At 62.6% G+C, this 54,931-nt stretch carries 60 protein-coding genes (2 of these 60 only partly in view); 36 read left to right on the top strand and 24 right to left on the bottom strand.

All coding sequences use genetic code 11. The features are described from left to right. The 4 genes from HT585_RS16745 to HT585_RS16730 all read right to left on the bottom strand — a co-directional run. On the bottom strand, positions 1–231 hold the beginning of the coding sequence (locus HT585_RS16745) for a sugar ABC transporter substrate-binding protein (RefSeq protein ID WP_176353980.1). 702 nt of this gene lie to the left of the window's left edge; only the first 231 of its 933 coding nucleotides appear in the window; its start codon is at positions 229–231; its stop codon lies beyond the left edge, outside the window. 433 nt (positions 232–664) lie between these two features. Further along, on the bottom strand, positions 665–1,315 hold the full coding sequence (locus HT585_RS16740; RefSeq protein WP_077501495.1) for a GntR family transcriptional regulator: 651 nt from the start codon (positions 1,313–1,315) through the stop codon (positions 665–667). Positions 1,316–1,396: 81 nt separating this feature from the next. Next, positions 1,397–2,332, bottom strand: a complete 936-nt coding sequence (locus tag HT585_RS16735) for a 2-hydroxyacid dehydrogenase (protein WP_176353979.1) — start codon at positions 2,330–2,332, stop codon at positions 1,397–1,399. Positions 2,333–2,437: 105 nt separating this feature from the next. Then, complete coding sequence (locus HT585_RS16730) at positions 2,438–2,842, bottom strand: VOC family protein (protein WP_077501493.1); 405 nt, start codon at positions 2,840–2,842, stop codon at positions 2,438–2,440. A 194-nt stretch (positions 2,843–3,036) separates the two neighbouring features. Between HT585_RS16730 and HT585_RS16725 the strand changes: the two genes are divergently transcribed. The 3 genes from HT585_RS16725 to HT585_RS16715 are packed head-to-tail and all read left to right on the top strand — an operon-like array spanning position 3,037 to position 5,324. Beyond that, positions 3,037–3,993: an alpha/beta hydrolase gene (locus tag HT585_RS16725; RefSeq protein ID WP_176353978.1), complete on the top strand. Its 957-nt coding sequence runs from the start codon at positions 3,037–3,039 to the stop codon at positions 3,991–3,993. Positions 3,994–3,999: 6 nt separating this feature from the next. Continuing rightward, positions 4,000–4,920 (top strand): dihydrodipicolinate synthase family protein, encoded by a 921-nt coding sequence (locus HT585_RS16720; RefSeq protein WP_176353977.1) that lies wholly within the window; start codon positions 4,000–4,002, stop codon positions 4,918–4,920. Continuing rightward, a complete protein-coding gene (locus tag HT585_RS16715; RefSeq protein ID WP_176353976.1) occupies positions 4,917–5,324 on the top strand; it encodes a RidA family protein in 408 nt (135 codons plus the stop codon). The genes HT585_RS16720 and HT585_RS16715 overlap by 4 nt, the downstream gene beginning before the upstream one ends. A 57-nt stretch (positions 5,325–5,381) precedes the next feature. Here the strand turns inward: HT585_RS16715 and HT585_RS16710 are convergent, their stop codons facing one another. Then, a complete protein-coding gene (locus HT585_RS16710; RefSeq protein ID WP_176353975.1) occupies positions 5,382–5,990 on the bottom strand; it encodes a malonic semialdehyde reductase in 609 nt (202 codons plus the stop codon). A 34-nt stretch (positions 5,991–6,024) separates the two neighbouring features. Further along, positions 6,025–6,804 carry a glutathione S-transferase family protein gene (locus HT585_RS16705; RefSeq protein WP_176353974.1) on the bottom strand — a complete coding sequence of 260 codons (780 nt, stop codon included), beginning with the start codon at positions 6,802–6,804 and terminating at the stop codon, positions 6,025–6,027. A 110-nt stretch (positions 6,805–6,914) separates the two neighbouring features. On the opposite strand from HT585_RS16705, the gene HT585_RS16700 reads away from it, so the two are divergent. The 6 genes from HT585_RS16700 to HT585_RS16675 all read left to right on the top strand — a co-directional run bounded on the left by HT585_RS16700 (position 6,915) and on the right by HT585_RS16675 (position 12,023). Beyond that, positions 6,915–7,853 carry a fumarylacetoacetate hydrolase family protein gene (locus HT585_RS16700; RefSeq protein WP_343214010.1) on the top strand — a complete coding sequence of 313 codons (939 nt, stop codon included), beginning with the start codon at positions 6,915–6,917 and terminating at the stop codon, positions 7,851–7,853. A 40-nt stretch (positions 7,854–7,893) separates the two neighbouring features. After that, the gene (locus HT585_RS16695) at positions 7,894–8,892 is read left to right on the top strand and encodes an ABC transporter substrate-binding protein (protein WP_176353973.1); all 999 of its coding nucleotides are present in this window, start codon (positions 7,894–7,896) and stop codon (positions 8,890–8,892) included. 27 nt (positions 8,893–8,919) lie between these two features. Then, complete coding sequence (locus HT585_RS16690; protein ID WP_210270430.1) at positions 8,920–9,462, top strand: VOC family protein; 543 nt, start codon at positions 8,920–8,922, stop codon at positions 9,460–9,462. A 160-nt stretch (positions 9,463–9,622) separates the two neighbouring features. After that, positions 9,623–10,387: an ABC transporter permease gene (locus tag HT585_RS16685; protein ID WP_112811892.1), complete on the top strand. Its 765-nt coding sequence runs from the start codon at positions 9,623–9,625 to the stop codon at positions 10,385–10,387. Beyond that, on the top strand, positions 10,384–11,229 hold the full coding sequence (locus tag HT585_RS16680; protein WP_246707705.1) for an ABC transporter ATP-binding protein: 846 nt from the start codon (positions 10,384–10,386) through the stop codon (positions 11,227–11,229). The genes HT585_RS16685 and HT585_RS16680 overlap by 4 nt, the downstream gene beginning before the upstream one ends. Before the next feature lie 362 nt (positions 11,230–11,591). Then, on the top strand, positions 11,592–12,023 hold the full coding sequence (locus HT585_RS16675; RefSeq protein ID WP_176353971.1) for a GlcG/HbpS family heme-binding protein: 432 nt from the start codon (positions 11,592–11,594) through the stop codon (positions 12,021–12,023). A gap of 65 nt (positions 12,024–12,088) precedes the next feature. Here the strand turns inward: HT585_RS16675 and HT585_RS16670 are convergent, their stop codons facing one another. After that, positions 12,089–12,937 carry an HpcH/HpaI aldolase/citrate lyase family protein gene (locus HT585_RS16670; protein ID WP_176353970.1) on the bottom strand — a complete coding sequence of 283 codons (849 nt, stop codon included), beginning with the start codon at positions 12,935–12,937 and terminating at the stop codon, positions 12,089–12,091. Positions 12,938–13,024: 87 nt separating this feature from the next. After that, on the bottom strand, positions 13,025–13,789 hold the full coding sequence (locus HT585_RS16665) for an IclR family transcriptional regulator (protein ID WP_176353969.1): 765 nt from the start codon (positions 13,787–13,789) through the stop codon (positions 13,025–13,027). Between the two features lie 343 nt (positions 13,790–14,132). Between HT585_RS16665 and HT585_RS16660 the strand changes: the two genes are divergently transcribed. After that, positions 14,133–14,318 carry a hypothetical protein gene (locus tag HT585_RS16660; protein ID WP_176353299.1) on the top strand — a complete coding sequence of 62 codons (186 nt, stop codon included), beginning with the start codon at positions 14,133–14,135 and terminating at the stop codon, positions 14,316–14,318. Positions 14,319–14,651: 333 nt separating this feature from the next. On the opposite strand, the gene HT585_RS31595 is transcribed toward HT585_RS16660, so the two are convergent. Continuing rightward, positions 14,652–15,062: a hypothetical protein gene (locus HT585_RS31595; protein WP_210270429.1), complete on the bottom strand. Its 411-nt coding sequence runs from the start codon at positions 15,060–15,062 to the stop codon at positions 14,652–14,654. A gap of 334 nt (positions 15,063–15,396) precedes the next feature. On the opposite strand from HT585_RS31595, the gene HT585_RS16650 reads away from it, so the two are divergent. Next, a complete protein-coding gene (locus HT585_RS16650; RefSeq protein WP_343214008.1) occupies positions 15,397–16,707 on the top strand; it encodes an MFS transporter in 1,311 nt (436 codons plus the stop codon). A gap of 221 nt (positions 16,708–16,928) precedes the next feature. On the opposite strand, the gene HT585_RS16645 is transcribed toward HT585_RS16650, so the two are convergent. The 5 genes from HT585_RS16645 to mtnK are packed head-to-tail and all read right to left on the bottom strand — an operon-like array spanning position 16,929 to position 22,352. After that, positions 16,929–18,047 (bottom strand): RuBisCO large subunit C-terminal-like domain-containing protein, encoded by a 1,119-nt coding sequence (locus HT585_RS16645; RefSeq protein ID WP_176353967.1) that lies wholly within the window; start codon positions 18,045–18,047, stop codon positions 16,929–16,931. After that, positions 18,047–19,048, bottom strand: a complete 1,002-nt coding sequence (locus HT585_RS16640) for a transketolase family protein (RefSeq protein WP_176353966.1) — start codon at positions 19,046–19,048, stop codon at positions 18,047–18,049. Before HT585_RS16640 ends, HT585_RS16645 begins: the two co-directional genes overlap by 1 nt. 2 nt (positions 19,049–19,050) lie before the next feature. Then, the gene (locus tag HT585_RS16635) at positions 19,051–19,986 is read right to left on the bottom strand and encodes a transketolase (RefSeq protein WP_176353965.1); all 936 of its coding nucleotides are present in this window, start codon (positions 19,984–19,986) and stop codon (positions 19,051–19,053) included. Between the two features lie 3 nt (positions 19,987–19,989). Then, complete coding sequence (gene mtnA, locus HT585_RS16630) at positions 19,990–21,084, bottom strand: S-methyl-5-thioribose-1-phosphate isomerase (protein ID WP_176353964.1); 1,095 nt, start codon at positions 21,082–21,084, stop codon at positions 19,990–19,992. Beyond that, positions 21,081–22,352 carry an S-methyl-5-thioribose kinase gene (gene mtnK / locus HT585_RS16625; RefSeq protein WP_176353963.1) on the bottom strand — a complete coding sequence of 424 codons (1,272 nt, stop codon included), beginning with the start codon at positions 22,350–22,352 and terminating at the stop codon, positions 21,081–21,083. The genes mtnA and mtnK overlap by 4 nt, the downstream gene beginning before the upstream one ends. A gap of 146 nt (positions 22,353–22,498) precedes the next feature. Here mtnK and HT585_RS16620 point away from each other — a divergent pair, with 146 nt between their 5' ends. The 4 genes from HT585_RS16620 (at position 22,499) to HT585_RS16605 (ending at position 26,993) form a co-directional block, all read left to right on the top strand. Beyond that, positions 22,499–24,022 carry a sugar ABC transporter ATP-binding protein gene (locus tag HT585_RS16620; RefSeq protein WP_176353962.1) on the top strand — a complete coding sequence of 508 codons (1,524 nt, stop codon included), beginning with the start codon at positions 22,499–22,501 and terminating at the stop codon, positions 24,020–24,022. After that, positions 24,012–25,079, top strand: a complete 1,068-nt coding sequence (locus HT585_RS16615) for an ABC transporter permease (protein ID WP_176353961.1) — start codon at positions 24,012–24,014, stop codon at positions 25,077–25,079. Before HT585_RS16620 ends, HT585_RS16615 begins: the two co-directional genes overlap by 11 nt. Positions 25,080–25,131: 52 nt before the next feature. After that, the gene (locus HT585_RS16610) at positions 25,132–26,175 is read left to right on the top strand and encodes a substrate-binding domain-containing protein (protein ID WP_112833332.1); all 1,044 of its coding nucleotides are present in this window, start codon (positions 25,132–25,134) and stop codon (positions 26,173–26,175) included. A 470-nt stretch (positions 26,176–26,645) separates the two neighbouring features. Beyond that, the gene (locus tag HT585_RS16605; protein ID WP_176353960.1) at positions 26,646–26,993 is read left to right on the top strand and encodes a DUF3088 family protein; all 348 of its coding nucleotides are present in this window, start codon (positions 26,646–26,648) and stop codon (positions 26,991–26,993) included. 107 nt (positions 26,994–27,100) lie between these two features. Here the strand turns inward: HT585_RS16605 and HT585_RS16600 are convergent, their stop codons facing one another. Beyond that, positions 27,101–28,081, bottom strand: coding sequence for a sugar-binding transcriptional regulator (locus HT585_RS16600; RefSeq protein ID WP_176353959.1), 981 nt, complete (start codon positions 28,079–28,081; stop codon positions 27,101–27,103). Between the two features lie 431 nt (positions 28,082–28,512). On the opposite strand from HT585_RS16600, the gene HT585_RS16595 reads away from it, so the two are divergent. Next, complete coding sequence (locus tag HT585_RS16595) at positions 28,513–28,701, top strand: twin-arginine translocase TatA/TatE family subunit (protein WP_173421366.1); 189 nt, start codon at positions 28,513–28,515, stop codon at positions 28,699–28,701. A 257-nt stretch (positions 28,702–28,958) separates the two neighbouring features. Here HT585_RS16595 and HT585_RS16590 read toward each other — a convergent pair whose 3' ends face one another. The 4 genes from HT585_RS16590 to ubiT are packed head-to-tail and all read right to left on the bottom strand — an operon-like array spanning position 28,959 to position 31,765. Further along, positions 28,959–29,351, bottom strand: a complete 393-nt coding sequence (locus tag HT585_RS16590; RefSeq protein WP_176353958.1) for a hypothetical protein — start codon at positions 29,349–29,351, stop codon at positions 28,959–28,961. Continuing rightward, a complete protein-coding gene (gene ubiV, locus HT585_RS16585; protein ID WP_176353957.1) occupies positions 29,336–30,286 on the bottom strand; it encodes a ubiquinone anaerobic biosynthesis protein UbiV in 951 nt (316 codons plus the stop codon). The genes HT585_RS16590 and ubiV overlap by 16 nt, the downstream gene beginning before the upstream one ends. A 4-nt stretch (positions 30,287–30,290) precedes the next feature. Next, the gene (gene ubiU / locus HT585_RS16580; protein ID WP_176353956.1) at positions 30,291–31,268 is read right to left on the bottom strand and encodes a ubiquinone anaerobic biosynthesis protein UbiU; all 978 of its coding nucleotides are present in this window, start codon (positions 31,266–31,268) and stop codon (positions 30,291–30,293) included. After that, complete coding sequence (ubiT, locus tag HT585_RS16575; protein WP_176353955.1) at positions 31,259–31,765, bottom strand: ubiquinone anaerobic biosynthesis accessory factor UbiT; 507 nt, start codon at positions 31,763–31,765, stop codon at positions 31,259–31,261. The genes ubiU and ubiT overlap by 10 nt, the downstream gene beginning before the upstream one ends. 113 nt (positions 31,766–31,878) lie before the next feature. Here ubiT and HT585_RS16570 point away from each other — a divergent pair, with 113 nt between their 5' ends. Together HT585_RS16570 and HT585_RS16565 are read left to right on the top strand one after the other, a co-directional pair. After that, a complete protein-coding gene (locus HT585_RS16570; protein ID WP_176353954.1) occupies positions 31,879–33,390 on the top strand; it encodes a UbiD family decarboxylase in 1,512 nt (503 codons plus the stop codon). Beyond that, positions 33,387–34,013, top strand: coding sequence for a UbiX family flavin prenyltransferase (locus HT585_RS16565; protein WP_176353953.1), 627 nt, complete (start codon positions 33,387–33,389; stop codon positions 34,011–34,013). Before HT585_RS16570 ends, HT585_RS16565 begins: the two co-directional genes overlap by 4 nt. Here HT585_RS16565 and HT585_RS16560 read toward each other — a convergent pair. From HT585_RS16560 to HT585_RS16550, 3 genes are all read right to left on the bottom strand, one after another. Next, on the bottom strand, positions 33,962–34,654 hold the full coding sequence (locus HT585_RS16560) for an NnrU family protein (protein ID WP_176353952.1): 693 nt from the start codon (positions 34,652–34,654) through the stop codon (positions 33,962–33,964). The two genes, HT585_RS16565 and HT585_RS16560, sit on opposite strands and share 52 nt — an antisense overlap. Positions 34,655–34,664: 10 nt before the next feature. Further along, positions 34,665–35,081 (bottom strand): hemerythrin domain-containing protein, encoded by a 417-nt coding sequence (locus tag HT585_RS16555; RefSeq protein ID WP_176353951.1) that lies wholly within the window; start codon positions 35,079–35,081, stop codon positions 34,665–34,667. 120 nt (positions 35,082–35,201) lie between these two features. Further along, complete coding sequence (locus tag HT585_RS16550) at positions 35,202–35,363, bottom strand: hypothetical protein (protein ID WP_173421374.1); 162 nt, start codon at positions 35,361–35,363, stop codon at positions 35,202–35,204. Between the two features lie 123 nt (positions 35,364–35,486). On the opposite strand from HT585_RS16550, the gene HT585_RS16545 reads away from it, so the two are divergent. From HT585_RS16545 to HT585_RS16520, 6 genes are all read left to right on the top strand, one after another. Further along, a complete protein-coding gene (locus tag HT585_RS16545; protein WP_176353950.1) occupies positions 35,487–36,044 on the top strand; it encodes a cytochrome c oxidase subunit 3 in 558 nt (185 codons plus the stop codon). Positions 36,045–36,049: 5 nt separating this feature from the next. Further along, entirely contained in the window at positions 36,050–36,328 is a 279-nt protein-coding gene (locus HT585_RS16540; protein WP_176353949.1) for a cytochrome C oxidase subunit IV family protein, read from the top strand. Between the two features lie 169 nt (positions 36,329–36,497). Then, a complete protein-coding gene (locus HT585_RS16535) occupies positions 36,498–36,950 on the top strand; it encodes a c-type cytochrome (protein WP_065794809.1) in 453 nt (150 codons plus the stop codon). Positions 36,951–36,974: 24 nt separating this feature from the next. Further along, positions 36,975–38,321 carry a nitric-oxide reductase large subunit gene (locus HT585_RS16530; protein ID WP_176353948.1) on the top strand — a complete coding sequence of 449 codons (1,347 nt, stop codon included), beginning with the start codon at positions 36,975–36,977 and terminating at the stop codon, positions 38,319–38,321. Positions 38,322–38,390: 69 nt separating this feature from the next. Continuing rightward, positions 38,391–39,203 (top strand): CbbQ/NirQ/NorQ/GpvN family protein, encoded by an 813-nt coding sequence (locus HT585_RS16525; RefSeq protein WP_176353947.1) that lies wholly within the window; start codon positions 38,391–38,393, stop codon positions 39,201–39,203. Positions 39,204–39,213: 10 nt separating this feature from the next. Beyond that, the gene (locus HT585_RS16520) at positions 39,214–41,115 is read left to right on the top strand and encodes a nitric oxide reductase activation protein NorD (protein WP_176353946.1); all 1,902 of its coding nucleotides are present in this window, start codon (positions 39,214–39,216) and stop codon (positions 41,113–41,115) included. Positions 41,116–41,185: 70 nt separating this feature from the next. Here HT585_RS16520 and hemN read toward each other — a convergent pair whose 3' ends face one another. Continuing rightward, positions 41,186–42,538, bottom strand: a complete 1,353-nt coding sequence (gene hemN / locus HT585_RS16515) for an oxygen-independent coproporphyrinogen III oxidase (protein WP_176353945.1) — start codon at positions 42,536–42,538, stop codon at positions 41,186–41,188. Positions 42,539–42,761: 223 nt separating this feature from the next. Here hemN and HT585_RS16510 point away from each other — a divergent pair, with 223 nt between their 5' ends. The 4 genes from HT585_RS16510 to HT585_RS16495 all read left to right on the top strand — a co-directional run bounded on the left by HT585_RS16510 (position 42,762) and on the right by HT585_RS16495 (position 45,380). Beyond that, a complete protein-coding gene (locus HT585_RS16510; RefSeq protein WP_176353944.1) occupies positions 42,762–43,052 on the top strand; it encodes a DUF2249 domain-containing protein in 291 nt (96 codons plus the stop codon). Between the two features lie 135 nt (positions 43,053–43,187). Next, positions 43,188–44,552 (top strand): heme-copper oxidase family protein, encoded by a 1,365-nt coding sequence (locus tag HT585_RS16505; protein ID WP_176353943.1) that lies wholly within the window; start codon positions 43,188–43,190, stop codon positions 44,550–44,552. Further along, the gene (locus HT585_RS16500; RefSeq protein ID WP_176353942.1) at positions 44,549–45,085 is read left to right on the top strand and encodes a DUF2249 domain-containing protein; all 537 of its coding nucleotides are present in this window, start codon (positions 44,549–44,551) and stop codon (positions 45,083–45,085) included. The genes HT585_RS16505 and HT585_RS16500 overlap by 4 nt, the downstream gene beginning before the upstream one ends. Continuing rightward, a complete protein-coding gene (locus HT585_RS16495) occupies positions 45,072–45,380 on the top strand; it encodes a metal-sulfur cluster assembly factor (protein ID WP_176353941.1) in 309 nt (102 codons plus the stop codon). The genes HT585_RS16500 and HT585_RS16495 overlap by 14 nt, the downstream gene beginning before the upstream one ends. Positions 45,381–45,458: 78 nt before the next feature. On the opposite strand, the gene HT585_RS16490 is transcribed toward HT585_RS16495, so the two are convergent. Continuing rightward, on the bottom strand, positions 45,459–46,682 hold the full coding sequence (locus HT585_RS16490; RefSeq protein ID WP_176353940.1) for an NnrS family protein: 1,224 nt from the start codon (positions 46,680–46,682) through the stop codon (positions 45,459–45,461). 336 nt (positions 46,683–47,018) lie between these two features. Between HT585_RS16490 and nirK the strand changes: the two genes are divergently transcribed. From nirK to HT585_RS16450, 8 genes are all read left to right on the top strand, one after another. Beyond that, the gene (gene nirK, locus HT585_RS16485; RefSeq protein WP_176353939.1) at positions 47,019–48,161 is read left to right on the top strand and encodes a copper-containing nitrite reductase; all 1,143 of its coding nucleotides are present in this window, start codon (positions 47,019–47,021) and stop codon (positions 48,159–48,161) included. Positions 48,162–48,271: 110 nt separating this feature from the next. After that, entirely contained in the window at positions 48,272–49,189 is a 918-nt protein-coding gene (locus HT585_RS16480; RefSeq protein ID WP_425513751.1) for an SUMF1/EgtB/PvdO family nonheme iron enzyme, read from the top strand. Positions 49,190–49,308: 119 nt separating this feature from the next. Then, on the top strand, positions 49,309–50,010 hold the full coding sequence (locus HT585_RS16475; protein WP_245298424.1) for a Crp/Fnr family transcriptional regulator: 702 nt from the start codon (positions 49,309–49,311) through the stop codon (positions 50,008–50,010). 256 nt (positions 50,011–50,266) lie between these two features. Further along, complete coding sequence (locus HT585_RS16470; protein ID WP_053248712.1) at positions 50,267–50,854, top strand: ANTAR domain-containing response regulator; 588 nt, start codon at positions 50,267–50,269, stop codon at positions 50,852–50,854. A gap of 55 nt (positions 50,855–50,909) precedes the next feature. After that, the gene (locus tag HT585_RS16465) at positions 50,910–52,205 is read left to right on the top strand and encodes a CmpA/NrtA family ABC transporter substrate-binding protein (RefSeq protein WP_176353937.1); all 1,296 of its coding nucleotides are present in this window, start codon (positions 50,910–50,912) and stop codon (positions 52,203–52,205) included. A gap of 354 nt (positions 52,206–52,559) precedes the next feature. Continuing rightward, positions 52,560–53,852, top strand: a complete 1,293-nt coding sequence (locus HT585_RS16460) for a CmpA/NrtA family ABC transporter substrate-binding protein (RefSeq protein ID WP_176353936.1) — start codon at positions 52,560–52,562, stop codon at positions 53,850–53,852. A gap of 63 nt (positions 53,853–53,915) precedes the next feature. Next, positions 53,916–54,809 (top strand): nitrate ABC transporter permease, encoded by an 894-nt coding sequence (gene ntrB / locus HT585_RS16455; protein WP_176353935.1) that lies wholly within the window; start codon positions 53,916–53,918, stop codon positions 54,807–54,809. A 14-nt stretch (positions 54,810–54,823) separates the two neighbouring features. After that, positions 54,824–54,931, top strand: partial view of an ABC transporter ATP-binding protein gene (locus HT585_RS16450; RefSeq protein WP_176353934.1) — the 5' end (the start) only. It continues 693 nt past the right edge of the window; 108 of the gene's 801 nt are visible here — the first part of the coding sequence; it begins with the start codon at positions 54,824–54,826; its stop codon lies beyond the right edge, outside the window.

Raw genomic sequence — 54,931 nt, 5'->3', positions numbered from 1 at the left:
CTTGTCGATAAAGCCGCGGATCTGCTCGATCTGCAGTTCGGCCTTGTCCTTGGCATCTCCCTTGATGACGGCGTAGCCCTTCTCCTTGCCCGCCGTCTCGACGCCGTACAACCCGGCCTTCCAGAAAGGCGAGGCGAAATAGGGCACCGTCACCCCGATCGTCTTCTGCGTTTCGGCTGACGCGGGAGTGGCCAGTGCGCCCGTAGCGGCGGCCGCCAGAACCAACGTCATATATCGTGCATTCCTGCCCATGATTTCTCCTCCAGAACTCGGGTCATGAATTTCGTCGGGCGTTGTATCGTACCGACCATTGTGCATTCAATACGACTATTATGTATGCACAGACTTGATAAGGAATGCAAACAGATAAATTTGCACATCTGAAAGTCGGCGCGCGCCGAGGAAGACCGCGTTAGGGAGCCCTGCTTGCGCAACGCCATCGGATGCCTCGGCAAACGACCGCAACGGCTGGGTACACGGGATGACAGGGAGACGGCGGGCGGGAGGAGCGACGGGAGCCGGCGTCGTCCGGTGATCGATCAAGCCAAACGGGCCGCGCTTTCGCGCAGCCAAGCAAGCCTGAGGGTGGTGGGCCGTCAGGCCGCGTAATCGCGAGCGCGCTCGCGGCCGAACCGGTTCAGATCAGAAATGCCCGCGGGCGAGATTATTTGCTGGCTGCCGCCGTAAACCGTCGCATGACGCCGGCGCTCAGGCGGGCATTGTGCTCGGAAAGCGCGGCGTATGCGCCGGCGGCGTCGTTGGCGCGGATGGCGTCGACGATCTTCTGGTGCTCGTCGAGCGACTGCTGCAGCCGCACGTCGGCAGGACCCGCCTGATGCTGGCGGAACGGGGCCAGCCTGACCCTGAGCTCGACCGCCATGGCGGCGATCGTGGTGTTGTGGGCCCCTCGGCAGATCGCGTCGTGGAACTTGCGATTGATGTCACGGCAGCCATCGAGATCCTGATTGCCGACACATTCGGCATAGAGCCGGTGGAGTTCGTAGAGCTGTTCGCGCTCCATGCCCGTCATGCGCTGGGCGGCCAGCCGGGCGCAGGAGGCCTCGATCTCGCATTCGGCCTCCAGCATGTCGGCCATCTGCTCGACGTCGATCCGCGCGACGATGCCGCCGCGTCGAGGATTCATCTCGATCAGCCCGCGCGCACCCAGTTCGCGCATCGCTTCGCGCACGGGGGTTCTGGAAACGCCGAACTTCTCGGCGATCATCTTTTCCTCAAGCTTCTGCCCAGGGGTCATCACACCCTTGGCGATCTCTTCCGCCAGGGCCTGATAGATCTGAGAGGCGATAGTTGTCATGCGCGCAGCTTTCCTGTCTTCACGACATTGAGCGACCTTCAGCCGAAGGTGCTTGGAATCGATTTAATGACAGCCAAGGATTTATGCAAGTTGAGCTGTCAGGGGGCGGCCCTCGCGGGCCGCGTCAAGGTTGTGCAACAACGCGGTTACCTGAGCCTCCTCTGCCGCCGGTGAGCGCCCGGCCATATGCGGCGTGAGAACGACATTGTCGAGGTCGCGAAGCGCAGCAGGCAGCGCCGGCTCACCTTCGAAGACATCGAGCCCGGCGCCGGCGATGCCGCCGCGTTGCAACACCTCAACGAGTGCCGCGGTATCCACCACCATGCCGCGCGAAATGTTGACCAGAAAGCCCTTTGGTCCGAGCGCTTCCAGCACTTCGCGGTTGACCAGATGCCGCGTCGCCGGCCCGCCGGGACAGGCAACGACAAGAAAGTCGCTGACGGCCGCAAGCGCCACCGCGTCGGGGAGGCGTGGCCAGGTAACACCGGGCATGACTTCCGGTGCCGTATAGGTGACCTCCATGCCGAAGGCTTCGCCGCGCCCGGCAATGGCCTGGCCGATATTGCCAAGTCCGATCATGCCGAGCCTCGACCCCGAAAGCGTCGGGCGGGGCGAGCGGATCGAAGCCCAGGCGCCGGTGCGCAGCGCCCGGTCGCGGACGCAGATATCGCGCGAGACCGCCAGCATCAGCGCAAGCGCGTGATCGGCGACCGTCTCCATATTGGTGTTCGGCGCATGGGTGACGGACACGCCATGATGCCTGGCCCCGTCCAAATCGATGTTCTCGTAGCCGGCACCAAAGGAGCAAGCGAGCTTGAGGCCCGGAAGCCGTGCCATGTCGGCCTGCGACAGTCCGGTGCTGCCGTTGGTCACGATCGCCCAGACTGTGTTCGGGTCGAGATCCGGTGATCCGCTGCCCAAGCCGTTAGGCAGCGTGATCACATCGTAGGCGCTGGAGAGGCGTGACAGGCACTTTTCGGAAACCGGTATCGAAACCACAATCGTCTTTCTTGCCATGTCAGTCTCTCCAATGCGTTTGTCGTGTCGTTCCGTCATGCGAACCGGACGATTGTTTCAGCTGTGTGGCGTGCCGCGCCTGAGGCGCGGCCGCGACAGGCCTGATCAGGCCGCGTTGACGTTCTTGACTGCACCCTTCCAGCCATTCTCGGTGACGTCGAAGACAATGCCTTCGGGCGTCTTGTACTTGACCTCGTAGAAAACGTTCGGGTTGGTTTCCTTGCGGCCGGCCATGTAGGACCCGCCGGCAGCACGCACGAGCTGGTCTGTTTCCTCGACGGAATCGACCCAGACGCCGAAGTGGATGAGGCCGTTATAGTCCTTCTCGGTCTCGAAGCCCGGAACCGGCTCTTCGCCGAAGTTGAGCAGGGCCACGTTCATGATGCCGTCGGTCATATAGACGCCGCGCATGGCCTGGCCGGCGCGGGTCATGCCGAATGCCTTTTCGAAGAACTGGGCTGCGGCTTCCGGATCCGAAACCGCGATAGCGAGATGGCGCAATTTTGCCATGGGTCAATTTCCTTCTGTCGATGACGAGCGCGAGGCGACATGCGGCGCGCAACACGAGATCAAATCGCTTCGTGTATGCAAATACTAATCTGTGTATGCAAAATGGTTGTCAAGTGTGTTTTTGGATGTTATCGACATGCAAACAGACGACGGTGCACGGAAAGCCGTCGGTCACACCAGCTTGGAGGCGCGGGATGAGGTTTGCGGGATTGACGGTCACGGATCAGGCGCGGCTGGACGCCGTCGGCGCCATCTGGAACGACGACCTGGCGGCAAGCCGCAAGGTCGTGCTCGACGTCTACCGGCCGCATGTCGAGGCAAGCATCGTCCGCCAGCCGCTCGTCGAGCATCGCGACATCCCCTATGGCGAAGACAGTGCGCAACGCCTGGACGTGTTCGAAAGCGCCTATTCCTGCGCCGGTGGTCGTCCACGCGATGTCGTCGCCTTCGTCCACGGCGGTGCATTTACGCGCGGTTCAAAGAGCGCCGACGGGCTGATCTACGACAACGTGCTGCGCTGGTTTGCCCGACAGGGCTTCGTCGGCGTCAACATCGAATATCGCCTGGCGCCGGGGGCGCAGTATCCTGAGGGCGCGCGCGACGTCGCCGCGGCGATCGACTGGATTACCGGGTCGATCGCCGATTACGGCGGCGATCCGCAATCGATCCTGCTTATCGGCCATTCCGCCGGCGGCTGCCATGTCGCGGGCTATCTCTATGATCCGGCGGCCGGTCGATTGCCGAGCCCGGCGGTCAAGGGGGCCGTGTTCATCAGCGCGCGGCTCAGGGCCGACCAGTTGCCCGACAACCCCAATGCCGCCAACGTCCGTCAATATTTCGGGGATGATCTCGCCACCTACGAGGCGCGCTCCCCGGTAACCCACGCGGGCGCGAGCGACCTGCCGGTGCTGGTCGCCGTCGCAGAGCACGAGAACCGCTACATCGATGCCTATGGTGCCGAGTTCGTCCAGCGCCATGCGCTCCGCAAGGGCAAGGCGCCGCGTTTCCTGCAGCTCAACCGCCACAATCACACGTCCATCGTCGCGCATTTCGATACGCGCGAGGAGGAGCTTGGACGCGAGATCCTCCGGTTCGCCCAGCAGGAATGCGGCTTCTTTTCCTGCGGCCTCACCTGTCAAAATCGAAAGTGAACACCCATGAATCCAGACCTCTTTTCCGTCTACGCTCCCGTCCTCACCCCGTTCAAGGCGGACCTGAGCTGCAACACACCCCGCTTCATCGAGCATTGCCGCTGGATCGTCGAACAGGGCGCCGGGCTCGCGGTCTTCGGCACCAACAGTGAGGCAGCCTCGCTGGCGTTGCGCAAGAAGCGCGACCTGCTCGATGCGGTCGTCATGGCCGGCATCCCCACGAAGGCGCTGATGCCGGGGGTCGGCGCCTGCAGCTTGGAGGAAACCATCGAGCTTACCCGCGCAGCCGTCGATGCTGGTGCGCCCTCGGTGCTCGTGCTGCCGCCGTTCTTCTACAAGCCGCTGACGACGGACGGTCTCGCGCGCTATTACGGGCGGCTGATCGAAGCGGTCGGATCCGACCGTCTCTCGATCGTTCTCTATCACATACCGCAATTCACCGGCGTGCCGATCACCCTTGAGCTGATCGAGACCCTGCAGCGGCGATATCCTGCCAACATTCTCGGCGTGAAGGACAGCTCCGGCGACCGCGACACGCTGAACGGCTTTCTCGGCGTCGGAAACGGGTTCCGCGTCTTTCCCGCTTCGGAGATCCTGCTTGGCGAGACCATCGAGCGTGGCGCCGTCGGTTGCATTTCGGCGACGGCCAATGTCAACGCCAAGGCCATGGTCGATGCGGTTTCGGCCGCGAGCACAGTCGGGGCCGCACAGGCTTTCGCTTCGATTGCCCCGGTGCGCACGTTGTTCCAGCAGTTTCCGATGATCCAGGCGATGAAGATCGCAATGGCCCGCCACACCGGCGACGAGACCTGGCGCGCGGTGCGTCCGCCGCTGGTGGAGCTCGATCGCCAGGCCGAACAGAAATTCGTGTCCGCCTGCACAGAGATCGGCTTCAGGCCCTGGGCCGCGACGATGGAGCCAGCATGAGCGCGGTGGTTCCGGGGGCCATAAAGCCGCTTGCCAACTATCCTGATCTCAGGCGGGCGGGCGGATTGCTCTTCCTGTCCGGCATGAGCGCCCGGCAGGCGGATGGCACAATTGCAGGCTCGGCAAGAACCGCTGACGGTCAAGCGACCTACGATGTCGCCGAGCAATTGCGGGTGATCCTGCGCAAGATCGGCGAAACGCTCGCCCGCAATGGTGGAAGCTTCGGCGACATCGTCGATGTCACGGTGTTCCTGACCGACATGCGCCACTACCGGGCGATGAACGACGAGTACAATATGTGGTTTGCCGCCGATGGGCCGGCACGCACCACAGTCGGGGTCAACGAACTGCCGCATCCCGATATGGTCGTGGAACTGAAGGTGGTGGCTCGCGCGCCGGCATGAAGCTTTATGAAGGTCTGAAAAGCAGCCCCTGGCGATGCCGCCGGGGGCTGCTGCCGTTTAGAGGATCTGGCAGGCGTCTTCGAACGACAGGCGCGGGTGGCGGGCAAACAGCTTTGACGGATCGCCATGGCCGAGCCCGCAAAGGAAATTCGATCTCAGCTGCGCGTCGCTGAAGAAGATCGCGTCGACGGCCTTGGCGTCGAAGCCGGAGATCGGGCCACAATCGAGCCCGAGCGCGCGGGCAGCCAGCATGTAATAGCCCGCCTGCAGCGTGGCGTTGCGGAAGGCCGTATCCGCGACGAGATGCGGATTGCGCTCGAAGAACCCCTTTCCGTCCGTGTGCGGAAACAGGAACGGCAGGCGCTCGGCAAAGGCGAAGTCTGTCGCGAAGATGGCGACGACCGGGCACGTCATCATCTTGTCGACATTGCCGGCGGCGAGCGCCGGGCGCAGCTTTTCCTTCGCCTCTGTCGTGACGAGGTAGGTAATCCTCAGCGGCGAGCAGTTCATGCTCGTCGGCGCCAGCCGCGCGAGATCGTGGATCTGCTCGAGCAGCGCGTTCGCAACGGGCCGATCGAGCCAGCCGTTCTGGCTTCGCGCTTGCGTGAACATTTTTTCCAGCAGGCTTGCGTCCGCCTGCGTGGGTTGAAGGCTTCGATGGTCCATGGGTTCCCTTTCGGATGTTGGTTATCTCGGGCGTCTATGAGTTGGCGGCCGCGATCAACCGTTCGACCAGTGCGCGGTCGACGAGCGGATCGGGACGTTCGGCCTCCGGCCCTTTGGCCAGAGGAAAGCTTGGCCGGTTTCTGATGGCATCGGCCCACGCCTGGACGTTCGGAACAGCGTCGAGAAGGGCTGACATGGCGAGCCGGTCGAGCCGGTCGATGAAGGCGGACAACGCAACATCCGCCAATGTGTAGGTTTCCGCCGCAAGCCATCGCCGTTGCGAGAGTGCCTCGTCCATATTGGCAAGCACCTGTTTCATCGTCGCGATCGAGCGGATGATCGCCCGGCAATCGATCGGGGCTTTGGCTGCCTCTCTATAGGCATCGGCTCGGGCAGCATGCGGATGGCGGTCCATCGCGGCGTCGAGCGCACCGGCCGGCAGCCGCCGTAAGCGCACCTTCAGGATCAGGTTGAATGTCGGTGGCCTGACGGCCGGATGAACCACCTTGTCTGCCACTGACGTCCAGGCGCGCACGCGCTGCCGCGCGTCGGGCGCCGTCGGCAAGAGCCCGCCGTCCGCCAGGTCATTCAGTCGTTCGTTGATGCGGGACGATTCGGTGACGATCTCATCGCCGATCCTCAATGCTGGCACGAGTCCGAGCGGGTTTATGGCGAGGAAGTCCGCCTGGAGATTGGCAAAGGCTGCGAGATCCACGCGGCGGGAAATCCAGGGAAGGCCGAGTTCGGCGAGGCAGAGGCGGACCTTGTGGGACTGGATCGACCCCCATTCGTGAAACAGCTCGATACGCCCCATGTGCATTTTTTCGCAACTTTCACTTCCGTGTGCACCAGTGTACTTGACAAGAATACATAATGACGAAATTGTATGCAAGAAGATACCGACAGCATGGAAGGAGATAGCCGGTGGTTTGGCATGCGCTTGGGCAAAGGCTCATCAGGGAAGAAATACGGCCGGTCATCGTGACCGAGCAGGGGGTCTACGATCTGGATCTGGTCTCGCGCGTCCTGGGGCGTCCGGGCGAGGACTGGAGCCGGTGGCGCGCCGGCGGCATCGCCGCGATGCTCGACGCCTGGACCGACGTCGAACCGGCATTGGCAGCGCTTGCCGACAATCTCGCCGCCAGCGGTCCGAAGTTCGAGCCGCTTGGAACGGGGACGAAGCTTTGCGCGCCCTATCGTCCGAACAGGATCTTTGCTACCGCTTCGAATTATGTCGAGCATGCGCAGGAGATGGGGACGGTGCTAGCGGCGAAGTCCGAGAGTCAGCCCTTCGTCTTCATGAAGGCGGATTCGAGCGTCATCGGCCCCGATGAGGCGATCATCCTTCCGCAGAGGGCCCAGAAGGTCGACTGGGAGGTCGAGCTTGCAGCGGTCATCGGCATCGGCGGCCGCGACATTCCGGTCGACAAGGCGCTCGACCACGTCGCCGCCTACACCGTCATCAACGACATCACGTCGCGCGACCTGACGCGCCGCAGCGATTTTCCGTTCAAGCACGACTGGTTCCGCGGCAAGAGCTTCGACACCTTTGCGCCGCTCGGCCCCTGGCTGGTGCCGGCCGATTGCATCGGCGACCCGCAGGACCTGCGCCTGACGCTCGACGTCAACGGAACTCGAAAGCAGGACGACAGCACCGGCTCGATGATCTTCTCGGTGGCCGAGCAGATTTCCTATCTGTCGTCGATCCTGACCTTGCGTCCGGGCGATCTGGTCGCAACCGGCACCCCCGACGGGGTCGGAATGGGCACGGGAGAATTCCTGAATGCCGGCGACATCGTGACGGCCGCCGTGGAGAAGGTCGGCACCATCACCAATCCGATCAGAGGAGCTCGGATCGACTAACAACCAAACCGCCAGCAATGGCTAAACTGAGGAGGACAGTATGGCTAAAAAGTTTGGAAATTCGCTTCGCCTGGCAGCGCTCGCCGGAGCGCTTGCATCGATGATGACGGCGGCTTCCGCCGCCGAGGAAATTTCGTTCAACATGTCGTGGTTGCCGCAAGGGAGCGTTGGAGGCGTTCTCGTTGCCAAGGCCAAGGGGTTTTACGACGAGGCAGATCTCAACGTCTCGGTCTACCAGGGTTATGGTGGTCAGCGCACCGTCAACGAGATCGACCAGGGCCTGTTCGATATCGGCTACGGCGACCCGGTGAGCGTCATTCTCAACCGCGTCAACGGCGGCAAGGCCGTCTTCGTCGGCTCGATCAACACGGTCTGGCCGGGCGCGCTCTGCTACATCCAGAAGGACGGCGAGAAGACCCCGGTGCTTGCCGATTTCAGCGGTAAGTCGGTGGGTGGCGGCGCGACGTCGCCGGTCCAGAACATCGTGCCGGCCTGGCTCGAGCAGAACGGGCTGCCGAAGGATCATCTGAAGCTCTTGCGGATGAACCCGGCGGTCATCACCTCGTCCTTCCTCGAAGGACAGGTCGACCTTGCCGAATGCTGGGAAGGTGCCAGCCTGCCCATTCTCAACGAGAATGCGCAGGAGAGCGGCAAGAAGATCGGCATGATCAAGTATCGCGATTTCGGTCTCGACATGTATGGCAGCGGCTTCGTCACCACCGAAGCGATGCTGGCCGAGAAGCCCGAGGTCGTCGACAAGTTCCTCGACGCCTCCTACCGCGGCTACGAGTACATGGCCGCGCATCCGGAAGAATCCGCCGATCTGATCGTCAAGCAGTATCCGACGCTGAAAAAGAGCGTTGTGCTCAACCAGATCAAGCAGATCAATGCGCTGGTGCGCGATCCCCACGCGGAAAACAAGGATCTCGGCTTCGTTCGCGCCGATCGCATGGAAAAGACGATGGGCTTCGTGCGTGAAGCATTCGTCGTCGACGACAGCATCAAGACCGTCGACCTCTACCGCAACATCAGTCGCTGAGGCCGGCCCAAACCTGGGATGAGGAACATGAAGAAGAAGATCAACGTGCGGAAGCTTGGCCACATGGTGCTGATGGTCCGCGACATCCACAAGTCTGTCGATTTCTATACCAATGTCGTCGGCCTTGAGGTCTCGGACTGGATCGAGGACAAGATGGTGTTCCTGCGTGCAGGCAGCGACCACCACGATCTTGCTCTGTCGCAGCTACCGGCGGATTCACCCGACCGCGACGACCTGCCGAAGTACACGAGGCCCGGCCTCGAGCACTTCTCCTATCTCGTCGACAGCCTCGAAGACATGGAGGCTGCCGCCGAGATGCTGCAGGAGCGGGGCGTCGAGATCGTCCGCGGTATCGGCAAGCACGGTCCCGGCGCCAACTGCTTCCTCGTGTTCAAGGATCCCGACGGCAACAACTGCGAGATCTACTGTGACATGATCCAGGTCACGGAGGACAACCCGCACACGCCGCAGGTTTGGGAACGCAACATCGACGCGTTCGACCAATGGCGCTTCAAGCGCTTCGTCGTGCCGCCACCGCACCAGGTGGTCAAGGACAAGCAGGGTCAGTGATGTCAGGAGCGTTTCGGCTTCGAACGCAGGGATCGAAACGCTCCGCTTTGTTCCCGACCTGTCCAGGAAAGCGGTTTGGCTTGTCCTGGAAATGCCCTTGCGCGCCGGCATCGACCGGCGCGCCTCACCACGGATGCCAACTCGCTCTTCGGAGGCCCTCATGCCAGGCGTTAGTTCGCGACTTGCCGCCTATAGCCAAGTCGTCTTGTTTTTCGGTGCTTTTCTACTCTTCTGGGAATATGGCGTCCGATATTTCGAAGTCAAAAGCTACATTCTTCCGCCGATCTCGGCGATCGCCGTCGCCGTCTGGGAGGCGCGCAGCGAGATCTTCGAGAATTCGATGTACACGCTCGCCGAGGTGCTCATCGGCTTTGGCGCCGCCGTCGTCGTCGGCGTCATGCTCGGCATGGTCGTCTATGTCTCGCCCTTTGCCCAGCGCACCATCTATCCGCTTGTCACCGCGTTGCAGACGACGCCCAAAAGCGCGCTCGCACCGCTGATGATCGTCTGGTTTGGCTACGGCTTCATCTCCAAGGTGGCGATGGCGTTTCTGTTTGCCTTCTTCCCGATTGTGGTGGCGACGCTCGGCGGCTTTGCCGGCACGGCGAAGAACCTCGAGGAACATTTTCGCGCGTTGAATGCCGGTCCGTGGCGCACGTTCACAACGCTTAGGCTGCCAAGCGCTCTGCCAAGCTTCATCGACGGCTGTCGGGTGGCGATGCCGCTTGCGATGATCGGCGCGATCATTGGCGAACTCGTTGGCTCCGAGCGTGGTCTCGGCAACCTGATCATGCTGGGAACGGCCTCGACGCGCACCGACCTCGTCTTCGGCTGCATCATCGTCATCACGCTGATTTCGCTCGCTCTTTACGCGCTGATCGAATTTGCGGCCAAGTCCGTCTGGTGGCGGGGAATTCAGGTATGAACATTTCAGTTCGGGAGGAAAAGATGGTGTCGACAGCCACGGCCGAAGCGCCGCAATCAGGCAAGGGCTTGAGCCCGGCGGCAGAGCCTGCCGTCAACCATATCGAGGCGCATGGCCTCAACAAGACGTTCGGCTCGTTCAAGGCGCTTGAGGACATCGACTTTGCCATCAGGAACCAGGAGTTCGTTTCGGTGCTTGGCCCGAGCGGCTGCGGCAAGAGCACGCTGCTGCGCATCGTCGCCGGCCTGATCCCCTATGAGAGCGGCTCGGCGACGATCAAGGGCGAGATGGTGCGGGCGCCGCGCCCTGACGTCGGCGTGGTCTTCCAGACCAACAACATGCTGCCGTGGCTGACGGTGCGCCGCAACGTCGAGCTTGGGGCGCGCATCCGCAACATGCCGGCAGACGCCCGCGACGCGGCGGTCGACAAGATCCTCGACGTGCTGTCGCTGACCAAGTTTGCCGATGCGCATCCGCATCAGTTGTCGGGCGGCATGCGGCAGCGCGCGTCGATCGGCCAGGCGCTGGTTCTCGATCCACAGATTCTGCTGATGGACGAGCCCTTCGGAGCCCTCGACGCGCTGACGCGCGACAAGCTCAATGTCGAATTGCTGCGTATCTGGCAGGAGTCCCGCAAGACGGTGATGTTGATCACCCACAGCATTGCCGAGGCCGTGTTCCTGTCGGACCGCGTCCTGGTCATGGCCGACCGTCCCGGCAAGATCGTCGAGGAAGTGACCATCGATCTGCCGCGTCCGCGCAACGCTGCCACCACTCGCGCAATGCCGAAATTTGGCGAGTACGTCGCCTATCTCGGCAAGGTCATGGGCGTCGCCAGCTAGCGCACCGTACGTTCAGAAGAACGCACCGAGGACGCGCTGGCGCTTTAACTTTATCGTATCGTGTACGTCTTCGGTGATTCCACCTGAAAACGGGATACTGGAGGCAAGATGCGAAGCGCGTCTCCACAAGATGCATAAGGACAAGAGATAGGCCGCTCTTGCGGTTTCGCCTAAACGGAAACGCAGCATCGGCTCGATCTTACCCGCCTCCCTGGGCGATTTTTCTCCGGGGAGGCGGGCGAGTTGCGTTCGTGATGGCTTACGAAGTGGGCGGTTGCCTTTCGGGATCCCAGCCTGCCTCCCGGCCATCGATTGAAATCTTCCTGCCGGCCTGCGCCGGCGAAAATGCGATTGGAACTCTTATGCCCCAACTCACACTCGATCTCGCCAACGGGATCATCAACGCCGCCTTCGGCGCTGCGGCAAAAGCCCGGATGAAGCCGCTCTCGGTGGCCGTCCTCGATGCCGGTGGCCATCTCATCGCGTTCCAGAAGCAGGACGGTTCCTCTATGCTTCGCTTCGAGATCGCCTCAGGCAAAGCCTACGGCGCGCTTGCCGTCGGCATGGGGTCGCGCTGGCTGAGCAACACGGCGGTCGAGCGGCCGCATTTCGTGCAGGGGCTCTCGGCCGTCTCCGGCGGCCGCATCGTGCCGGTGCCGGGCGGTGTTTTGGCGCGCACGGCGGACGGTGACCTCATCGGTGCGGTCGGCATCACCGGGGATACGTCCGACAATGACGAAGCCTGCGCCGTCGCCGGCATCGAGGCGGCCGGCTTCGTGGCGGATGCCGGATAGCGAACCCCGTCGACCGGGCGCTGTCCTCTGCCGTGTAGCCGGGACGCCGTCGTCTGGTGATGGCGCTAGCGCGGGGAGCGGGCGAGAAGTGCCCGAGCGCGGGTGACGATCGGCCGGTCGACGAATTTCCCCTCGAAGGTGAAGGCGCCGATCCCGGCCTGGTCGGCCTGGTCGGCCGCGTCTATCAGGCGACGTGCGCGGTCGAGTTCTTCCGGCGAAGGGGAAAAGCCTCCGTTCAGGAGGGGAACGACACTCGGGTGAATGCAGGTGGCGCCGTCGAAGCCGAAGTCCTTGGCCTCAGCGACGGCAGCCGCCAATGCCTGCCTGTCGGCGTAGTCGGCGGTGCTGCGCAGCAGCCCGAAGGAAAGAATACCGGCGGCCTTGGCGGCGTAATGGACCATCAGCTTCGGCAGGCGCAGAACCTCGGGTGTCGGTTGGGCGCCCATCGCGGTGGCAAGGTCTTCGCCACCGACGGAGATCGCAAAGACCCGCGGCCCCGCGGCGATCGGCGTCGCGTTCAGCAGTCCCTCCGTATCCTCGATCAGCGGTGCAAATCGCATTGGCGGGCGGTTGCCGGCATCTTCCAGCGGCCGCAGGTGTGCATCGAGCCGATGGAGAATATCCGGCGAAGACACCTTGGGAATGTAAAGCGCTTGCGCGCCGGCTTGGCAGGCTGCACTGGCATCGGCCAGCATGGTGGGTTCATCATGGGTGTTGATGCGGACAATCACCGTAGCGCCGGCTCGACCGACCATCGGCACGGATCGGGCGAGCGCCGCCCTCGCCGCATCCTTCTCGTTCGCCGCGACGGCATCCTCCAGGTCGATGATAACAGCATCTGCCCCGCGCTCGTGGGCCTTTTCCAGAAACCGCGGTGAACTGCCGGGAACGTAAAGCAGTGATCGCATGGTCATTCGGTTCGGCCTCTCTTGGGCTGATTGCTTTCATCGGGCAACACATTGACGTCGCTCAGCACGTCGACGCTATTCTCAGATACGGCATCAATCTCTTCCGTTGGGTTGCCCGGGTTTGAACATGCGCTGCGAAAGCGTCTCGCTCACGCGAAGCGCGGCCCCTACCGTTGCTTGGGCGACACGATCGAGATTGCCGGCGATCCGCTCGCGCGGGCCAGACATGTTGACGACGGCAACGATGCGACCCTCGGGATCGCGGATCGGGGCGGCAACCCCTGCCGCACCTTCGACCCTGCCGTGAAGATTGGCGACATAGCCGTCCTTTTGCGCTGCAGTCACGCGCTTGGCTATGGCTTGGGGATCGTCTTCCTCAAGGAGGGAGCAACCGAGATAGGCCTGGAAATCGTCTTCGGACAGGCCGGAAAGCAACATCAGTCCGCTTGCCACGTAGTGGGCGATGCGCGGCGTGGCGATGTCGCGATCGTAGCGGATTTCCCGTCGGGGCAGGATCTTGTTGAGGTAGCGCACCTGGCGGTCGTCGGTCAGCACCGCGATGAAGCCGGTCTCCTCGACCGCCGCCACCGTTTCGCGAAGGATCGGCTCCGCGACCCTGAGGATCGTGCCCCAACCGTTGTTTGCTTCCGATGGCTCGCCCGGCAGCCGGATCAACAGATAACGCCCGTCCGCCTGGCGGGTGACGTACCCGGCGTCGACCAGCGTGCGCAGGAGCAGCAGGGTGCTGCTTTTCGGCAAGGCAAGCGCCTGCACGACTTGTGCAAGCGTGACGGCGTCGCTGCGCGACGCCAGCCACTCGATGAGTTCCAGAATCCTTTGCGCGCCGCGGCCACTCATGAGAGCTACTCTTTGTTCAGTATATTGAACATGTTCTAGATTATGAAACTACCGAGCGTCGCCACCCCCGTCAAGGCATGGCTGACGCTACGAGTTCTCTCGGACTTATCGGGCGGACGATTATTCTCGGGCCGACAGCTGTGACAATGCTTCTGAACGACTTCAGGAAGGCCGGAGGCGCACACCGGTACAATCACACCGGGAGGTCATTTCAGGCCGCAACAATTCTTGACTCCCCCGATCAAACGCTCGCCTCCATTGGCAGGCAGGGTGTCGACGTGCCCGGTTTGATCTCCAAAGACACGAGAAGGAGCCGGTCAATGTTCGAATGAGGAGTGAACATATGCGTAAGCCCAAGCTTAATCCGACTGTCCATGCCATCACCGTACCCGGCTACAAGCCGGTCGCCCTGCCGGCGGTCCGCGCCGCTCACCTTATGCTGAAAAGCAAGCACGATGCCGATGTGCGCCACGCGCAGCGCAAGACTGCCTTGCGCATCGTCAACCAGTTCGATCGCGATACCGACTGATGATCCGGCGGCCGCGGCGCGTGGATGATTGCCCGACGGCGAGCATTTCCTGCAATGCCGACGCGATAAATGGCAAAATCCCGCGATAGCTGAGAGGGAGCGCGGCCACGAGCCCGTTGCGGCGTTGCACAAGGTCGCCCACTTAAGTCGTGGATCGGGCGTGACCCCTTCCCACTTTCCAAACAGCGTCAGGCCTGCCGCCCTGGCAAGAGCCGCTAAGGCATGGTTGTCGAACTGGCATCGGTCTGCGGCTCGAGGCCCTGCTCGGACGTGTACTGGCTGATCGCGCGACGACGTTGCGTGCATCGCCCTTGCTCCTGAGGGAGGGAAGCGTCAGGACGCCGGTGTCGGCGATCTGCGCATCCTCCCAGGGGTACATGCTGGCGGTGCAGACGAGACGTTACTGCTGCGCGAAGGCGCCGAATACCGCCCAGTGATCCAGTTCGCGACAAAGGCGCCGTCCAGATCCTGCTCCGACGAAGCTGCCTCGAAGGCGGAAAAGGCCGCTTCGTCGCATGCCATGAGCCGGCGCACATCAAGCGCCAGATCCTCTCGTACCGGCGAACGCCTGCCTGCTTCAGCAAAATAGAACAGATAGTCGGCGCCGTTGAGCGTGACTGATGTTTCGGGGAGCCTCCGGCGAAAGGCCTGAGGCCTGATGTCCCTTTGTCGTGGGAGGTTCAGGCGATCGGCAAGCTCTGGCGTCAACACCGCCATCGTCCGGCCGTCGACGGTTTCCAGCACTATGACCCTGTTTCTTTACTCAAGCCCGGGTTCGCCGAGACAATGAAGCCGTCATCGCGGGCAAGCACATGCCGCCCAGGAAAGTTCTCCGCCATAACTCCGGTATTTCTTGTGCAAACACGGACATGAATTCTTCAATTTGGTCGGTGGTGGCGGCTGCGCTGCACAAGACGTCTGGGACCGGCTTGACGGCAGAAATAGCATATGCAAATAATAGATCAAGTAATCGATTAATTAAAGATACCGTCGTTCGACCCCAGACAATCGAGTGCGGGGTCGCCTCTTTCTCCAACAGTTGCTGTGATCCGATGTTCGCCCCTGCAAGGCAATCTCGATGCCATTTCGGCCCGCCGGCCTTCCCATGAACAGCCACTCCATTCGTCTGCGGCGGCGATTGCCAGTCTTGGGCAGCGTCCTCGCCGGCGCATTCTCTACGCTCGGGAATGCCGTTGCGATGGTGGCCTTGCCATGGTTCGTGCTGACCTTGACCGGCAGCCCGTTGTGGACCGGCATTGCCGCAGCCGCAGGCGTCTTGCCGATGATTGCCGGCTCGCTGTTCGGCGGTGGGCTCGTCGATCGCTTCGGCCCACGCTGGATCGCATTCACAGGCGATTTCACCAGCGCGCTTGCCGTCGCGGCGGTGCCGCTCCTCTACCATCTGGATATGCTCGGGATCGGAACACTCGTTGTGCTGATCGCCATTGGTGCCGCCATGGACGGCCCGGCATCGATCGCCGCCGAAAGCCGCCATCCGGAATTGGCCCGTCTCGCCGGGTTCCGGCTGGAACGGATCAAGGCCGCCGATGAACTGATCGAGAACGCCGGCGTACTGATTGGGCCGGCGCTTGCCGGCGTGATGATCGCGCTCGTCGGTGTCGAGGACACCCTGTGGCTGACCGCGGGATGTTCACTCGCCGCAGCCATCCTCGACGTCATATCCCTGCCGACCCGTCGCAATTCGGTTGCCAAAGAGGAGGTTGCAGTCGGCCTTGCGGGTGCATGGGAAGCCGTCCGGTTTCTGCTGCGCGATCCGTTGCTGCGCAGCCTGATCACGCTGGGGACCTTGTTCGGCATCATCTTCGGCGCGATGGAGGCCGTCGTCATGCCGGCTTTCTTCAAGGCAACAGGCCAAAGCGCCATGAGCCTCGGGCTGTTCCTGTCGGCAACCGGCGGCGGCGCCATCGTCGGCACCCTTGCCTATGCCGCCTGGGGACACAGGCTTTCCGGGCGTGGCATCCTGATCGTCGGTTGCGCCGTCGAGGCGCTCGCCATTTTCGTGCTCGCCCTGGCACCTCCGGTTTCGATACTGATCGCCGCCGGCGCCGTGGCTGGGTTGGCGACGGGACCGATCGGGCCGATCGTCGCGACAGCTGCCCTTCGTCGCGTGCCGGTCAAACTGCGCGGGCGGGTGCTGGGTGCGGCGGATGCACTGGAACTGTCGGCGATCCCGCTGGCCATCATTCTCGCCGGCGGTGCCGTCGAGATCTTTGGCGCGCAAAGGTTGCTCTTCGGTTGCGCCGCAGCCCTTGCAGCTACGACGGTGCTTGCTGTCTTTCTGCCGGGTCTCAGGCAGCTCGACATGCGACGGATAGGCAATGTGGCAAGCTCTCCTGTCAGCGACGATGTCCTCGGTGCGAGAGATTAGGTACCAAGTCGCCGTGGGCAGAGGAACGACCAGACGCTCTCTGGGCCTATCGCCTCCCGCGGTTCCACCAGAAGGCTGGATGCTGAAGGAGCGAGGGGCGTTATTTTGGGTCGCCGTGAATGGACCGGTGGTCTGAGGGCGCCCTGACAGGGGGCGCCTCACAGCTGCCGGGCGCACCATGGCGCCCGGCAGAGCCTTGGGAGGCTATGAACGTTGGACGCCTAGCGCGCGACCGCCTCGACGATCCGGCGGCTGGCCGAAACGATGTCCGTGTCTTGCAGCAATGCACCACCGATGAGGTACATGACGTCGTTTCCGTAAGCGTCGCGCATCTCGGGAACGCGGCCGAGGTTCATGCCGCCGCCGGGCGCCGGCACGATCGCCTTCGGGCCACCCATGTCGTCGGCGCAGGCCTTGGCGATCGACTGGCACTCCTCGCGCGTGAAGCCGAAGCGGCCGCCGAAATTCGGATAGATCGCCGCGTCGGCGCCCATCAGGCGCTGCAGGGCGCCGTAGAAGCACCGATGCGAAAAGCCGGTCTCCGGAGAGACGACGTTGGCGCCGGAAAACGCTGGATGCGAAACGATCGGCAGGGTGAAGTCCGGATCGGAAGCCAGCGTGTGGATGACGTCGTAGCCGGCAAGAGCCGGCGATATCATCACACCACCGGCGCCGGCCTCCTGCGCCATTATCGCCCGCTCGAACAGCTCTTTTGCCGACGCCGTGATGTTCGGCACGAAACTGGCTTGCCCGCCGCCCTTGGCATTGGCGTCACCGACGGCGTCGACGCAGGCCGCCAGCCGCTCGGCGAATGGCGACGTTCGTTGATCCACCAGCCCGTGGTCGTCCTTGACGAAATGCATGCCGCCGAGCGCAAAATCATGCGCCCGCTGGGCAAGCTCCGCAGAAGACAGGCCGACCGGCTTGATGGCGGACATCAACAGTGGTTGCGCGCCGATGCCGGCCCTTTGCCGCAAGCCGGCAATGCCATGCTTCGGGCCCGGGCAAAGCGCAAGGATACCCTTGGACAGGCCGATGTTCTCGACCTTCAGGCCCGGCTTGATCGAACTGTTGCCGAAGACGATGTTGAGGAACTGCAGGAAGTCGCCGCCGACATCATCCTCGCTGTAGGAAATGCTGGCGAGATAGCCGGGCCGTCCGTCGGGGTCCTTCACCAGGGCTTCGAGCTTGCCGAGGATTTCATCCTCGACATAGCCTTTGGGCACGACATCCCTCGGGATCTCGACCGTCTGTTCCAGGGCGATATCGAGCGCCCGTGCGCGTGCCTCGGCCTCGTCGGCCGCCCTGACGTAGTAGCTGACGGTGAACCGCGGAGCCATCAGAGCGCCTCCGCCTTCTGCGCCGAATGCACGTGATCGAGGCGAACCTCGGTCAGTTCATCGTCGCCGATGCCAAGCGACTTGCCCGTCAGGTCTTCGATTGCCGCCACAAGCGCGCCGGCGTCGAGGCCATACTTCTTCATGAGGTAAGGCTTCGACGCACCATGGGCAAACGTGTCCTTCAGACCGAGACGCTTCAGGCGGACGCCAAGGCCCTCTTCGGCGATTATCTCGGCAACAATCGAACCGAGCCCGCCGACGATGGTGTGGTTTTCCAGCGTGACGATGCCCTTCTTGCCGCGCGCAGCCTTGATAAGCCCGTCGCGGTCGAACGGCTTCAGCGTCGAGGCGTGCAGATGATGAAGCCCGATGCCGCGCGCCTCGATCGGCTTTGTGGCGCGCAAGGCTTCCTCGGTGCAGACGCCGGAGCTGACCACGAGGATGTCGTCGCCTTCCGAGAGCGTGCGCAACGTGTTGAATGAGAACGGCGTCGAAAAGAGACGGGGGACCTCGCCGCGAAGAATGCGGACATAGACCGGCCCGTCGATCGCGTCGGCAACCTCAAGCACGGTTTCGACCTCGGTCGCGTCGCCGGTTTCGAGGATCGTCATGTTCGGCACGGCGCGCAGGACGGCGATGTCCTCGATCGCCTGGTGGGTGATGCCGCCCGGCGTGGTGATGCCCGGCAGGAAGCCCATCAGCCGCACCTTGCGGTTGGAATAGGCGATCGAATTGATCAGCTGGTCATAGGGGCGCCGATAGAGGAACACCGAGAAGGTGTGGATGAAAGGCCGATAACCCTGCATGGCTAGGCCGCCGGCGAAGGACAGCATGTTCTGCTCGGCCATGCCCAGCGACAGAAATTGCTCGGGATGCCGGTCGCGGAAGCCGTCGACCTCGCACGACGAGGTGAGGTCGGCCGAAAGGCAAAGCACTTCCGGGCGCGCTGTCGCGAAAGCCTCGAATGCCCTCGCGTAAGGGCGATTGACGATTTCGACCATGCTCAGGCCCCTTCCATTTCGTTCGGGCTGACGCCCAGTTCGGCGGCGAGCGCCGTCTGCATTTCGAGCCGCTCTTCGGCGCTCTTGAAGCGCACGTAGTGAAGACGCGGGAAGCGCTTCTTAAGGAAGTTCATGCCCTGGAACGGTGAGGTATTGGCGAGGATAACCAGCGGCTTGCCCGGCTCGGCACTGTTGGCCGCGTCGCGCATGACCTGGAGGTCGTGGCCATCGATCGAGCGGCAGGTCGCGCCGAAGGCTTTAACCCGGCCGGGAAGGTCGCCGAGATCGAGAACCGAGGACATGGCGCCATCGCATTGCTGACGGTTGACATCGACGATGACGCGGATGTTGTCGATGCCGTGGTGGGCCATGGCGGCCAGGCACTCCCAGGTCTGGCCCTCCTGGAATTCTCCGTCGGACATATAGACCCAGACGTTGCCCGGCTCTTTGCGCTTCTTGCGGGCGAAGGCAACGCCTGCGGCCATGGAAAGCCCCTGCGCCAGCGAGCCTGTCGTTACTTCCATGCCTGGGCTGTGCTCGGCGCCGATCATCTCGACCGAGCTACCGTCCTTGTTGAAATGGTCGAGCGCGTGTTCATCCATGCGGCCCACCTCGATCAGCGCGCAGTAGATCACCAGCGCGTAATGCGCCGGCGAGATGATGAAGCGATCGTAGTCCGGGGCCGCCGGCCCGTGATAGCCGGCGCCGGTAAAGGCGTCGGGATTATCGGCCGACGGCACGCCGCGGAACGGCAGCGGCACCTTCGGCAGGGTCGGCTCACCGAGCTTGAGGAGTTCGTTATAAAGCAGGGCGAGGCTTTCGGCGGCCGAGCAGGCCTGGCTAAGATAGCCGCCATTGTTCTTCATCGTGTGGAAGAAGACGCGGCGGCGGATGCCGAGCGCGATCTCTTCGGTGGTCTTATGGTTCGTGAGGCTCACCGGTCAGCTCCTTTCCGGAAACAGCGCTTTGAGGCCTTGCGGCGAAGCCGTGGCGACGCCGCGTTCGGTTATGAGGCCGGTGATCAGCCGGGCAGGCGTCACGTCGAAGGCCGGGTTTGCCGAAGGGCTGCCTTCGGGCGAGACGCGTACAGAGATGATCGCGCCATCGGGGCCACGCCCTTGGACGAAGCTCACCTCGTCGCCGGTGCGTTCCTCGATCGGGATTTCCTTGACGCCGTCCTTGACCGTCCAGTCGATGGTCGGCGAGGGGAGCGCGACATAGAAGGGAACATCGTTGTCGCTGGCGGCAAGGGCCTTCAGATAGGTGCCGATCTTGTTGCAGACATCGCCGTTGGCCGTGGTGCGGTCGGTGCCGACGATCACCATGTCGACGGCGCCGTGCTGCATCAGGTGGCCGCCGGCATTGTCGACGATCAGCGTGTGCGGCACGCCGTGGCCGTTCAGCTCCCACGCGGTCAGCTGCGCACCCTGGTTGCGCGGCCGGGTCTCGTCCACATAGACATGGACGGGAATGCCCGCCTCGGTCGCCATATAGATCGGCGCCGTTGCCGTTCCGTAGTCGACGGTCGCGAGCCAGCCGGCATTGCAGTGGGTGAGGATGTTGACGGGCTCGCCGGGCTTCTTGGTCGCGGCGATCTCGCGGATGATCTTCAGGCCGTTCGCCCCGATCGCCCGGTTGAGTTCGACGTCCTCTTCTGCGATTTCACCGGCGCGTCTGTAGGCGGCTTCGGCGCGATCTTCGGCGGGTAGCGGCCGCAGGAACTGCCGCATGGCGTCGAGCGCCCAGCGCAGGTTAATCGCCGTTGGCCGGGTCTCGTTGAGCTCTTCCCAGACAGCGTCGAGATGCCGGTCGGACGGGTCGTCGGCCATGGCAATCGCGATGCCATAGGCGGCGGTGACGCCGATCAGCGGTGCGCCGCGCACCCACATGTCGCGGATGGCAACGGCAACATCCGCAACCGTTTTCAGCGTGACGATGCGGAACTCGTGCGGCAGCCAGCGCTGGTCGATGATATCGACCGAGCGGCCATCGGCATTGAGCCAGATCGTATGGTAGTGCTTTTCTCCGACTTTCACGAAAGTGTCTCCTGCTGAAGCCGTTGCGCGGTGGCGCGAATGTCCCTGAGGCTCGCAATGCGATCCCGGTTGACGGCGAGATGACGGCCGAGCTTCAGCGCCTTGCTTTCGCATTGGGCGCGGCGGCTGAGGTCGTCGATGGTTTCGAAATCGGCATTGTGGGCAAGGCCGAGGATGCGCCTGAGGATCTCGACCCCGGCAAAGCCAAGCATCTCGCGGTAGATCTCATCGAGAACGATGGTCAGTGCCTGTTCCGAGCCGAACGGATCGTTGCGGTCTTCGAAAAGGCTTGCCTGGTAGAGGATGCCCTTGCGATCGGATCGCCAGAGCGCGGAAAACTCGTCGCAGAAGGTTTCCCAGATCGTCTCCGTCGTATCCAGCAGGTAGGCGCGCATCTGGTCGCGTTCGCCGGCGGTGGTCTCGTGGCCACCTTGAGAGAAGTAGCTCATCCAGAAGTTCGCCAAGAGCATGCCGACATCGAAGCTGATCGGGCCGTAGAAGGCGAATTCCGGGTCGATGACGCGAGTCTCGTCGTCGGTGACCATGACCGAGCCGGTGTGCAGGTCGCCGTGGCAAAGGGTTTCGGCCTTGGCGGAGAAGATATGTTTCAGCCGCTGGGCCTCGACCTTCAGGTCGCGGTCGCGGCGCAACTCTTCGACCAGGTTGTCGAGATGCGGGCTCGTGTGCCGGTTCATCTCCGCCTCGAAGTAGGGATCGGAGAAGACGAGGTTTTCAGTGATGTCGCAGAGTTCGACATTGTCGGCGAAAAGCGCGAGGTCGGCCTTCTTGTCGCGTGTCGGCATCGAAAGATCAGAGCCGCGGAAAAGCGTGCGGGCCGTGAAAAGCCCGAGGTCGCGACCGATCTTCGGTAGCATTCGCCCCGCGATCAGCGCGCGCCGCAGGATCACGTGCGGCGTCAGGTATTCCATGATGATCATTGCCTGTTCGGCGTCGAAGAACAGGATTTCGGGCACCATGCCCGGATCGCGCGCTGCCTGGCGAATGAGGGCGTGATACTCGAAGAACGAGCGCTTCAGCGGCAGCGGCCAACGCTCGCCGACGAGCCGGACGTAGGGGAGCGCCTGCTTGACGATCGCCGCACCCTTCTCGCCCGTGACGATGAAGACGAGGTTGAGGTTGCCGTCGCCGACCTCCTTGACCTGCCAGCGGCCATGATCGCCGCCGATCCTGTCGCAAAGGGCCGTGTTGCCGCTCAGTCTTGATGGCAGCGTTTCGGCGCTCAGCGCCTCGAAAACGTGTTTGTCCATAGGCTCCTCCATGTCCGCATGACCGGCCTTTGCCGCTCCTCGTCATGCTGTCGTGGCTCATAGGTAAGTCGCCATTCTGTCAAATGTCAACAGCCTTGACATTTGATGGATAGCCATCCTAACGTGCCTTTCATTGGGAGGAGAGCATGAGCGAACAAGCAGTGTTTCGCATCGAGGGCGTGCGCAAATCCTTCGGGCCGATACCGGTCCTGAAGGGCGTAGATCTCGAATTGCGCAAGGGTGCCGTCACGGTGCTGATGGGCGCCAACGGCGCTGGAAAGTCGACACTGGTGCGCATCCTCAGCGGCGTCTACGTCAGCGATGCCGGGGATATGCGGCTCAGCGATATTCCATTCGCGCCGGCAACGCCGGCAGAGGCGATCCGGGCGGGCGTGGTCACGGTTCATCAGAACATCAATGACGGCGTCGTTGCCGATCTCGATGTTGCGACCAATCTCACGCTCGACCGGCTGAATGGTCGCGGTGCACGCCTGTTTTTCAACCCGCGCCGTGTCCGGCGCGAGGCGGCCGTCGTTGCGGCCCGCATGGGCCTCGCGATCGATCTTTCCGCCGATATCAACGACCTGACGCTTGCCGACCGGCAGATGGTGGCGATTGCGCGTGCCATGGCGCATGAACCGCAAGTGCTGATCCTCGATGAGCCGACTTCGTCGCTGTCGAGTGCGGAGGCCGATCGGCTGTTCGATCTCCTCGACCGGCTGAAAGCCCGCGGCGTTGCCATCCTCTATATCTCGCACCGAATGTCCGACATCCGCCGGCTCGCCGACAGCATCGTCACGCTGCGCGACGGGCGCATAACCGGCCGTTTCGAAGGGGCGGATCTGGATTATGAAGGTGCAGTCAACGCGATGCTCGGGCAAAAGGTCTCGGCAGGCGCCGTCACCGTGCGCGAAGGATTCGGTGCTGTGTTCTCGGTGAAGGGCCTACGGCTGACGGAGACGTCCCGTCCGTTCGATCTGGCGCTTGGCGATGGCGAAATCGTTGCCGTCACCGGGCTTGTCGGCGTCGGCAAGACTGCATTGGCCGAAACGCTGTTCGGGGCGCGGCATGCCGTGGCCGGCCAGATGACGCTCGACGGCAAATCCTACCATCCACAATCGACCGGCCAGGCAATTGCCAAGGGCGTGTTTCTCGTCGCCAAGGATCGGGCCGACAGCGGCATCGTTCCGGATTTCAACATTTACGAGAATATCAGCCTGCCGTTTCTTAAACGGCTGTCGCGCTTCGGCATATCCAGCCGGTCGGCCGAGCGGGCGAAATCGCGGGCGCAGATCGCGGCCCTCGGCGTCGTCTGCCGCAGCGAGCGCGACGAAATGCAGACCCTTTCCGGCGGCAATCAGCAGAAGGTGATGGTCGGGCGCTGGCTTTCCGAGCCCTCGCGCCTGCTGATCCTCGACGAGCCCTTCCAGGGCGTCGACATCGCCGCGCGCCGCGACATCGGCGCCAAGCTGCGCGCCTCGGCCTCAGGTCGCGCCACCATCGTTTTCCTGACCGAACTCGACGAAGCCTTCGAGATTGCCGACCGTATTCTGGTGATGTCCGAGCATACTGTTGTCGGCGAGCATCGCAACGCCTCGGTCGACGTCGAGCGCCTCCTACAGGAGATCGCCGGTCAACATCATCAGCAGGGACAGCCCCATGAGCAGTGAACAGATGAAACCCGCAACGCCCGCCGCTTCCGCGCTGCCGGTGCCGCCGGCAAGTCCGGCAATAAGCTTGCGCGACGTGGCGATCAAATACGGCTTCCTTGTTCTGCTCGCCGGACTGGTTGTCTATTTCTCGCTGGTGACGAGCGGGTTTTCCTCGCCGCAGAGCGCCGTCTTCATCCTGCAATCCGTGTCGATCACCGGCATCCTGGCGCTCGGCGTCACGGCCACGCTCGTCGTCGGCGGCTTCGACCTGTCGATCGGCTCGGTCGCGACCACGTCGATGATGGCGTCATCCTATGTGATGGTGGTGATGGGCGGCGACGCGCTGACGGCAACGCTCGTCTGCCTGGCGATCGGCGTTCTCGTCGGGCTGATCAACGGCATCATCATCGTCTATATGCGCGTGCCGGATCTTCTGGCGACGCTCGGCATGATGTTCCTGCTGCTCGGCCTGCAGCGCATCCCGACCGAAGGGCGCTCGATTGCCGCCGGCATGACGCTTCCCGATGGTTCGGTCGCCACAGGCACGTTTAGCCCCGCCTTCCTGGCGCTCGGACGTCACCGCTTCGATCTGGTCCTGCCGAACCTGGTGCCGGTCTCGGTGGTGGTGCTGATCGTGCTGGCGGTCGTGATCTGGTTCTTCCTCGAATACACCCGCTTCGGGCGGATGATGTATGCGGTCGGCTCGAACGAGCGCGCCGCCGGTCTGGCGGGCGCCCCGGTCAATGCCTACAAGATCTCGGCCTATGTCATCTCGGGCGTCTTCGCCTCGATCGGCGGCATTCTGCTGGCCGCGCGCCTCGGCCGCGGTGATATCGCCTCGGGCAACAACCTGCTGCTCGATGCAGTCGCCGCAGCCCTCATCGGTTTTGCCGTGCTCGGTGCGGCCAAGCCGAATGCCTTCGGCACGGCCATCGGCGCCCTCTTCGTCGGCATCCTGCTCCAGGGGCTGACGATGATGAACGCGCCTTACTACACCCAGGACTTCATCAAGGGCGCGGTTCTCGTCATCGCCCTGATCTTCACCTTTGCGCTCTCGAAAAGAGGCAAACGCTGACGGGAAAGCCCCGGAGGCGGAAAACAAACGTTCACCAGTGGAGGAGACTGAAATGAACTTTACACGCAGAGCAATGGGCAAGCTGGCGCTTGGCCTTGCAGGAACCGTGGCTTTCGCCACCGCTTCCTTTGCCGCCGACATGCCGAAGCCGTTCGACAAGCCGGGCGACGTCAAGATCGCGCTGGTGCGCTATCTGTCGACCGGCGACTTCTTCCAGTCCTACCTTGCCGGCGTGGAGGCGCAGGCAAAGGCTCTCGGCGTCCAGCTTCAGGTTCTCGACAGCCGCCAGGACGCAGCGCTTCAGGCCGACATGGTCGACCAGGCGATCGCGCTCGGCGTGCAGGGGATCATCATCCAGCACGGCCTGACGGAATCGATGAAGGAAGCCGCCCAGCGTGCCGTCGATGCCGGCATCAAGGTCGTGGCCTTCGACGTCAACGTCGAGAACGAGAAGATCCCGCAGGTCGAGCAGTCCGACCGCGATCTTGCCCGCCTTGCCCTCGAGCAGGCGATCAAGGACAACGGCGACAGCTTCAAGGCCGGCTACGTCTATGTCGCCGGCATCGCGCCGCTCGATCGCCGCGACGAGACCTGGAAGGAATTCAAGGCCAAGTATTCGGGGATCAACGAAATCTCGCAGTTCGGCACGATGGACAACCCGATCGCCAACTCGGTCGCCAACCAGGCACGCTCCGTCATTTCCGCCAATCCGGATATCACCGTGATGTTCGCGCCCTATGACGAGTTCGCCAAGGGCGTGAAGATCGCCGTCGATGAAGCCGGTCTGTCGCAGAGCGTGAAGATCTATTCCGCCGATATCTCGACCTCGGATATCGCCGCGATGCGCGAACCGGATTCCGCCTGGGCGGCAACGGCTGCCACCAATCCGGCCGTGGTCGGACAGGTTTCGGTCAGAACGCTTGCCATGCTGCTTGCCGGCGAGGACCCGGGCCGCAGCGTCATCGTGCCGCCGACGCTGATCACCCAGAAGGATCTGAACGATCAGGACATCAAGAACATGGAAGAACTTGGCACCAAGCTGCCGCAGTTCGCCCATGCCGATGTCGCCATGCCGGCTTGGATGCCGAAGCCCTGATCGTAGTGTTGTTTTGATAGAGAACGGGGCGGTCGAAAGGTCGCCCCGTTTTCCTATTGCCAACCTTGCACATCGGGTCGCTTTTCCATCTCTGCCTCGTCAAAACCGGTCCGGTTCGAAGAATGAAAAGAAACGCGAAAAAACCTTGCGGGACATGAGTAGTCTTGGCGACTTCAATTCAAATTGCGTTCTGGCGTTCGACGGACAGGGCTGCCTCTTTCAACTTTGAGAAAGAACTTGCTCTACATTGAGGAGCTTGTAAGTTCCGCTCGAAATCCAAGCGAATCGTAGTCGATCTCTCCAGATCCAGGCAAATTGCCTGGCTTCGGTGTTAGGAATTCGTATCGATCCTGAGAGATATGAAAGCCCGCATCCCGGGTTTCTGTAAGGCTTACCATCGGGCAAGCTTCGGTGCGGACAAGAAAGACCATTTCAAGCATATCTAGGGCGATAGGATAAAGGACATCCTCGTGGTGAAAGATAAACTGTTTCTCATTCAGCCGGGTTTCAAGGATCCCGCCTATCCAGGGCAGCAATTTTACTGCTGGCATTGTGCGCTTATTGAAGGGGTTCTCGCGTCGTTTCCTGATTTGGCCAAGCGGATCGACGTTGAACGGATTGCATGGCCTCGTCCGCGATTGCCCGTTATTGCGTTCGTCGGAGAGGAAAACCAATCCTTGCCGTTGCTTGTCCTGGCAGACGGCAATACATCGGAGCATCAAACGGGCGTCTTTCAAGGAAGAGCGTTCGTTTCCGAGAAGGACAAGCTTCTTGCCGCCTTGTCAGAGCGGCATGGCTTCCCCGATCCACATCCCTGAGCCCTAAAGCGCGCCGGGATTTTTCAGCTTCGCTTGGCGCTCCTTACGTTCTTGTTTTTGCGCATGTCGTTATCGCAAGGCCATGGCACACTTTTGCGCGATCTGCTTCAGACGGTCGCGGCGTGCACCTTGCTCAGGCCGTCGCGCTGCCAGCGCTCCATTACCCGGCGCGCCATCGACGTCGTGACGACGAGATGCGAGGCGAAGCCCCCCTTTAGCGCGGCCATCAACGGCTCGAACTTGCTGTCTTCCTGGACGACCAGCATGCGTTTCTCGATGGCGCGGATCGATCCGAGATCGGCGGAGATGCAGCGTCGATTGTGGGCGCAGTTCACCCATTGGCCGTCACCGTCGATCAGCTGCCCGGCGATGACGCCGACGGCCCCTTCTTCGCCCATGCGGTGCATTTCATCGGCGCTGAGCGCGCCGCATTTGACGAGATGGCTGTCGTCTTCGATGCCGCCGACGGAATAGAGCGCCAGATGGCAGTCGGCGATCGTGGACAACTGTTCGCGGATCACCGGCTCGCCGCGAAGCTCTTCGGCCAGCCGTTCGGATGACAAGACGAGCGGTGCGTAGAAATTGATGCCTTCGGCATTGAGCCGGCGCGCGATCTCCGTCGTGCATTGATCCGGTCGATAGGAATAGGGCGCTCCGAGATTGCCGCAGAGCTGCACCACCGTGACGCCGCGCAGATCGGCGAAGGGCATCACGTCGGCGATGTGGTAAACCGTGCGTCCCCAGGCGACGCCGACGCGGTCGCCCTTGTTGATCAGCTCGAGGAAGACGGATGCGGCCAGCACCGGCATCTCCGCCGTCGGGTCCATGGCCTGTCGATCCTCCGGCACGATCCACGCGGTCGTCACGCCGGTTGCGTCCTCCAGTTCGCGCGCCAGCACATCGTCGGTAAAAAGCTCCGTCGATGTGCTGATATTGACGATACCGGTCTCGCGTGCCCGCCTGAGATAGGTGGCAACAGAGGCACGTGATATGCCCAGTTTCTGCGCGACTTCATCCTGCCGTAGCCCATGGCTGTAGTAGAGCCATGCGGCCTTGTGCATGATCTGGTCGGTGTTGCGGATAGGCATGGGGATCCTTCATGCTGTCAATCCCTGACATTATTCACCGCTCATGACATAAGTCAAATCGTTGCTCGGCCCCGGCCGAAACGGGCAATGTTTGCCCAACCGCAGGGCCAACCGATTTCGCCTGATCTGTGCGCCACGGCGCCCGACGGAAGCCCGTGGCGCGCTGTCGGTTGCTGCCATGCAGGCACCGGTCGGCGCGGATCGAGCCGCTGCAGGTGAATGGCCCCCGGACCATCGGTGATTCCTGCGCCCGGTGCACATGAATTGCAAGCAGGCAGCGCCGTGCCGGATCATGGCTCGAAAATCGAGGAACGCTGCCGTCTGTTTGTCGCCTGACAAGGATATGCCGCCGAACGCGCGCTAATCCTGTGTTGCAGCCGGCGAGCAGTCGCCGCCCGGCCGCATCGGAAAAGTTTCAAGGAAGTACAGACATGGGGTCTTTGAGTATCTGGCATTGGTTGATCGTGCTTGCGGTGGTGTTGGTCCTGTTCGGACGCGGCAAGATTCCGGAGCTGATGGGGGATGTCGCCAAGGGCATTCGCAATTTCAAGCACGGCCTCAAGGATGATGCCGCCGCGCCGCCGGAAGGAGAGATCGACAGTAGCCAGCGTGAGGCGTGATCGACCCGCACCGGGTGGATCACGGCGAGCCGCCCGGTGCCGTCGGCCGTCAGCTGACGCTCAAGTTCCGGCGAGGCGTGAACGAACCGGCCCGTTACCAGGTGAAGAAAGGGTGTGCTCGGCACGGTGCCAAGAAAGGTGCCGGCGATGGCGAAGCCGGCCATCTGTCAGCAAGGAAAGTGACGTAGCATTTTCGAAGCCGGGATCGTTCGCCAATTCCAGCTCGGGCAGGTTGCCCTTGGTGCCTCGCTCAGTCGTCATGCGCTGGCCTCGGTATTGCGGTCCACCTGTTGTGCGCCTGCAAGGATGACAGCGCCGGTGCGTGCGGCTTCGGCGATATCCTCGAACAGCAATTGCGCTTCGGCCAGCAGGCTGCCATCCACCTCCTCGTCGTCAACTTCATCGAGTTCGCAAAGTAGTTCCGCGATGGCCGCAATGCGCCGGCGTTGATATCTGGCGCGGTCCAGCCGGCGGCGCCGGTACCGGCCGGCGGCCAACCGCTCGAACTGGAGGAGCAACTGATCGATTTCCGCCCGGCAGGCGCAATCGAGCGTCGCGCCGGCAATCAGGCGACGGATACCGGCGACGATGTCAGCGGGATCGGCATCGCCAGCCGGCTCGCGAACGGAAAGGGTCAACGCATCTGCCATCTTTCACCTCCATTGCGCGCGCCGGCAGGTGCTTCGATCCACGACGCGCCGGTCTGGCCATAGTGAAACCCGTTTGACAACGGCACGCCGGGATAGGCGGCCACCAGACGCGCAAGGCCTTCGGCCGCAGACATCAGCCCGGCGGCGACGGATTCATAGATGCGGGCGACCGTCACCATGTCGCAGTCCTGCGGCGATAGCCGGATCCGGCTGATGCCGGCGGCAGTCAGGTCGGCAAGTTCCTGCAGCAGGCTTTGGCATGTGTGGGACATGGTCTGCACCCCGTTGAGGACGAGGAACGGCTGGCGATCAAGCGTCTCGACAATGAGCCCATCGCTGTCGTCGCCGCAGATGAACTGGCAATTGTCCTTCACCAGGCCCTTGGAACGGGCGTGAGCGCAACGCGCCGAGATTGCCAACGGCACGCGGCCAAAGCCGAAGATTTCGAACGCGACGTCAGGCGCATCACGAACGATCTCGCTGACCGACGCCATCGGCAACTCCGGTGGCAGGCAAATGCTGGTCGCGCCGCGCGACGCCAGCAATCGGGCGGTGGCTCCATTATAGACATTGATCAGAGGCCCGATCGAATGCGGTTTGCCGGCAAGCAACCCGAGCGCAGACAGATCATTGGCCTCGATCGGGTGGATGCTGTCGCGCACCAGGCCGCGCACGAGTTGGCTCTCGCGCTCCAGGGTGACGAGTGCCAGCGAAGCAAGGCTGACTTTCTTGCCGGCGGCCTCCAGGCGTTCGATGACTTCGGCGACATGCGGCTCGATGAAATGCAGGCGCTTGGAGCAGACCGCTTCACCGAGGGTGACGTGGTCGACCGGGGCTTCGTCGGCAATGCGGAAATAGAAGTCACGCCACTTGGGTCCGTCCCAAAGGTAGAGCACGGGGCCGAGACTGAGCGAGAGGTGGGGGGTAGCAGGCATGTCGTTATCTCCACCGCTTTTCATAGGCGCCCGACGTCGTCTTCTGTCCTTCGCTGAGCCGCCTGAGGCGCGACAGCAAGGCGGGTCTCTCAGTTGCATCGGCAGCGACAGCGCGGCGCATGACGGAAACGACCTCGGCGACATAGGCCTTGCCGCGCTGGCGCCCCTCGATCTTCAGTGCTCCGACGCCGGCATCGCGCAAGGCATCGATATGGTCCATGACGTCGAGCGAAACCGGATCCTCGAAGGCGTATCCGCGCTCCTCGGCTATGTCGAAACGGCCCTTGCAGAGCGTGGGGTAACCGGCGGCCTCGCCGGCGGGAAACCGATTGATCGTGTAGTCACCGAGTTCCGACACGAGTTCGCTGCCGTCCTCGCGGTAGCGCACATGGCTTGCCGGCGAGCAGACGCCGTTCATGTTGGGCGATTTGCCGGTGGCGTAGGATGACAGCGAGCAGCGCCCCTCCGCCATCACGCAAAGCCCGCCGAAAACGAAGACCTCGATCTCACAGCTGATCTGGCGCGCAAGACGGGCGACATCGGGAATGGTGAGGATGCGCGGAAGCACGACACGCTTCGCACCGAAGGTTTCGACCAGGAATTTGACCGCATCGGCGTTGGAGGCGGACGCCTGCACCGAGACGTGTAGCCGTTGCTGCGGATGGCGCTCGGCGGTGTAGGCCATCAAGCCGAAGTCGGCGAGGATCAGGGCATCGGCGCCAAGGCGTACGGCATCATCGACGGCGTCATGCCAGAGCTTCTCCTGTCCGGCGCGCATGAAGGTGTTGATGGCGACGAAGGTCATCACCTTGTGTCGGCGGGCATAGGCAATCGCCGTCTTCAGCTCGTCGCGGGAAAAATTCAGGCCGGGAAAGTTGCGGGCATTGGTCTCGTCGCGAAAGCCGCAATAGACGGCATCGGCGCCGGCATCCACGGCCTCGCGAAAGGCGGCTGGCGTGCCTGCCGGACAGATCAGTTCCATCTGGCGGCCTCCCCCGACAATGCGCGTGTCCTGATTTCGCTGGCCGCGCGCCGAACCAGGGGCGCGAACGGGCCGCTCATGCGGGCGATATCCGCCGGCAGGTCGATATTGCAGTCGTCGAGCGCGTTGCGCAGCGCCAACATGGCCTCCATGTCGCCCGTTATCGTCAGGCTTCTGGAGAAGAATACGGCATCGCCATCGAGCTGACCCTCGAGCAGCGCCAGGAGCAGTACGAAGGTGCCGCCCATGCAGGCGTCGGCGGCCGGCAGGTGCGGCTTGTGGTGAACGGAAATGCGTCGAGCCGCCGGCTCTATCAGAAAGACCAGTGGAAGGTCCGTGGGGACGAAGGCATAGCGTTTGTCGGCGTGCTCCCCGAGCCGGTCGAAAAGGTCAGGGTACTGCCGAACGACCTGGGCAAAGACGAGCCGCGTGGCGTGTTCGATGAGAGGAAGCGGCGCGAACCGCAACGGTGCGGTCATCGCAAAGGGTAGGGTCATGGGCTGCCTGCATGAAAACGGAGCAAAGAATGGCGGCATGCTAGTCGCCGTGTCGCCGCCGCTGTTTGTCCCACGTCAAAGACATCGGGCATTAGCCGCCCCTAAGAGGCGGAATGAACAAGAGCTTCCGTCCAGCCAGGGGATTTGCATCGCTTCAGGATTTTGCCTGTGCGCTGGAGCGTGAGGGAGAGCTGAAACGCATCTCTCGCCCCGTATCCCTGGTCCATGAGATCACCGAAATCCATCGGCGCATTCTGGCCGATCACGGCCCTGCGCTCCTCTTCGAGCGACCCGTCGATGCCTCCGGGCGGGTCCACGACATCCCGCTGCTCGCCAATCTCTTCGGCACCGAACGCCGGATCGAGCGCGGATTCGGTCTGGGCGACGGCGGACTGGCCAGCCTTGCGCGCGACCTCGCGGACCTGCGCGATCCCCGGGCGCCCGCGTCTCTGCGCGATGCCTGGGATCGGCTGCCGCTATTGCGCTCGGCGCTCTTCATGCGTCCGAAGCATATGACATCCGCACCGTGCCAGGACATCGTCTGGCGTGGCGCGGATATAGACCTCGGCCGCCTGCCGATCCAATGGTGTTGGCCGGGCGAGCCGGCGCCGTTGATCACCTGGCCGCTCGTCATCACCCGCGGGCCGGATGATCCGCTCGATGTCAATGTCGGCATCTATCGCATGCAGGTGCTCGGCCGTAACAGGGTGATCCTGCGCTGGCTTGCCCATCGCGGCGGTGCGCGGCACCACCGTCTGTGGCAGCGCCAGGGGCGCGATATGCCGGTCGCGGTGGCGATCGGTGCCGATCCGGCAACGATCCTTGCCTCGGTCATGCCGCTGCCGGAGGGGATGAGCGAGCTCAACTTCGCGGGCCTCTTGCGCCGGAGCCGAACGCAGCTCGTGGCCGCAACCTCGGTGCCGCTGGCCGTTCCGGCACAGGCCGAGATCGTGCTGGAAGGAACGGTGTCGGCAACCGAGACCGCCGACGAAGGGCCCTATGGCGACCACACCGGTTACTACAATTCGGTCGAGCCGTTTCCGGTCATGACGCTTTCCGCTATCACCACCCGCCGCAAACCCTATTATCTCTCAACTTACACCGGCCGGCCGCCGGACGAGCCTTCGCGCTTGGGCGAGGCGATGAACTCGCTTTTTGTTCCGCTCGCCAGGAAGCAGTTTCCTGAAATCACCGATCTTTGGCTGCCGCCGGAAGCGTGTTCCTATCGCGCCATGGTGGTCGCGATCGACAAGCGTTACCCCGGGCAGGCGAAACGCCTGATGATGGGGCTCTGGTCGATGCTGCCGCAGTTCAGCTACACCAAGCTGATCATCGCGGTTGACCCGGATATCAATGTCCGCCACTGGCCCGATGTGATGTGGGCGCTGGCGACACGCTTTGATGCCAGCCGCGATGTTACCGTCGTTGCCGACACGCCGATCGACTATCTAGATTTCGCGTCGCCACGCACCGGCCTCGGCGGCAAACTCGGGCTCGATGCAACGACGAAGATCGGTTCGGAGACCGATCGCGAATGGGGGCGTGTCCTCGATATGACGCCCGACGTCGTGCGCCAGGTCGATGCTATCTGGGCCGAACTCGGGCTTGAAAGGAAAACATCATGAGCCGGCACCGTATTGTCTTGGGGATCACCGGTGCATCGGGTGCCGCCATTCCGTTGCGCATTGCCGAGCGGCTTGCGCGGATCGAAGAAGTGGAACTGCATCTGGTGCTGTCGCCATCGGCACACCGCACGCTCGCCCATGAGGTTGGCGGACATGCACTGTTGCGGCTCTTGGAGAAGGCGGACCGAACCTATGACCACGGCGATATCGGCGCTGCGATCGCCAGCGGATCGTTTCCGACCGCCGGCATGATCGTCGCGCCGTGTTCGATGCGCACGCTTGCGGCGATCACCAATGGGCTTGCCGACAATCTCATCGTGCGTGCCGCCGACGTGCACCTCAAGGAGCGCCGGCGTCTCGTCCTGATGGCGCGCGAAACGCCGCTTCATCTCGGGCACCTGCGCAACATGTGTGCGGTGACGGAGATGGGCGCGATCGTCATGCCGCCGGTCCCGGCCTTCTATCACCGGCCTGATAGCGTCGAGGCGATCGTCGATCATCTCGCCGCAAGGGCGATCGATCTTCTCGCATTGCCGATCGCGCCGCTCGCCGTCGCCTGGCAGGGGGAAGTTCAGCCGAAAGGCAATGCCTGCAACAAGGGATCTGCGCCGAACATCGCGTAATGGCCGCCCGCGAGCAGCCAGAAGGTAATCGCGGCGGTTGCGAAAGCCGACAGGATCATCACCGGATCTGCGCGCAGGCGCGCCTGGCCTTTCAGGATGGCGACAAAAGGCCATGCCGAGGTGCCCTTCGAATTGGCTGCCCAGCCATCGCCAAGCCGGCAGTGGGCGCGCTTTTCCACCATGACGAATCCGCCGAGCGCAAACAGGGCGAAGCCGCCGAAAAGCACCAGGGAGCGCAGGTCGCCATTGGCCACGACATGGCCGAGTGCCCAAAGCAGGAACCCCCAGAGCACCGGGTGACGCGTGATGCTGACGATCGCGCCTTTCCGATCGTTCCCTTGAAAAACAGAGACTGAAAGAGGATTTTCGCTGAACAGGCCGGCGAGAACGAGGAAGACGCCTGATGGCGCAAGGACGAATGTCGTCCAGGCCTGCCACGGGGCCGGCTCCCAGAGAGGGATGAAATCAAGCGCGAGTGCCGCCTGGAAAACCCAGATCAGCGCGACAATTGAAAGCAGCGAATAGACGCTGAAATAGGTTCGCCGTCCCAATAGCGTGATGAGCCGCTGACGCAAAGTCGGCCATGCCGGCACCATGTGAAGGGCAAGGAATACCGCAAATGCCGCGAGGAAATTATACATCGGCCGGGTCTCAAATCCTCTCTTCGAGAAGCAACCGTTCGGTTGCGACATGGCGCCTAACGGTTTCAAAAAAGGCGCGCAGCATGTAGCCGATGGCCTCCCAGCTGTGCGGGCTGCGCGCGTGAAGCAGTTCCTTGAGAACGCGGGCGACCTGTCCGGCCGCGTCTGTGTCATGCCGGTGTTCGTCGCGCAAACGATCGATCAGAAGCTGCCCTTCGTCAGGATATCTCGCTGCCGTGATGGCTGGAAACAGGATCTTATCCTCCAGCCTGTGAACGGCCAGAAGCGTGGAAGGCAGCCGGGCTGCAACGTCGCGGCAAACGGCCGGATCGATATGGCGCGGCAGGGAATCGGCAATGGCCTCAAGGTCATCGCACAATCGCAGAAGGCGCTGATAACCTTCTTCCAGGGCATCGTCTCCGGACATCGGCCGCTCCGTGATCGAGATTTGTCATCCCGCAACCGTCTAGGCGCAATCGACTGGGCGATCTTTGACATTTCGCAAAGTAGACGGCGACCGGCTGGAGGACGCCGCGGCGTGACGCAGCTACTGCGAGGGATCGAGGAACAGCACGACGGCGATGGCGATGGAGAACAGCACAGCCGACAGGGTCGCCGCGCGCTGCAGAACGCCCATGCGGTAGAGAAGGATGGCGAACCCGACAATGATCGGGGTTGCGACGGAAAGGCCGATTTGTGCATCTGTCATCGGAAAACTCCTGGAACGATCCTGCTGCTATCAGTCCGGCTGGCCTGCCTCTTTGCGCAATCGCAAAGACAGAAAGCGCCTGCCTGCCTAGCTGACGTCCGGTTCCGGCAAAGGAGTTGGCACATGGACGGGCACGTCCTTCCGATGGAAGACCAAGAAGACCAGGCATCCGCCGACGACCTCTTGCTTTGGGTGCTGGTGTGGAGCGAGCTGGCGGCCTTCGGCATCCTGCTCGCTGGCTTTCTCGTCGTTGGGTTCCTCCAGGCAGACGCGTTTGCGTCGGCCCGATCGCATCTCAATCCTCTGCTCGCCGGCATCAATACGCTCGTCCTTCTGACCAGCGGCTGGCAGGCAGCCCTGGCGGCGCGCCCGGCCGCTTCGATGACCACGCGCCGTCGTGCGCTCGCTCTCGCCGCGCTCTTCGGCCTTGGTTTTGTCGCCATCAAGCTTTTCGAATATTCGACCGAAATCGGCGCGGCCGGACTGCCGCAGTTCGGCGCCTTCTTCGAACTCTATTTCCTCATCACCGGCTTCCACCTGCTGCACGTCGCCTTCGGCAGTGCCATCCTGCTGCTGGTCGCCTGGCGCCCGAGCCCGGGAAACATCGTGCTGATCACCACGCTCTGGCACGTCATCGACCTTGTCTGGATCGTGATGTTCCCGCTCGTCTATCTCGTGTGATGGCCATGACGCACCACAATGAACGTCGACTTCGCAACATTTGGGCCGTGCTGATCGCGATCGTGCTGTCGGGCATGGCCGTTATGGCGGTCTGGGGTGGGACGGCCCTGGTGACCGCGGCTCTGTTGGTGCTCGCAGTCATCAAATGCCGGCTTGTCGCCATGGATTTCATGGGCCTGCGTCAGGCACCGGCCGGCCTGCTGTTTGGTCTTCTTGCCTGGCCCGTGACGCTTGCGCTGCTGGCGGTCGCAAAGCTGGCGATGAGTATGGTGCTATCCGTTTGAAACTACTCTTTGTCCTGTTTGCCAAAACGCAAAGAAGGCCTTCCGGAAATCCCTAGACATGGTTCGCGCCCCGATAGTTCGGCGCCGCACGTCGCGGCTCCAGGCGGGGAGGGGATCAGAAAAGCCGGCCCCGGTTTCTAAGGCCGGCTGAAGTCGAAAGGATCACGTGATGGCAGAACGCCTCACCAAGACCGGGGCCCGAAACGTCTTTTACGGCGGGTCCTTCTTCTTTTTTGCAATCTTTGTCGGGCTCACCGCCCACAGTCACTACTACATGCGCACGGTCTCCACCGACGAGTCGACGCTGACGGACGCAGTCGCCCGCGGCAAGCACGTCTGGGAGAAGAACGCCTGTATCAACTGCCACACGCTTCTCGGCGAAGGCGCCTATTTCGCGCCTGAACTCGGCAATGTCTGGAAGCGCTGGGGCGGCGAGACCGATCCGGACGGCGCGCGCGAAACGATGAAGGCCTGGATGGCCGCGCAGCCGAGCGGCATCGAAGGCCGCCGCCAGATGCCGCAGTTCAACCTCACCGAACAGGAACTCAACGACCTCGCCGATTTCCTGGAGTGGACGAGCCGCATCAAGACCCAGAACTGGCCGCCGAACGAGGCCGGCTAAGCGCCGCGATTGGAGTGCGAAATCATGAAATACCAGACCCAGAAGGTCGCAATGCTCTACTTCTACGGAGCAATCGGCCTGTTTCTCGCCCAGGTGCTGTTCGGCGTGCTTGCCGGCACCATCTATGTCCTTCCCAATACCCTGTCCGAACTGCTGCCGTTCAACATCGTTCGCATGGTGCACACCAACGCGCTGATCGTCTGGCTGCTGATGGGCTTCATGGGCGCCACCTACTACCTCCTGCCTGAGGAGGCGGAGACCGAACTCTACAGCACCAAGATCGCCATCGCGCAGTTCTGGATCTTCCTGATCGCCGCTGCCATCGCCGTCGTCGGTTATCTCCTGCGCATCCACGAGGGTCGCGAGTTTCTCGAGCAACCCTTCGCGATCAAGGTCGGCATCGTCATCGTCGCGCTGATGTTCCTCTACAACATCACGCTGACGGTCCTTAAGGGCCGCAAGACCACCGTCACCAACATCCTCATCTTCGGGCTCTGGGGCGTGGCGATCTTCTTCCTTTTTGCCTTCTACAACCCGATCAATCTCGCGCTCGACAAGATGTACTGGTGGTACGTCGTCCACCTCTGGGTCGAAGGCGTCTGGGAGTTGATCATGGCCTCCGTGCTCGCCTTCCTGATGATCAAGCTCAACGGCATCGACCGGGAAGTCGTCGAGAAGTGGCTCTATGTCATCGTCGGCCTGGCGCTGTTCTCGGGCATTCTCGGCACGGGCCACCATTATTACTGGATCGGCGCGCCGGGTTACTGGCAGTGGATCGGCTCGCTGTTTTCGACGCTTGAGGTCGCGCCGTTCTTCACCATGGTGATCTTCACCTTCGTGATGACATGGAAGGCAGGACGCAAGCATCCGAACAGGGCGGCGCTGCTATGGTCGATCGGATGCTCGGTGATGGCCTTCTTCGGTGCCGGCGTCTGGGGCTTCCTGCACACGCTGTCGTCGGTGAACTACTATACCCACGGCACTCAGGTGACTGCCGCACATGGCCACCTCGCCTTCTTCGGCGCCTATGTCATGCTCAACCTTGCGGTCATGGCCTATGCGATCCCCGAGATCCGCGGGCGCGCGCCCTACAACCAGATGCTTTCCACGGTCAGCTTCTGGATCATGTGCACGGCGATGTCGGTCATGACCTTCGCGCTGACTTTTGCCGGCGTGCTTCAGTCCCATCTGCAGCGGGTTCTCGGCGAGAGCTACATGGACGTCCAGGACCAGCTCGCGCTGTTCTACTGGATCCGGCTCGGCTCCGGCGTCTTCGTGCTGATCTCGGCGCTGATGTTCGTCTGGGCGATCTTCGTCCCCGGTCGGGAACGCAGCGAAAAGCTGAGTGCATCGATCCAACCCGCCGAATGAATGAACGCGCCGGTTCGGGTCGCCCAGACCGGCCAATCTCTTCCCCGTCCTCTTTCACGGAGACATGCCATGAGCATTGTTCAACCAAGCCTGGTGCCGGTATCGATCGACATTCCCGCCTACAGCCCCTCGGGCAATGAGTGCGCGCTGTTCGAGAATGCCTGGGTTCGCCAGCTGCCACTCCTGCTCAAGGGGCCGACCGGCTGCGGCAAGACGCGTTTCGTCAGCCATATGGCGGCAAAGCTAGGCCTGCCGCTTTCCACCGTTTCCTGCCACGACGATCTGGCTGCAGCGGACCTGACCGGGCGCTACCTTTTGAAAGGCGGCGATACGGTCTGGGTTGACGGTCCCTTGACGCGCGCCGTGCGTGAAGGCGGGATCTGCTATCTCGATGAGATCGTTGAGGCACGCAAGGACGTGACCGTCGTGCTGCATCCGCTGACCGACGACCGCCGCATGCTGCCGCTGGAGCGCACCGGCGAGCTGCTCGAAGCCCCGCCTGCATTCATGTTGGTCGTATCCTACAATCCCGGCTACCAGAACCTGCTCAAGAGCCTGAAACCCAGCACGCGGCAACGCTTCGTCGCCATCGAGTTCGATTTCCTGCCGCGCAACCAGGAGATCGAGGTGGTTTCGCGCGAGAGCGGACTGGCTACAAGCCAGGTGGCACCACTCGTCAACCTTGCTCACCGCCTGCGCGCCCTCAAGGGGCATGATCTCGAGGAGGGAGTATCGACCCGCCTGCTGGTCTATTGCGCCTGCCTGATCGATGCCGGAATGCCTGTCCGGGACGCGGTGCGTGCCGCGATGATCGAGCCGCTGACCGATGAGCCGGACGTGCGGGCGGCCCTTCTTGAGGTTGCGGCCTCCCTGATCGCTTGAGGATTGAGCCATGCTGGATTTCCTTGAACTCGAAGAAACGGTCGGGCGCGCCTGGCACAGCTTCATCGGCAACACCGGCACCTGGCGACGTTATCCCGAGCAGGCCGTCAAGCTGGTCGACATGATGCCGATGCTGGCGATCAGCTTTCGGGGACACGGCGGCGAAACCGCGGTCCAGATCGTGCCGGCGCGCGGCCGCACATCGGGCCATCGGCTGAAGTGGCGACAGAAAATGGGGCTCGGCGAGGAAAAGCTCGTTCAGCCCGGTCGGGATCATGCTTCGCTGATGCTGCCTGGCGAGATCGACATTTTTCCCGACAGAAGACTCAACATCGATCTCTATTTCTGGCTGGTCGCGTACATGGCGACCATGCCGCTCGTCCCCCGCGACGAAGCGGATCCGTTGCAGGCGGACCTGTCCTATCTGTCCCAGGCGCAGGAGACCGTGGCCGAGGTCTTCCAACGCTTCCCAGGCATGCGCCACAAATACTGCCGCCTGGCAGAAGCCGTCCTTGTCGAGCGTCAGCGCGGCTCCCTTCCTTCGGTGGAGCAGCATGTCGAAAACCGCGTGCTGCGGTTGCTGCGCAAGGCGGCCGGCCAGCCGGATACGACTTTGCCGGTGATCTTCCCGCATCGCGCGCCAGCGGGATATTTGCCGCTGCTGCCGGTTCCGCTGTGGCCGGATACCTTGCTGCGGCCGGAGACGGCAACAGAACGCGATGACGATATCGCGGCAACAGGTGCCGCCTCCAGCCAGATTGCCGAGACCGAACGCCACGTGGCCGTCCGGGAAAATCCCGAAAACCGCAAGGGTGATCGCAGCCCCTTCATCCTCAATCGCTTCGAGAAGATCCTGGCGATGGCCGAGATGGTCAATGTCGACCGACCGTCGGACGACAGCGATGAACACGACAACAAGGCGGCGCAGGATCTGGACGAGATGACGCTGGGCGAGCGCAAGGGCCGCCCGTCCGCGCGTTTCCGCTTCGACCTCGACCTGCCGCCGGAAGCCGTCGATCCGACGCCGCTGACATCGGAGCTGACCTATCCCGAGTGGAACTACAGGACGTCGAGCTATCTCAAGGACCATTGCCGCGTCCTGACAGGCCCGGCCTCGGGCATCGAAGACCGAGCTGAGCTGACGGCGGAAACCAAAAGCCTGATCCGGCGGGTTCGGCGCCAGTTCGAGGTGCTTCGGCCGCGCAATGAAATGCTGCGCGCGCAGATCGACGGCGCCGATCTCGATCTCGACGCTGTGGTGCGCGCCCGCACCGATCTGGCTGCCGGCGGGCAGGGGAGCGATCGCATCCACCTAATGAGCCGCCCGCAAGTTCACGATCTCGCCGTCACGATCCTGGTGGACGTCTCGCTTTCGACCGATGCCTGGTCCGACAATCGCCGGGTGCTGGATGTCGAGAAGGAGGCGTTGCTCATTCTCACCCATGGCCTGTCTGCCTGCGGCGACAATCATTCGATCCTCACCTTCACCTCGCGGCGGCGAGACTGGGTGAAGGTGGAGAGCGTCAAGGCTTTCGACGAGCCGATGAGCCCGCTCGTCGAAAGCCGGATCGCCGCCTTGAAGCCGGGATACTATACCCGCATCGGGGCCGCCATCCGCCATGCCACAGCCGAACTGCAGAAACAGCTCAACAGCAAGAAGCTGTTGCTGGTCCTGACCGACGGCAAGCCGAACGACGTCGATCACTATGAGGGGCGCTTCGCGCTGGAGGACAGCCGCAAGGCCGTCATGGAAGCGCGGCGCAGCGGCATCAGCGCTTTTGCCGTTACCGTCGACCGCGAGGCGCAGTCCTATGTGCCTGCCATGTTCGGCCAGAACGGCTATGCGTTGGTCGGCAACATCGCCCGGCTCCCGGCGGCACTACCGGCGATCTACCGAAGCCTGGCGGGATAGAAGGTTGATTTGAAACATGGAAAAGGCCCGGTCGCGACCGGGCCTTTTCGTGTTGGGTGTTGGCAGCGGTTCAGGCCGCTTTGCTGTGCGTGCGCTGTCCGTCGTCTATATATGCATCGAATGCCGCGGCGACGGCGCGGATCACGAAGCGATGATCCTGCCGGACCGTCAAGACGCCATCGGCGATATCGAGGACGCTGTCGCTGGCCATCGTCGCCAGCCGCACATTGCCGCCGAGAAGGAAATCCGGATCCCGCCCGTGTGCCGTGGCGATTGCCTTGATGTCGACCGTGAAGTCGCACATCAGCCGCTCGATGATTTCGGCACGCAGACGATCCTCCCCAGTCAGGCGGTAACCCTTCGTGGTTGCCAGCCGGCCGGACGCGATGTGGCTTGCATAAAGGCCTGGGGGGACCTCGTTCTGTACATAGCCGTCTCGCGAGCGACCGATCGCAGAGGCACCGAAGCCAATCAGCGTTTCGCAATTGTCCGTGGTGTAACCCTGAAAGTTCCGCCGAAGCATGCCGGAGGATTGTGCGAGCACCAGATCGTCGTTCGGCAGGGCGAAGTGGTCGAGCCCGATCTGGCGATAACCCGCTTGGCAAAGCGCTTCGCTGATGGCGAGCGCCTGATCGGTGCGCGCCGAAGCGTCGGGCAGCACAGTCTCGTCGATCATGCGCTGATGTTTCTTGAACGACGGCACATGCGCGTAGCCGAAGACGGCAAAGCGTTCCGGCCGCAGCGCCACTGCCGCCTGGACAGTCTCGACGCAGGAGCGAACCGTCTGGTGCGGCAATCCATAGATCAGGTCGAAATTGATGCCTGCCACACCGGCCTTGCGAAGATGCGCCACCGCGTCGGCCGTCTGCTGCTCGCTCTGGATCCGGTTGATGGCCTTCTGCACGACCGGGTCGAAGCTCTGGACGCCGAGGCTGGCGCGGCTGACGCCGCCTTCACCCAGCGCCTGCGCCATGGCGACTGTCAGGCGACGAGGGTCGATTTCCACGGCCACGCCCGTCTGCGGACCGAAGCGGTAGCGCGCACGCAGGAGGACCATCAGGGAAAGGAATTCTTCCGGTTCGATGATCGTCGGCGTCCCGCCGCCGAAATGGACCTCGCCGATCGGCAGCGGACCGAATGCACGATCCGCGACCATGCCGATCTCCTGCCTCAGGACATTGAGGTAGTCGAGGATCGGCTCGTCCTGCCGGGTAATCGTGGTGTGACAACCGCAGTACCAGCACATCGACCGACAGAAGGGGATGTGCAGATAGAGAGAGACATCCCTGTCCGTCGGGATGGCGCCAAGCCAATCGGCGTAGGTGTCGCGACCGATGTCCGCGGAAAACCGGGGCGCAGTCGGATAGCTGGTGTAACGCGGCAAGCGCATCTCGGCGTATTTCAGGAGGGCGGTGGATTGCATGGCGGTTCCTATCGATGTCGAAACGATCGATCCGTTCTAGGCCGGCGGCCACGCCAGTTCTTTGCGAAAAGCCAAGTACGCGGGCAATAGGCCGCAAAGCGGGATTTGTTTGCGCTTCGACAAAATGTCGCGTTGTCCGCGGCACTAGGCTTTGTAAATCCGGGCCGTTTGCGTCGGCGTGTCCCGGAAGCTGAGGCAACAACGGCGCCCTGAACGGACTGAGATGACAACCGCAGAAACAGCAACCAAGCCCTTTATCGACGTGCGCACCATTCCGCCCGTCGAGCGCCACCCGAAGATCTTCGGCATGCTCAACGCCCTGGCCGAAGGTGGCTCCTTCATCATCGTCAACGACCATGATCCCCGCCCGCTGCATTACCAGCTGGAAAGCCGTTATCCCGGCGAATTCACCTGGGAGTACCTTGAAAACGGGCCCGACGTCTGGCGGGTGCAGATCGGCCGGCAACAGGCTTCCGGCTGCGATTGCTGCTGCGGTAGCAGCAGCGGCCACTGAAAGGGCGCCCACAGCCAAAGCGTTTGCGGTTTGGGCGGGGCCGCAGACGCGCAATTTCGTTGTCAATACGCATTTCCCGGTGGAAAACCGCTCCTCACTTTTTCTGGGAATGCTAACCGTTCGGGATGAACCAAGATGTTCGGAGCCACGCTTTCCCGCTGGACGATGTCCTATTTCGCGGCGGCGCTGATTTTTCTCGCTATCGGCGAGATGATGATGGTTCTCGGCTTCGGATATCCGGCTTCTTCCATCGACGCTCCTGAAACCCTGGCACTCGTTCATACCATTACACTTGGCTGGCTCAGCCTGCTGATGGCGGGAGCCCTGTTGCAATTCGTGCCTGTTCTCGTTGGTCGGCCGCTTTCGTTTCCGCATCTGGGTTTTCCAGCTTTGGTGCTGCTGGTTGTCGGCATAACCAGCCTGGTCCTAGGCTTTGCCAGCCTCGCAGGCACCGAGGGCCTTTCACCGCTCCTGCTCCCAGCGGGTGCGACGGTGACGATTGCCGGTTTGGCTCTGCTCGTCATCGTCTTTGCCGCAACGCTGTGGCATGCGCGTCCGCTGCCGTTGCCGGCGCGGTTCGTCGCTGCAGGCCTCGGATCGCTTGTCATCGCTTGTTTGCTTGGTGGCACCTACGCATTCGTCCTTTCAGGACTTGCCGACGCGCCGGGCGCGATCGATCTGACGCTCGAAGGTGTTTCGCTTCATGCCGCGCTGGGGCTGGGTGGTTGGTTGAGCTTTACCACCATGGGGGTCAGCTACCGGCTCCTGACCATGTTCATGTTGTCCCCCGACCGGGAACGACGCAGCAGCAGGACCGTCTGGATACTGGGCGCTGCAGCCCTCGGCATGATGGTCTGCATCGTGCCGATGATCCTTGCCGGCTTTGCCGGGCGGACAACATTGCTCGTCGTTGCCGCGCTCGCCAGCGTGCTCGCGATCGGAATTTACTTGGCCGACATCGTCAGGATCTACCGCGGGCGCAAACGGAGGCTGATCGAGCTCAACAGCCGCGCCGGCATCGGCGCGTTCGCCGCACTGATTGTCGCCACCGTCATCTTCGTGGCTTCGCTCATCAGCGGCCAGATCGACAAAGGCGTGGGGCCGCTCGTCTATCTAATCACCTTCGGCTGGTTGACCGGCATGGGACTGGCGCAGCTCTACAAGATCGTGCCTTTCATCACCTGGCTCGAATGTTACGGCCCTCTGCTCGGACGCATGCCGACGCCGCGGGTTCAGGATCTGGTCGTCGAGACGCGTGCAGCGTTCTGGTTCCGGCTCTTCTATCTCACCGTGGCCGTTGCCTCGGTCGCTCTCTATCTCGACAACGCATGGCTGTTTCGAGCCAGCAGTCTTGGCCAATTGATTGCGGTCAATGCGCTGGTCTTCGAGTTCGTGGCAACACGGCGGCTCAGCAACGTCCCGAGCAATCTTCGACTTCCCGGCGGGCCCACCGGTCCGCATCTTTTCTTCCCATCGTTTCAGTCACGGAGACAACCATGACCAAAGACCCCTACGAGCTCGACGTCAGGCCGCTTCTGAAGAGCGGCAGCGATCCGTTCCAGGCCATCATGAACGCCGTCGACGGTCTCGCACCCGGCCAGCCGCTGAAATTGATCGCGACGTTTAGGCCGGTGCCGCTCTTCAGTGTCATGGCCGGCCGCGGCTTTGCCTACTTGGATCAGCCTCTCGGGAATGGCGATTGGGAAGTCCTGTTCACGCCGGAGGAACAGGTGGATGAGATCAGGGTTTCGGCCGGCGATACGGATCTCGATACCTGGCCGGATCCCGCGCGCCAACTCGACCTGACGGACCTCGATCCGCCCGAACCGATGGTCCGTATCCTCGCCGTCGTGGAAAAGATGCTGGCGGGCGAGGTGCTTTTCGCACTGCTGGCGCGCGAACCACTGTTTCTCTACCCGGAGCTTGCCAAGCGCGGCCACAAATGGGCCGGCAACTTCGACGCAGCCGGCGAGACCTACCGCATCCTGATCCGCGTCGGCGGCCGCAAGGGGCACGACAATGCAGAAGACTGAAAGCGAAGAGCTGGTCGACAGGATCCGCGATAGCCTGCGCACGATCGTCGATCCGGAGATGGGGTCCAATGTCGTCGATCTCGGTCTGATCTACGATATCGCCGTGCAGGAGGGTGGCCTTGCCCGGGTGACGATGACGACGACGATCAAGGGCTGCCCGGCGACCGCCTTTCTCAAGGAGGCGGTGCAGAACTGCGTCTGGTATGTGCCGGGCGTCGAGTACGCCGAAGTGCGGCTCACCTACGAACCGCCATGGACCCCGGAGATGATGCTCGAGACCTCGATCGCGCAGTAACCGGAAAACGTCTCAAGGAGGTTGCCGCATCTGCGTCAACCTCCTTTTCATTTGTGCAGGGTGAGTTTCCCGCAGTCGCTAGGCGGCCCCACGTGGCGAGCGGCGATCGCGAACCAGCATCGGCCCGTATTCGATGCAGAACAGCGCGAAGGCTGTGATCCAGAGCGCCCCTGATAATGCGATCAGGTGATGATAATGCGTCGGCAGCATTTCGGCGAAAGGCCGCGCCAGCGCCGCGCCGATGATGGCGACGTAGGCGGCGCAGCTGAGGTACGAGGCAGCCAAGGGCCGTCCCGTGTGTCCGCGGCTTGCGCGTGTCATGACGGCCAGCATCATCGAGGCCATGACACCGACAGTCATCACGTGCATGGCTGAGTACGGGTCGAGGATCTCAATTGCACCGGCGGCAACCGCTGCAAAGCCGAGCGGGACGAAGGCATAGGCAGCGTGCAGGACGAACACGATCTTGTCCGGCCAGGTGGTCCAGCCGCGCCAGCGGACAAGCCGGGCCGCCTGCATTAACGAGGCTATGGCTGCGACGGCCGCAGTGACGATATGCAGGGGCGCGTAGGTCCATGAGGCGAGAGCCGCGACACCGACGAGGATGCTCGCAGTGTCGAAGCGGTTATAGGGAACCGGAAAATCGGTACGGCCAAATTTGTTCAGCCAGTTGCGGGTAAAACTCGGCAGAATTCTTCCGCCGACGATCATGATCAGCATGACATAGGCGCCGATCGCCAGCCGTGCCGCCGCATCGACGTCCAGCTCACGGATGACGGACATGTGGAACCAGAGATTGGCGGCTGAAAGCAGAACCAGTCCGCCGACAACCTTCAGATCCTTCCACTTCCGGCCGACGATGATTTCCCGCGCGCAGATCGCGAGCAATGCCGGCATGAATAGCGCTTCGATGAGGGCCGCTGGTATCACTCCGGTGACATCCGTTGCCAGCAGCGCCAATCTCCCGACAAGCCATAGACCGAAGAGGTAGGCGAGCGGCCACCCGGAAACGGGCAGCCGGCCGGTCCAGTTCGGAACCGCGGTCAGAAGGAAGCCGGCGAGAACGGCGGACGAGAAGCCGAACAGCATCTCGTGCGCGTGCCAATGAATAGACCCGTAGGCGCCGGCAATGTCGACGCCCGTGATCAGGGCGGCGATCCATGCGACCATGGCGAAGATCGCCCAAAGGCTGGCACCGAGAAAAAATGGTCTAAAGCCATAGGAAAAGAGAACGGGACCAGTGGTGGCGATCCCGCGCGGGATTCCTCCGCTGGGTCTTGGTTTGCTGAGGAGACTAAACATTGTTCGATCCTGTTCTTTCTTCAAGCGGACGGGTGGATGGGATCGATGTATCCGGGGCTTGCCAAGGCCTCTTTGCGAAAACGCAATTATAGAGCTCAGCCAACGCGGTCCCGCGCGACGATTTGCAGAAAAACGTCTCCTTCCTCGGCCGATTTGTTCCATGACAAAGACGCTATCCGCTCCCGGTTCTACTTGAGACATGACTGCTGAAAAACCGGTGGTCAAAACCTGAGGCGAGCCCGCCGGGGACGGCAGAGGCCGCCTTAACACGCTGAATATCGGCATGATTTTCGGACGACCACTCCGGTCGCGCGGTCATGCCCAAGGAGAGCAATGATGACAGAACAGCTGCAGATGACCCGCCGGACGATACTGGCCGGCGCCGCCTTCGCCGGCGCGCTGACGCCGATCCTGACGGCGACCTCGACCCAGGCCGCCACGGCCGCCGCTCCCGCGGCAACGGGCGCGGCACCGGTCGACATTGCGACACTGGAACGGGTCAAGGTCGACCTCGTTGCGCCGCCCTTCGTTCACGCCCACGACCAGGTCGCCAAGACCGGCCCGCGTGTGGTCGAGTTCACCATGACCATCGAAGAAAAGAAGCTGGTCATTGATGGCGAGGGCACCGAGGTGCATGCCATGACCTTCAACGGCTCGGTTCCCGGCCCGCTGATGGTTGTCCACGAGAACGACTATGTCGAACTCAGGCTGATCAATCCCGCCACCAACACGCTGCTGCACAACATCGACTTTCACGCAGCAACGGGTGCGCTGGGCGGTGGCGGCCTGACGCAGGTCAACCCCGGCGAGGAAACGACCCTGCGCTTCAAGGCGACCAAGCAAGGCGTCTTCGTCTACCATTGCGCGCCGGAAGGCATGGTGCCCTGGCACGTCACCTCGGGCATGAACGGCGCCATCATGGTGCTGCCGCGCGACGGGCTGAAGGACGAGAAGGGCCAGCCGCTGACCTATGACAAGGTCTACTATGTGGGCGAGCAGGACTTCTACATCCCGCGTGACGAGGCCGGCAACTACAAGAAATACGAAACCCCCGGCGAAGCCTACGAAGACACCGTCAAGGCGATGCGCACGCTGACGCCGACCCACGTCGTCTTCAATGGCGCGGTCGGAGCGCTCACCGGCGAGAAGGCGCTGACGGCGGCCGTGGGCGAGCATGTGCTCGTCATCCATTCGCAGGCCAACCGCGATACGCGGCCACACCTGATCGGCGGACACGGCGACTACGTCTGGGCGACCGGCAAGTTCCGCAACCCGCCGGAGCTCGACCAGGAAACCTGGTTCATTCCGGGCGGAACCGCCGGAGCGGCCTTCTACACATTCCGCCAGCCGGGCATCTACGCCTACGTCAACCACAACCTGATCGAGGCGTTTGAACTCGGTGCAGCCGGGCATTTCAAGGTCACCGGCGAGTGGAACGACGATCTGATGACCTCGGTCGTCAAGCCGGCTTCGATGTAATCGCGGCACCATAATTGGCCGTGTCGTCCGAAGATGCCTTGGGACGACACCAGCCAGCGGCAAGCGCATGCGCCGGATCCTCCGGCGCATGCCATAAGATGGGGAAGATCATGCGCGATAGACGTCACAAGAATTCGGTCTCGGTGTTTTCCGTTGCCGTTCCAGCCCTGCTGCTGTTTGCCATCGGCGGGGTGCTTTCGGCCAAGGTCGGGCTGTTGGATGATCTCGACGCATCGGTCGATACACGCGTCGAAGCGCCGGTGACGGTGACGATCGAGCCGCGCCGCATGGAGTATCGGGCCGAGGGACACTTCATCAAGAATGGCTTTGCCGTCGACGCGCCGCTTGTCGATGCGACGCTCTCGAAACCGTTCAGGATCATGAAGTACCAGGTTAGTCGTACGGACTATCAACGCTGCGTCGAAGCCGGCGCCTGCGAAAAAGGCGAGCCGGCGGCAAGCCTTGGCAACGATACGCCGATGACCGGAGTCAACTACACCGACGCCAGCAACTATGCCGCCTGGCTGACCGAAAAGACCGGCGAAGTCTGGCGGCTGCCGACCGATCGGCAATGGGCCTTTGCCGCCGGCAGGAAGTTTCCCGACGATGCGCTCGGCATCGACGGCAGCAAGGACAATCCGGCGCTGCGGTGGCTTGCCGACTACGAGCGCGAATCCACCCGGCAGAAGTCGAAGAACCCGATGCCGCAAGCATCAGGTACGTTTGGCGAGAACGAATTCGGCGTCGCCGATCTCGACGGCAACGTCTGGGAGTGGACGCAAACCTGTCACCGTCGCGTGACGGTCGGCGAGAACGGCGAGGTACTGAAGGAGGCGCCGGCCTGTGGCATCTACGTCGTCGACGGCAAGCACCGCGCGTCGATGAGCTTCTTTATTCGCGATCCGAAGAGCGGCGGGTGTGCCGTCGGCGTGCCGCCGGACAATCTCGGCTTCCGGCTGGTTCGCGACGATCGCTGGTATGCGAAGATGCTCTACGCCTTCGAGCGCCGTTTTCCTGGTGCGGTGTAACAGCGCAGGCCTTTATTATCGCCCCGTCGGGGCGATGACGGATTGCTGTCCGCTTCTGCCGTCCGATCGCACGTGATATAGCAGCCCGCATAATCGATGCGCAGGAGACAGGAAACGACGTGGCTGCACTGGACCGAACACTCGTCAAATCCCTCCCGCTGTTTCAGAAGATGAGCGACCAGGAGCTGGACAAGCTTCTTGCGCATGCGACGGTACGGCGCGTGCCTCAGAACGAGGCCGTGTTCGAACAGGGAGCCGCGGCGGACTCGTTTTACCTGCTGTTGCACGGGCGCCTTAAGGTCACCCAGGTCACCCGTGACGGCCAGCAGATCATCGTGCGGGTCGTCAATCCGGGCGATCTGTTCGGCTTTGCCCGTGCGCTGCAGCGCAGCGACTACCCCGGCACGGCGATGACCGCGACGGAAAGCCTGGTTCTTGCCTGGCCGACCGAGCTCTGGAACATGTTCGTCGAGAGCAATCCGCATCTGGCCATCAATGCGATGCACACGATCGGCCAGCGGCTCGACGAGGCGCATACCCGCATTCGCGAGATGTCGACGGAGGAAGTCGAGCGCCGCGTCGCGCACGCGGTTCTGCGGCTCGCCGAACAGGCGGGCAAACGTGAAGAGCTCGGTGTGCGTATCGATTTCCCGATCTCCCGCCAGGACATTGCCGAGATGACCGGCACAACCCTACATACGGTTTCACGCATTCTCAGCGCCTGGGAGGGGCGGGGGCTGGTGCAGGGAGGACGGCAGAAGCTGCTGCTCTGTGATCTGGTCGGGCTGCGGCGGCTGGCCGAACAGGTCGAGAAAAACTAGGTTTGCCACTTCGGTTGTCGAGCCGCTTCGCTCGGGTGCCCGGGCGCTTGGTATTCAATCCTCGCAGTTCTCTGCAGGTCGTTTCCGCCGGTCGGCGACGTGGCGTCATTGCGCCCATCCGTTGGCGCTGGTTCGTGATGACCCCGCTTGGCGCCAATAGGATGCGCAAATTGCCTAAAATTTAGTCCATGACAAATTTGTCAAGAAAATAGGCAAATCTGTTGCGCAAATTGCTGCGCTGCATCATGATTACGCCATGACAAACCGCGACCTCACCATTCTCGTCATTGACGAGAACGCCATCCGTGCCTCGATCATCGAGGAAGGATTGCACGAGGCGGGCCATCGCAAAGTTACCGTCATTCACGAGGTGCAGGGCGTCGCGCGCATCATCGACAGCCTCAGGCCCGATGTCATCGTCATCGATATCGAAAACCCCAATCGCGACATGATGGAGCATCTCTTCCAGTTGACGCGCACTGTCGGGCGGCCGATCGCGATGTTCGTCGATCGCTCGGACACGGCCTCGATCGAGGCAGCGGTCGAGGCAGGCGTATCGGCCTACATCGTCGACGGCCTGAAGAAGGAGCGCGTCAAGCCGATCCTCGACATGGCGGTCAGTCGCTTCAATGCCTTCAGCCGGCTGCAGAGGGAGTTGGCGGACGCAAGGTCCGCGCTCGAGGAGCGCAAGGTCGTCGAGCGCGCCAAGGGGATCCTGATGAAGATCCGCGGTCTGTCCGAAGAAGAAGCCTTCGCCCTACTGCGCCAGACGGCGATGAACGAAAAGAAGAAGATGTCGGAAATCGCGCAAAGCGTGGTGACGGCCGCCGGCCTGTTGATGTGATGGGAAAGACGCGTCGCATATCGGCTTGCTGCAAGGAGTGAGTGGAGTGAACGTCATGGCCAATCTCAGCGGTATCGGCAGTGGTCAGGCCTCGACCGGCCGCGGTTTGCCGGCGCCGCAAAAGCTGCGCGGCGAGGGCGCCCGCACGCTGCGCGCCGGTTTTATCCCGCTTGTCGATGCGTCGGTGCTCGTCGTCGCCTGCGAATTCGGCTTCGCCCACAAGGAAGGTCTGACGCTCGATCTGGTCAAGGATGTTTCCTGGGCCAATGTTCGTGATCGCCTGGCTTTCCGGCAGTTCGATATTGCCCATATGCTTTCGCCGATGCCGGTCGCGGCCATGCTCGGTCTCGGCTCCAACCCGTCGCCGGCAATCGCGCCCTTCTCGCTCGGGCGCGGGGGCAACGCCATCACGCTGTCCAACCGGCTCTATGCCAGGATGGTCGAGGAGGGGGGGCTTGGGGGCATTGGTGACGCGCTTGCCAATACCCAGGCGCTCGCCACCGTGCTTCGGCGCATGACGTCGCATGGCGAAGCGCCGCCGACCCTGGGTGTCACCTATCCATTTTCCTCGCACAATTACGAGTTCCGCTACTGGCTGGCCGCCGGCGGCATCGATCCGGATCGTGACGTCAAGCTCGTGGTCGTGCCGCCGCCGATGACTTCGGATGCGCTCGCCGCCGGCGCGATCGATGGCTTCTGCGTCGGTGCGCCCTGGAACATGGTCGCGTCCGAGCGCGGTGTCGGCCGGATTGTTGCCGCCAAGCAGGATATCTGGCCGTCGGCGCCGGAAAAAGTCATCGGCATGCGCCCCGAATGGGCCGAGGCCAATCCGGAGACCGTTTCGCGGTTGATCGTGGCGCTCGATGCCGCCGCGCGGTGGTGCGACGATCCGCAAAATCGCGACAGCCTGTCCGACGTGCTTGCCGACCAGCGCTATGTCGGCGCCCCGGTCGAAATCATCCGTCGGGTGCTTTCCGGCGAGTTCACCATCGACGCGGAGGGACAACGCCGGGTCATCGATGACTACTTCGTCTTCCATCGCGGCTTCGCCAACTATCCCCGCTCCGGCCATGCGCTGTGGATCTACAGCCAGATGGCACGCTGGGGGCAGGTGAGGATCACCCCGGCCGGGATGACGGCGGCGGCGTCTGCCTATCGCCCGGATCTCTATCGCCTCGCTCTCGGGGATGATGCTACGCCAATCGGGTCCGACATCGGGATTGAGGGCGCATCTGCCGACGACCGCTTCATGGACGGGCATATCTTCGACCCGACTGCTATCGAGGCCTATGTCGAGGGGTTTCCCGTCCGCGCCGCAGGCAGCGCATCGGCATTTGACGCAGAAAACTGACGTCGTCCGGCGCTGCTTGTTTGGGCAGAGTGGCCAGACCTGTTGTGTGCGGCGCACATTAATTCAGCAGAGTCTGTAATGGCTATTTTGTTGTGCACTCGTATCGATCGAGTTTTTCTCCTTTCATATCAATGATCTATGTCGCGGCCATTCGAACTGGCACGACCTTTGCATTTTAGAGATTGCTTCGGTCAACGGCGATTGGAGCGAGTTCAAACGCCAGATCGCGTTTGCCAGAGACACTGACGTCGCACGGTTTTTGTTTCCCGAGGATTCCTCCTGATCCCGGACGCAATCACCAAGCGGCGTTTTTTTATGTCCGGCTTTTGCCGGCAGCAGCAGAGGAACCTGCGCATGATCAAGTTTTCGACTGGCGGATTGACCCGCCGCGGCCTGCTGAAAACCACAGCGACGGCCGCCCTGCTCGGTGCCGCCAAGACGGCCTTCCCGACTGGCGCCTTTGCGCAATCGGCCGGTCCCGAGACCACCAAGGCCGTACTCGGCTTCATTGCTTTGACAGACTCCGCGCCGTTGATCATCGCCAAGGAGAAAGGCTTCTTCGACAAGTACGGCATGACCGAAGTCGACGTCGTCAAGCAGGCGTCCTGGGGTACGACACGTGACAATCTGGTGCTCGGTTCGGCCGGTGCCGGCATCGACGGCGCCCACATCCTGACGCCGATGCCCTATCTCATTTCGACCGGCAAGGTGACTCAGAACAACCAGACGTTGCCGATGGCCATCCTCGCTCGCCTCAACCTTGATGCGCAGGCGATCTCCGTCGGTGGCGCCTATGCCGATCTCAAGGTCGGTCTGGACGCGTCTGCGCTGAAGGAAGCCTTTGCCAGGAAGAAAGCGGAAGGCGCTGCGGCCAAGGTGGCGATGACCTTCCCCGGCGGCACCCATGATCTGTGGCTGCGCTACTGGCTCGCCGCCGGCGGCATCGATCCGGACACGGATGTCGAAACCATCGTCGTCCCGCCGCCGCAGATGGTCGCCAACATGAAGGTCGGCACCATGGACTGTTTCTGCGTCGGCGAGCCCTGGAACGAGCAGCTCGTCAACCAGAAGATCGGCTATACCGCCGTCAACACTGCCGAGATCTGGAACGAGCATCCGGAAAAATCCTTCGCCATGCGCGCCGACTGGGTGGAGAAGAGCCCGCGCGCCGCCAAGGCGCTCACCATGGCGATCCAGGAAGCGGCGCAATGGTGTGACGACATGGCCAACAAGGAAGAGCTGGCGAAGATCGTCGGCAAGCGCAGCTGGTTCAACGTGCCGCCAAAGGACATCGTCGACCGGCTGAAGGGTGAATACGACTACGGCAACGGCAAGCTCGTCGAGGCCAGTCCCCATCTCATGAAGTTCTGGCGCGACCACGCCTCCTACCCCTACCAGAGCCATGACGCCTGGTTCCTGACCGAGAATATCCGCTGGGGCAAGTTCGCGCCCGATACCGATATCAAGGCGCTCGTTGCCAAGGTCAATCGCGAGGACATCTGGCGCGAGGCGGCCAAGGATCTCGGCGTTGCCGATATCCCGTCCTCGACCTCGCGCGGCATCGAAAAATTCTTCGACGGCAAGGTTTTCGATCCCGCGGACCCGCAGGCCTATCTCAAGAGCCTTTCTATTTCGCGCGTCGCCTGAGCCATCGCGGTGCCGGCGGGCGTCGCTCGCCAGCATCCGGTTTCGAATTCCAAGGAGAATGGTATGTCCGTCACCAACCTCAAACTCAAGGACCAGTCGGCGCCGCGGCCTGCCGCCCCCGTGATTGCCTTTACCCGCTCGGTAAAGCAGGCAACCGGCCGTCCGCTGCTGGCACGGTTCGCCGCCGGGGCCGCAAATGTCGCACCGCTCATCGTCACGCTTTCGCTGATCCTTGTCGCCTGGCAGATCGTCTGTTCGGCGCCCGATTCAAGCCTGCCGGCTCCGACGCGGGTGCTTGAGGAAAGCTGGGAGCTGATCGCCCATCCCTTCTATATCGGCCAGGGCGTCGACCAGGGTCTGTTCTGGCACATTGCGGCGAGCCTGCAGCGGGTGGCCATCGGCTATGCGCTCGCTGCCTTAGTTGGCATCGCGCTCGGCGCGCTGGTCGGCCAGAGCCAGCTTGCCATGCGCGGCCTCGATCCGATCTTCCAGGTGCTGCGCACGGTGCCGCCGCTTGCCTGGTTGCCCCTGTCGCTGGCCGCCTTTCAAGATGGTACCCCCTCGGCGATCTTCGTGATCTTCATCACGGCGATCTGGCCGATCATCATCAACACCGCCGTCGGTATCCGCAACATTCCGCAGGACTACCAGAATGTCGCCAAGGTCCTGCGGCTCAACGCCTTCGAATATTTCGGCAAGATCATGCTGCCGGCGGCGGCCCCTTACATCTTCACCGGTCTTCGCATCGGCATCGGCCTTTCGTGGCTCGCCATCGTTGCCGCCGAAATGCTGATCGGTGGCGTCGGCATCGGCTTCTTCATCTGGGATGCGTGGAACTCGTCGCTGATCAGCGACATCATCGTTGCGCTGATCTACGTCGGGATCGTCGGCTTCTTCCTCGATCGTCTCATCGCCCTCGTCGGCCGCGTCGTCACCCGCGGCACTGCCACCGCGTGAGAAAGGTAAAGATCATGACCAAGAGCTATCTCTCGCTTGAACTGATCGACAAGAGCTTTGAACGTGCCGGCGTCAGGACAGAGGTCCTGAAGCAGGTCTCGCTTTCCGTCGAAAAGGGCGAA

The organism is Ensifer oleiphilus, assembly GCF_013371465.1.
In the GTDB taxonomy this organism is placed as follows: Bacteria; Pseudomonadota; Alphaproteobacteria; order Rhizobiales; family Rhizobiaceae; genus Ensifer; species Ensifer oleiphilus.
Note: the sequence above shows the minus strand (reverse complement) of the source record. Positions and strands in the feature narration are given on the sequence as shown.

Bases quoted from the DNA above. Each gene is read 5' to 3' on its own strand.
- HT585_RS16675 (WP_176353971.1), top strand. From the start codon at position 11,592: ATGCCCCAACTCACACTCGATCTCGCCAACGGGATCATCAACGCCGCC.
- ubiU (WP_176353956.1), bottom strand. From the start codon at position 31,268: ATGGAACTGATCTGTCCGGCAGGCACGCCAGCCGCCTTTCGCGAGGCC.
- HT585_RS16725 (WP_176353978.1), top strand. From the start codon at position 3,037: ATGAGGTTTGCGGGATTGACGGTCACGGATCAGGCGCGGCTGGACGCC.
- HT585_RS16570 (WP_176353954.1), top strand. From the start codon at position 31,879: ATGAACAAGAGCTTCCGTCCAGCCAGGGGATTTGCATCGCTTCAGGAT.
- mtnK (WP_176353963.1), bottom strand. From the start codon at position 22,352: ATGGACAAACACGTTTTCGAGGCGCTGAGCGCCGAAACGCTGCCATCA.
- HT585_RS16650 (WP_343214008.1), top strand. From the start codon at position 15,397: ATGCCATTTCGGCCCGCCGGCCTTCCCATGAACAGCCACTCCATTCGT.
- nirK (WP_176353939.1), top strand. From the start codon at position 47,019: ATGACAGAACAGCTGCAGATGACCCGCCGGACGATACTGGCCGGCGCC.
- ubiV (WP_176353957.1), bottom strand. From the start codon at position 30,286: ATGCCTGCTACCCCCCACCTCTCGCTCAGTCTCGGCCCCGTGCTCTAC.
- HT585_RS16590 (WP_176353958.1), bottom strand. From the start codon at position 29,351: ATGGCAGATGCGTTGACCCTTTCCGTTCGCGAGCCGGCTGGCGATGCC.
- HT585_RS16705 (WP_176353974.1), bottom strand. From the start codon at position 6,804: ATGGGGCGTATCGAGCTGTTTCACGAATGGGGGTCGATCCAGTCCCAC.
- HT585_RS16505 (WP_176353943.1), top strand. From the start codon at position 43,188: ATGTTCGGAGCCACGCTTTCCCGCTGGACGATGTCCTATTTCGCGGCG.
- HT585_RS16470 (WP_053248712.1), top strand. From the start codon at position 50,267: ATGACAAACCGCGACCTCACCATTCTCGTCATTGACGAGAACGCCATC.
- HT585_RS16620 (WP_176353962.1), top strand. From the start codon at position 22,499: ATGAGCGAACAAGCAGTGTTTCGCATCGAGGGCGTGCGCAAATCCTTC.
- HT585_RS16665 (WP_176353969.1), bottom strand. From the start codon at position 13,789: ATGAGTGGCCGCGGCGCGCAAAGGATTCTGGAACTCATCGAGTGGCTG.
- HT585_RS16600 (WP_176353959.1), bottom strand. From the start codon at position 28,081: ATGCCTATCCGCAACACCGACCAGATCATGCACAAGGCCGCATGGCTC.
- ntrB (WP_176353935.1), top strand. From the start codon at position 53,916: ATGTCCGTCACCAACCTCAAACTCAAGGACCAGTCGGCGCCGCGGCCT.
- ubiT (WP_176353955.1), bottom strand. From the start codon at position 31,765: ATGACCCTACCCTTTGCGATGACCGCACCGTTGCGGTTCGCGCCGCTT.
- HT585_RS16690 (WP_210270430.1), top strand. From the start codon at position 8,920: ATGAAGAAGAAGATCAACGTGCGGAAGCTTGGCCACATGGTGCTGATG.
- HT585_RS16535 (WP_065794809.1), top strand. From the start codon at position 36,498: ATGGCAGAACGCCTCACCAAGACCGGGGCCCGAAACGTCTTTTACGGC.
- HT585_RS16740 (WP_077501495.1), bottom strand. From the start codon at position 1,315: ATGACAACTATCGCCTCTCAGATCTATCAGGCCCTGGCGGAAGAGATC.
- HT585_RS16645 (WP_176353967.1), bottom strand. From the start codon at position 18,047: ATGGCTCCGCGGTTCACCGTCAGCTACTACGTCAGGGCGGCCGACGAG.
- HT585_RS16490 (WP_176353940.1), bottom strand. From the start codon at position 46,682: ATGTTTAGTCTCCTCAGCAAACCAAGACCCAGCGGAGGAATCCCGCGC.
- HT585_RS16610 (WP_112833332.1), top strand. From the start codon at position 25,132: ATGAACTTTACACGCAGAGCAATGGGCAAGCTGGCGCTTGGCCTTGCA.
- HT585_RS16465 (WP_176353937.1), top strand. From the start codon at position 50,910: ATGGCCAATCTCAGCGGTATCGGCAGTGGTCAGGCCTCGACCGGCCGC.
- HT585_RS16550 (WP_173421374.1), bottom strand. From the start codon at position 35,363: ATGACAGATGCACAAATCGGCCTTTCCGTCGCAACCCCGATCATTGTC.
- HT585_RS16555 (WP_176353951.1), bottom strand. From the start codon at position 35,081: ATGTCCGGAGACGATGCCCTGGAAGAAGGTTATCAGCGCCTTCTGCGA.
- HT585_RS16510 (WP_176353944.1), top strand. From the start codon at position 42,762: ATGACAACCGCAGAAACAGCAACCAAGCCCTTTATCGACGTGCGCACC.
- HT585_RS16460 (WP_176353936.1), top strand. From the start codon at position 52,560: ATGATCAAGTTTTCGACTGGCGGATTGACCCGCCGCGGCCTGCTGAAA.
- HT585_RS16525 (WP_176353947.1), top strand. From the start codon at position 38,391: ATGAGCATTGTTCAACCAAGCCTGGTGCCGGTATCGATCGACATTCCC.
- HT585_RS16720 (WP_176353977.1), top strand. From the start codon at position 4,000: ATGAATCCAGACCTCTTTTCCGTCTACGCTCCCGTCCTCACCCCGTTC.
- HT585_RS16495 (WP_176353941.1), top strand. From the start codon at position 45,072: ATGCAGAAGACTGAAAGCGAAGAGCTGGTCGACAGGATCCGCGATAGC.
- HT585_RS16540 (WP_176353949.1), top strand. From the start codon at position 36,050: ATGACGCACCACAATGAACGTCGACTTCGCAACATTTGGGCCGTGCTG.
- HT585_RS16670 (WP_176353970.1), bottom strand. From the start codon at position 12,937: ATGACCATGCGATCACTGCTTTACGTTCCCGGCAGTTCACCGCGGTTT.
- HT585_RS16680 (WP_246707705.1), top strand. From the start codon at position 10,384: ATGAACATTTCAGTTCGGGAGGAAAAGATGGTGTCGACAGCCACGGCC.
- HT585_RS16560 (WP_176353952.1), bottom strand. From the start codon at position 34,654: ATGTATAATTTCCTCGCGGCATTTGCGGTATTCCTTGCCCTTCACATG.
- HT585_RS16660 (WP_176353299.1), top strand. From the start codon at position 14,133: ATGCGTAAGCCCAAGCTTAATCCGACTGTCCATGCCATCACCGTACCC.
- HT585_RS16715 (WP_176353976.1), top strand. From the start codon at position 4,917: ATGAGCGCGGTGGTTCCGGGGGCCATAAAGCCGCTTGCCAACTATCCT.
- HT585_RS16565 (WP_176353953.1), top strand. From the start codon at position 33,387: ATGAGCCGGCACCGTATTGTCTTGGGGATCACCGGTGCATCGGGTGCC.
- HT585_RS16530 (WP_176353948.1), top strand. From the start codon at position 36,975: ATGAAATACCAGACCCAGAAGGTCGCAATGCTCTACTTCTACGGAGCA.
- HT585_RS16730 (WP_077501493.1), bottom strand. From the start codon at position 2,842: ATGGCAAAATTGCGCCATCTCGCTATCGCGGTTTCGGATCCGGAAGCC.
- HT585_RS16500 (WP_176353942.1), top strand. From the start codon at position 44,549: ATGACCAAAGACCCCTACGAGCTCGACGTCAGGCCGCTTCTGAAGAGC.
- HT585_RS16595 (WP_173421366.1), top strand. From the start codon at position 28,513: ATGGGGTCTTTGAGTATCTGGCATTGGTTGATCGTGCTTGCGGTGGTG.
- HT585_RS16710 (WP_176353975.1), bottom strand. From the start codon at position 5,990: ATGGACCATCGAAGCCTTCAACCCACGCAGGCGGACGCAAGCCTGCTG.
- HT585_RS16480 (WP_425513751.1), top strand. From the start codon at position 48,272: ATGCGCGATAGACGTCACAAGAATTCGGTCTCGGTGTTTTCCGTTGCC.
- HT585_RS16735 (WP_176353979.1), bottom strand. From the start codon at position 2,332: ATGGCAAGAAAGACGATTGTGGTTTCGATACCGGTTTCCGAAAAGTGC.
- HT585_RS16520 (WP_176353946.1), top strand. From the start codon at position 39,214: ATGCTGGATTTCCTTGAACTCGAAGAAACGGTCGGGCGCGCCTGGCAC.
- HT585_RS16615 (WP_176353961.1), top strand. From the start codon at position 24,012: ATGAGCAGTGAACAGATGAAACCCGCAACGCCCGCCGCTTCCGCGCTG.
- HT585_RS16685 (WP_112811892.1), top strand. From the start codon at position 9,623: ATGCCAGGCGTTAGTTCGCGACTTGCCGCCTATAGCCAAGTCGTCTTG.
- HT585_RS16545 (WP_176353950.1), top strand. From the start codon at position 35,487: ATGGACGGGCACGTCCTTCCGATGGAAGACCAAGAAGACCAGGCATCC.
- hemN (WP_176353945.1), bottom strand. From the start codon at position 42,538: ATGCAATCCACCGCCCTCCTGAAATACGCCGAGATGCGCTTGCCGCGT.
- HT585_RS16640 (WP_176353966.1), bottom strand. From the start codon at position 19,048: ATGGTCGAAATCGTCAATCGCCCTTACGCGAGGGCATTCGAGGCTTTC.
- HT585_RS16695 (WP_176353973.1), top strand. From the start codon at position 7,894: ATGGCTAAAAAGTTTGGAAATTCGCTTCGCCTGGCAGCGCTCGCCGGA.